A 56,915-nucleotide genomic window follows, 5' to 3' on the forward strand; every position below is an offset into this window, starting at 1 on the left:
ACCCCCCCCCCCCCCACCCTCCCCCCCCCCCCCCCCCCCCCCCCCCCTCCCCGGGCCTCAGGAGAAGTACCGCAACCAGACGTAGCCCCAGGCGATGACCGTGGTCATCACGGTGGTGACGATGCCGTAGCGGGTGAACTGCCAGAAGCTGATCGGCTCGCCGGAGCGGGCCGCGATGCCCAGGACGACGACGTTGGCGCTGGCCGCGATCGCGGTGCCGTTGCCGCCGAAGTCGGCGCCGAGGGCGAACGCCCACCACAGCGACTGGCCGGTGGCCGGGTCCGGGGTGGTCGCGACGATGTCCTCGACGATCGGGGCCATCGTCGCCACGTACGGGATGTTGTCGAAGAACGCGCCCAGCACCGCGGACCCGAAGAGCAGCCCGGACGCCGCGGCGAAGTAGTTGTCGCCGACCTGGCCGGTCGCCCAGGCACCGATGCGGTGGATGACACCGGTCTCCACGAGGCCGCCGACCATGACGAACAGGCCCATGAAGAAGACCAGCGTCGACCACTCGACCTCCTCCAGGTAGGCGGCGGTCTCCACGCGCGACACCAGCACCATGAGGCCGGCGCCGAGCAGCGCGATGATGGCCGGCTCGACGTGGATCACGGCGTGCAGCGCGAACCCGGTGACGACCAGCGCGAGCACCGCCAGGCACCGCCACAGCAGGCGGTGGTCCTTGATCGAGGCGCGCTCGTCCAGGGCCATGACCTCCGCGACCCGCTCCGGGTGGTATTCGAAGCGCTTGCGGAACATGACCCAGGCGAGGAGCACGAACAGGATGAAGAGCACGACCACGATCGGCGCCATGTGCACGATGAAGTCGTTGAACGTGAGGCCCGCGCGGCTGCCGATGATGATGTTCGGCGGGTCGCCGATGAGGGTGGCGGCGCCGCCGATGTTGGAGGCGAGCGCCTCCGCGATCAGGTACGGCGCTGACGAGGTCCCCAGCTTGCGGCAGACCAGGACGGTCACCGGGGCGACCAGCATGATCGTGGTGACGTTGTCCAGGAACGGCGACGCCACTGCCGTGATGACCATGAGGAGCACGAGGAGCTTGTACGGCCGGCCACCGGAGCGTTTCGCGGCCCAGATGGCGAGGAACTCGAACACGCCGGTCTGCTTGATGACACCGACGATGATCATCATGCCGAGCAGCAGGAAGATGACGTTCCAGTCGATGCCGGCATGCTCGGAGAAGAACACGTCCTTGCCCGGCACCAGGCCCAGCAGGGCCATCAGGCCGGCGGCGAACAGGGCGACGGCGACCCGGTGGACCTTCTCGGTCGCGATGAGGACGAACGCGATCGTGAAGATGACGATCGCGGCCAGGGCGCTCATCGGCGGCCCGGCGGGCCGTGCGGCGTGACGAGGTGACGGGGACGCGGCGATATGCGGTACATGACGATCGACCTCCGAAAGGGCAACGCAAACGAAACCGTCGACCCGGCTGGGCCACGGCTGCGGACACGAAGAACTTCAGGAGGCGGGAGGACCCCGGCAGCCCGGCGCGACAACGCACCGTCCACTGTGGACGGCGGCCGGGACCGCCGTCGCGGGCGACCACGCCCGCGGCGGGACGATCTCGGCGACGCCGGGCAGCACGGCGAGCCAGTGCGGCCCGGCGTGGAGGTCGGAGTCCCCGGACGCCCGCGGGAGCTTGCGGCCCTGCGGGGCGTCGGCGCCGGGCACCGCGGACGTGACGCTCGCGGTGCGCGGGACCTGGAACATGTCGCCGGGCAGGGCGTAATGGGCGTGGGTGAGGCCGAGCAGCATCGCGCAGACGCTCAGCGCGAGGCTCACCGCGGTCGCGCGCAACGTCGCCGAGGTCCTCATCCCACACCTCCTCCTCGCTCGGTGAACCCGGAAGCCTACCCGGCATCGGCGAGAATCGCAGGATGACGACCGATTACAACGGCTACCAGCCCACGGTGTACGCCCGGGGGCGCGCCCTGACGCCGGAGTCCGGGCAGGCGTGGACGGCCGCGTTCCGGCGGTGGGCGCCGCCGCAGACGTCGACGGTCCTGGATCTGGGGTCGGGGACGGGCCGCTTCACGCCGCTGCTGGCCGACGCGTTCGCGCCCTGCGAGGTGTACGGCGTGGAGCCCGCCGACCGGATGCGGGCCGTCGCGGAGCGGGACGCCGCCCACCCGCGGGTGCGATACCTGGCCGGCAGCGCCACCGCCGTCCCGCTGCCCGACGCGTCCTGTGATCTGGTCCTCATGTTCCTCGTCCTGCAGCACGTCACGGACCGGCCGGCGGCCGGCGCGGAGATCCGGCGGGTGCTGCGCCCCGGCGGCCGGCTGCTGATCCGCACCGTGTTCGGCGACCGCCTGCCGGACCTGCGCTGGCACGAGTACTTCCCTGCCGCCCGCGCCGTCGAGCGGCGGCTGTTCCCGACGTTCCAGGAGACCATCGACGCGTTCGGGCTGCCGCTGGTCGCGCTCGACAAGGTCCGGGAGCGGTTCGCGCCCAGCCTCCGCGCCTACGCCGAGCGCATCGAGCTGCGCGCCATCTCCACGTTCGACCACCTCACCGAGGCGGACCTGGAGTCCGGTTTCGCCGCCCTGCGCGCCGCCGCGACCGCGGAGACCGAGCCGGTGCCCGTCGAGGAGGACGCCGACCTGCTCGTCCTGCAGCTCGACCCGCCCGGCCCGGACCCGGCGAAGACCCGCCCGGACTGGTGGTGACGAGTTTTCCGGTTTCTGCGGAACTGCCACTTTCGGCTGTCACCATGCGGGGGTAGGCACAGCACCACACGACCTCTGGAGTGCGCATGGTGGACGACTCGATCACCGAGTCCGGCCTCGCCGAACGGGACCTCGTCGAGATCGTGAACGAGGTCTGGGACGCGTATCTGCAGCAGTCGGAGGCCCACACGACGGACCAGGAGCCGGCGCTGGACATGCGGCCCATCACCGCCGCGGTGTCGATCACCGGCGCCTGGGAGGGGCACGTGCGGGTGCTGGTGCCGGCGGTGGCCGCCAACGACATCACGGGGCTGATGCTGGCGATGGACCCCGACGAGGTCACCGACCAGGACGTCACGGACGCCATGGGCGAGCTCATCAACGTCGTCGGCGGCAACCTCAAGAACCGCGGGGCGCAGCCGGCGAAGCTGGGCCTGCCGGTCGTCGCGACCGGCAAGATGCTCTTCCCGTCGACCCGGGAGACGCACCGCCTCGCTGTCGGCTGGCAGGGCAAGCCCGACCAGCCGATCACGTTCAGCGTCCTGCACGTCCACCGCGATCGGCCGGTACCGGCGAAGCCGGCGTGAACTCCCCTACCAGGTCCGCTGCCGCACCAGGGCGGCCTCGATGCGTTCCGCCGGTCCCGGCGTGCCGTAGTAGTGGCCCTGGCCGTAGCGGCAGCCCGCCGTCCGCACGACCTCCAGGTGCCGCTCCGCCTCGAGACCGTGGGCGACGACCGTCACGTTGAGCCGCTGCGCGAGCTTGACCACGACGTCGATGATCGGCGCCGCCGCCGCGCCGGTCGCCGGCTGCGACGCGAACAGGGAGCCGTCGACCTTCAGCACGTCGGTCGGCAGGCGCCGCAGGTGCGCCAGTGACGTGGCCCCGGTGCCGAAGCCGTCCAGCGCCGTGCGCACCCCGATCGCCCGCACCGTGGCGAGCGGCTCGACCGCCCGCTCCAGGTCGGCGCCGAGCTCCAGCTCCGACAGCTCGACGACCAGGTCCGCCGGGTCGATCTGGTGACTGTCCAGGGTCACGCTGAGCCGGGCCGCGAACCCGTCGGCGACGAGGTCGTCGATCGCGACGTTGACCGACATCCACAGCCGGTACCCCTCGTGCTGCCACGACGACAGCTGCCGGCACGCCTTGTTGAGCACCCAGTCGTGCAGCTCGCCGGTGATCCCGAGCTCCCGCGCGACCTGCAGGGTCTCCTTCGGCGGGACCGTGCCCAGGGTCGGGTGCCGCCAGCGCAGCAGTGCCTCCACGCCGATCGGGTGCCCTTCGACCAGGTCGTAGACGGGGTGGTAGGCGAGGTCCAGCTCGCCGCGGTCCGCCGCCTGCGGCAGGTTCTGCTCGAGCGTGGCCCGCCGCACGTACGCGTCCTCGACGGCGGCGTCGTGCCACTCGACCCTGCCGCGGCCGCCGCGTTTCGCCCGGCGCAGCGCCAGGCCCGCGCGGCGCAGCGACTCCTCGGCCCCGCCGTCGGCCGGGGCGAGCCCGATCCCGGCGGACAGCTGCAGGTCGGCGCCGGGCAGCGGGTACGGCTCGCCGAGCTCCCCGAGCAGCCGCGTGGCGAGGGTGAACGCGTGCACCTCGTCGGCGCCGGTGTGCACCGCGAACTCGTCGCCGTTGAGCCGCGCCGCCAGGTCGTCCCGGCCGACCGTGCCGCGGATCCTGGCCGCGACCTCGACGAGCAGCGCGTCGCCGACGTCGGGTCCGTGCAGGTCGTTGACGCCGGCGAAGCCGTCCAGGCCGATCGTCATCAGGTAGCCGCGTTTGCCGCCGAGGTGGGCGAGGAGGGCGCCGCGGTTGGCCAGGCCGGTCAGCGGGTCGGCCCGCTGGGTGCGCTCCAGGCTGTGCTCGAGGTCCTGCTGCGCGCTGACGTCCCGCAGGTGCACGACGACGCTCTCGACCCGCGGGTTGTCGCGTTCGTCGGTGACGGTGACCGCCACGGGCCGCCACGCCCCGAAGCCGTCCTGGAGCCGTGCCCGGACGGGCTGCGGCGTCGTCCGGTCCAGCGGCACCGCGCCGATGTCGTCGGGGTGCACGAGGTGCCGGAACGGGCGGCCGACGACGTCCTGGTCGGACAGCCCGAACTGGCGCGCCGCGGCGGGCGACTGCCAGCGCACCGACAGGTCCCGGTCGAGCACCACGATCACGTCGCTGGACCCGGCGACCAGCGTGCGGAAGGTCGCCTCCTGCGCGTCGAGCTGGCCGCTGTACGACCGCAGCGCGAGGGTCTCCTGCAGCTCCCGTACCGCGACGGCGAGCACCGCGAGAGCGCCGATGACCATGGCGGGGGTGCCGAGCTGCCCGCGGCTGACGAGGGTGTAGAGCACGGCGGCGGCGCCGGCGAGGACGGGCGCGACGAGCAGCGGGTCGCCGATCAGGGTGCCGTCGGTGGCGGCCCGGACGGGCCGGCGGTCCACGTACACCGACCGGCACGTCCCGGCCCACACGAGCACCGGCCCGAGGACGAGGAGCCCGCCCGCGACGAGCAGCCACGGGCCGTCGCCGTCGGGCCGCAGCGGCAGCACCGCCAGGCCGAGCACCAGCAGCGCCACGCCACCGGCGGCGGTGACGGCGGGCATGCGCGGGAACGGCGCGCGGACCCCGCTGACGACGGCGATCGTGATGCCGACGACGGCGAGGAGGCAGGCGGCGAAGACGGCGGGGCTCGGGTGGCGCGGGTCGAGGACGAGGACGAGCAGCGTCAGGAACTTCCACAGCGCGACGCAGATCCCGTCCAGGGCGCGCCGCAGCGCCCCGGCCGTGCCGGTGGTGACGCCGGGGAGCTTCAGCAGGCCCGCGAGGAGCGCGACCCCGGCAGCCGGGGCCAGGTAGGCGGCGACGGGTGCGGCCACGGCGGACACCCCGGCGGCGAAGATCCCCGCGGCGAGCGCGGCGAGACTGAACACCGTCTCGCGCGGCAGCGCCGGCCGCCCGGTCCGCGGTCCCGCACCGGCGGCGAGCCGGAGCAGCCACACGGCGTGCAGGGTGGCGGCGGCCGCGGCGGCGACGAGCACGGCGACGCCGGGTGGCAGCCCGAGCGGCGGCCCGCCGACGAGCACGGCCGCGGCGACGGCCAGCGTGAGCGGTGCCGAGGCCATGAGCACCCGGCCTCGTGATCTGTGCGCGCCACCGATACCCGGCTTCATCGCGTCGGTCCGTTCGCTCGGCATGGGGGAGACCTAGCTGCCCCAGGAACGACGCCCGCGGTCCGCGGTGACGCCAAGGTCACCCGTCCGGATGACATCCCGCCCAACTTTGTCCGGTTTTGTCAGCATGTACCGCGAGACCCATGTGCGTACCGCGCCCGGCCTGGGTAAGCGGTCAGGTTCGCCGGGCCCGGAAGCGGGCGGTCCCGCCGTCTCCGGCGGTGCATCCCCGGGCGGGTCGCGACCGCCCCGGCGATCGACCACGGTCGAAGCGATGGCCCGCGTCCCCTGATTCGCCTAGACCTTCCGGACGGGGGTGCCGGGGAGGGGGCGAAGCGGGTGAATCGGTGAGATATTCAACGGGTGGACCATTTCACAACGGTTGCCGGGGCGCCGTTCCAGGCCCTTACCATCCGCTCATGAGTGACGCTGTGTTGCGGCTGGGCGCCGGGTTCGAGGACGGCGGCGGGCCGGAGCAGTGGCGGCGGCTGGCGCTCGCGGTCCTGCGCAAGTCCGGCGCCGCCGGCGACGACACGCCGCCGGAGTCCGTCGCGGAGCTGCTCGGCAGCGTGTCCTACGACGGGATCGCCGTGGCGCCGCTGTTCACCGCCGGCGACACCGAAGCGCTGCCCGCGGTCGGGTGGCCCGGACAGTCGCCGTACATCCGCGGCGGCGGCGCCCAGCCGAGAGCCTGGGACGTGCGGCAGCGGCACGCGGACCCCGACGCGAAGGCGACCCGCGAGGCGATCCTCGCCGACCTGGAGAACGGGGCGACCTCGATCTGGCTGGACGGCATCGCGCCCGGCAGCATCCCCGAGGTCCTCGACGGCGTCTACCTCGACCTCGCCCCCGTCGTGCTCGACTGCGGCGAGCACACCCAGGACGCCGCGACGGTGTTCCTCGGGCTGCCCGGCGAGGACAAGCTCGGCAACCTCGGCGCCGACCCGCTCGGCCTGCAGGCGAGGACCGGCACACCCGCGGACCTCGGCGTGCTGGGAAGGCTCTCGAAGCTGGCCCCGGCGTCGGTGCGGGTGGCGACGGTCGACGCGACCCCGTATCACGAGGCCGGCGGCAGCGACGCCGAGGAGCTGGGCTTCGCCGCGGCGACCGGCGTCGCATACCTGCGGGCGCTCGTCGACGCGGGCCTGAGCGCGGGCATGGCGCTACGGCAGCTGGAGTTCCGCTACGCGGCCGGCCAGGACCAGTTCGCCACCATCGCGAAGCTGCGCGCGGCCCGGCGGATCTGGTCGCGGATCGCGACCGTCTGCGACGTGCCGCACCTCGGCGCGCAGCTGCAGCACGCGGTGACCAGCCCGGCGATGATGACCGCCCGCGACCCGTGGGTGAACCTGCTGCGCACCACCGTCGCCTGCTTCGCGGCCGGGGTCGGCGGCGCGGACGCGGTCACGGTGCTGCCGTTCGACGCGCGGCTCGGCCTGCCCGACGGGTTCTCCCGGCGGATCGCCCGCAACACCTCGACGCTGCTGGTCGAGGAGGCCCACGTCGCCAGGGTCCTGGACCCGGCGGGCGGCTCGTGGTTCGTGGAGTCGCTCACCGACGCGCTCGCGCACGCCGCCTGGGACGTGTTCGTCGAGGTGGAGCGGGCCGGCGGGATGCGCGCCGCCCTCGACAGCGGCCTCGTCGCGGACCGGGTCGCGGCGACCTGGCAGCGCCGCGCCGACCGGATCGCGCACCGGCAGGACCCGATCACCGGCGTCAGCGAGTTCGCGTCGCTGGAGGAGCGGCGGCCGGTCCGCGCCCCCGCACCGCAGGCACCCTCCGGCGGCCTGCCGCGGCACCGGTACGCCGAAGCCTACGAGACCCTCAGGGACGCCGCCGACGCCTCGGACAAGGTCGTGAGCCTGGTGACGCTCGGCCCGGTCGCGGCGCACACCGCACGGGCGTCGTTCGCGGCGAACCTGTTCGCCGCCGGCGGCATCCGCACCGTCCACAATGGAGAATCGCCGGAGGTCGCCTGCATCTGCGGCTCCGACCGCTCCTACGCCGAGGAGGCCGAGGACACCGCGCGCCGGCTCAAGGCCGAAGGCGTCAAGACCGTATGGCTGGCGGGCAGACCCGCCGGTTACGAGCACGTCGACGACTACCTGTACACCGGCTGCGACGCCCTCGAGGTGCTCCGCCGCACGCACTCGGACCTGGGACTGGTGACGCCGTGATCCCCGACTTCACCGAGGTCGCCCTCGGCACCCCCCGCGTCGACGCCACCCCGCCGGACCCGGGCGAGGCGTGGCAGACCCCCGAGGGCATCGACGTCGCCGGGGTCTACGGGCCGCCGGACCTCGACGGGCTCGACTTCCTCGACACCTACCCGGGGATCGCGCCCTACCTGCGCGGCCCCTACCCGACGATGTACACGACGCAGCCGTGGACGGTCCGCCAGTACGCCGGGTTCTCCACCGCCGAGGAGTCCAACGCCTTCTACCGGCGCAACCTCGCCGGCGGGCAGAAGGGCCTGTCCGTCGCGTTCGACCTCGCCACGCACCGCGGCTACGACTCCGACCACCCGCGGGTCGCCGGCGACGTCGGCATGGCGGGCGTCGCCATCGACTCCATCCTCGACATGCGGCAGCTCTTCGACGGCATCCCCCTGGACAAGATGAGCGTGTCGATGACGATGAACGGGGCCGTCCTGCCGGTCCTGGCGCTGTACATCGTCGCCGCCGAGGAGCAGGGCGTCGCGCCGGAGAAGCTGTCGGGCACGATCCAGAACGACATCCTCAAAGAGTTCATGGTCCGCAACACGTACATCTACCCGCCGGCACCGTCGATGCGCATCATCAGCGACATCTTCCGGTACACCTCGGAGAAGATGCCGAAGTTCAACTCGATCTCCATCTCGGGCTACCACATCCAGGAGGCCGGGGCGACGGCCGACCTCGAGCTCGCATACACGCTCGCCGACGGCGTGGAATACCTGCGCGCCGGTCGCGACGCGGGCCTCGACGTCGACGTGTTCGCGCCGCGGCTGTCGTTCTTCTGGGCGATCGGCATGAACTTCTTCATGGAGGTCGCCAAGCTGCGCGCCGGCCGGCTGCTGTGGGCCCGCCTGGTCCGCGACTTCGGCGCGAAGAACCCGAAGTCGATGAGCCTGCGCACGCACTGCCAGACGTCGGGCTGGTCGCTGACCGCGCAGGACGTGTTCAACAACGTGGTCCGCACGTGCGTGGAGGCGATGGCCGCCACGCAGGGACACACCCAGTCGCTGCACACCAACGCCCTCGACGAGGCCCTGGCCCTGCCGACCGACTTCTCGGCGCGGATCGCCCGCAACACGCAGCTGCTGCTGCAGCAGGAGTCCGGCACCACCAGGGTCATCGACCCGTGGGGCGGCAGCGCCTACGTGGAGAAGCTCACCCACGACCTCGCCACCCGCGCCTGGCAGCACATCCAGGAGGTCGAGGCCGCCGGCGGCATGGCCCGCGCCATCGACGAGGGCATCCCGAAGCTGCGCATCGAGGAGGCCGCGGCCCGCACCCAGGCCCGCATCGACTCCGGCCGGCAACCGGTGATCGGCGTCAACAAGTACCGCCCCGACGCCGACGAACCCATCGAGGTCCTGAAGGTCGACAACTCCTCCGTCCGCGCCCAGCAGCTGGCGAAGCTCGCCCGCCTGCGCGCCTCCCGGGACGCCGCCCGGACCCAGGCCGCCCTGGACGCGCTGACCGCCGGCGCCGCCTCGGACGGCAACCTCCTGTCCCTCGCCGTCGACGCGGCCCGCGCGCACGCCACCGTCGGCGAGATCTCCGACGCCCTGGAGAAGGTGTTCGGGCGGCACACCGCGCAGATCCGTACCATCTCCGGGGTGTACCGCGACGAGGCCGGCGACGCCGGAAACATCGAACGGGTCCGAGCGGCCACCGCCGAGTTCGCCGAGGCCGAGGGCCGCCGCCCCCGCATCCTCGTGGCGAAGATGGGCCAGGACGGGCACGACCGCGGGCAGAAGGTCGTCGCGACCGCGTTCGCGGACCTCGGCTTCGACGTCGACGTGGGCCCGCTCTTCCAGACGCCGGACGAGGTCGCCCGGCAGGCCGTCGAGGCGGACGTGCACATCGTCGGCGTCAACTCCCTCGCCGCCGGGCACCTCACCCTGGTCCCCGCGCTGCGCGACGCCCTCGCCGCCCTCGGCCGCGACGACATCCTCGTCATCGTCGGCGGGGTCATCCCCCAGCAGGACTTCGACGAGCTCCGCGCCGCCGGCGCCGCCGCCATCTTCCCGCCGGGCACGGTGATCGCCGACGCGGCCCTGGACCTGCTCGCCCAGCTGCGCCGGTGACCGACCTGCTGGCCGGCGTCCTGGCCGGGCACCGGGCGTCGATCGGGCGGGCGATCACCCTCGTGGAGTCGACCCGCCCCGACCACCGGGCTCGCGCCCAGGAGCTGCTCGTCGCGCTGACCCCGCACGCGGGCAAGGCCAGGCGCGTCGGGGTCACCGGGGTACCCGGCGTCGGCAAGTCCACGTTCATCGACGCGCTGGGCGTCCACCTGACCGGCGCGGGTCACCGGGTCGCGGTCCTCGCCGTCGACCCCTCCTCGACCCGCACCGGCGGCAGCATCCTCGGCGACAAGACCCGCATGGCCCGGCTCGCCGTCGACGACGCCGCGTTCGTGCGCCCCTCCCCCACCTCCGGCACCCTCGGCGGGGTGGCCCGCGCGACCCGCGAGGCGATGACCGTCGTCGAGGCGGCCGGCTACGACGTCGTCCTGGTCGAGACCGTCGGCGTCGGCCAGTCCGAGACCGCCGTCGCCGGCATGGTGGACTCGTTCCTGCTGCTGGCGCTCGCGCGTACCGGCGACCAGTTGCAAGGCATCAAGAAGGGCGTCCTGGAGCTGGCCGACGTCATCGCCGTCAACAAGGCCGACGGCCCGCACGAGCCCGACGCGCGCAAGGCCGCCCGCGAGCTCGCCGGCGCGCTGCGCCTCCTGCAGGGCTCCGCCCCCGGCCCCGCCTGGCAGGTGCCGGTCGTGACCTGCAGCGGCCTCACCGGCGCCGGCCTGCCCGAGCTGTGGTCCCGCCTCGAGGCCCACCACGACCACCTGTCGACGTCCGGCGACCTCGCCCGCCGCCGCGAGGCGCAGCAGGTCGCGTGGATCTGGGAGACCGCCCGCGGCACGCTGCTGGACCGCCTGCACGCCGACCCCGCGGTCCGCGCCCTCGCCCCGGACCTCGAAGCCCAGGTCCGCGCCGGCACCATGACCCCCGGCCAGGCCGCCGACGCGATCCTCACCGCCTTCCACCCCCCGGCGTGACGCGGGGCGCGGCGGTCAGACTTCCACCGGCCGGTCCGTGGCCAGGTCGACGACGCTGATCGCCTCCATGGGGCACGACGCCACGGCGTCGAGGACCGCCTCGTCGTCGGGCTCGACGTCCTGGCGCACCGGATGCGCCCGCCCCTCGACGTCGTCCAGCTCGAAGCGGTCCGGGGCGATGCCCACGCAGCTGCCCGACCCGATGCACGTGTGATCCACGGTGATCCGCCACATGCGAACCAACCTATCGAACTCCGCCATTGTTTGCTGCGTTTACCGGAGTTGGCAAGATTCGTACGGACGATTGAAAAAGTTCAACGGCGGTCGTAACTTCTAGGCGCTCACCCTGACCCAGTTCCGGCAGAAGGTGACTTGATGCCTTTACCTCCCACCACCGTGCACTTCAGCACCGGCCGCGCCGCCGAAGGACCGCTCATCTGGGCGCAGACCGCGATCTGGGACGTGTTCCGCTGGCTACCGCCGGACGACTCGACCCTCAACCTCCTCGTCCGGTGCCCCGTCCCCGCCGGCCGCGACCTCGGCGACGTCGCCGACGCCCTGCGCCACCTCGTCGAACGGCACGACTCCCTGCACACCCTCTACGTCGACACCCCCGCAGGGCCGCGGCAACGGGTCGTCGGCGAGGGCGACCTCCCGCTGCAGGTCCACGACATCGGCGACCGCGGCACCGACGAGGCCGCCGCCGACCTCGGCGAGCAGCTGCGCAGACCCTGGTTCGACATCGGCGCCGACCTGCCGCTGCGGGCCGCGGTGCTGGTCCGCGACGACGAGCCGGTCGCCGTGCTGCTCGCCGCCAGCCACATGGCCGTCGACGGCACGAGCCTCGCGATCGTCCGCGGCGACCTGCTCAACCTGCTCCAGGATCCGCCGGTCGTCGTCGACCCGGGCCAGCAGCCGCTGCAACGCGTCGACTACGAGACCTCCCCCGTCGGCCTGCGCCGCGAGGCGAAAGCGCTCGGCTACTGGTCGAAGCACCTCACCGGCGTCCCCACCCGCATGATCGAGAGCATCCGCGACGGCCGCCCGCCCAACCTCGACTGGGGCCAGATCCAGTCCCCCGCCCTGGCCCTGGCGACCAACGGCCTGGCCGCCCGCTTCGGCGTCCCACCGGCGACGGTCCTGCTCGCGGGCATCACGCTGCAGCTGGCCGCGTACACCGGCGAGACCGACGCCCTCCTGCGCATGATCGTGGCGACCCGCTTCCGCCCGGCGAGCCGCGCCCTGGTCGCCGCCTTCAACCAGAACGCCCTGTTCCGGCTCGCCTTCGACATCCACCCCGGGCAACCCGACGCCCGCGCGGCACGAGACGACGCCCGGGCCGAGCAATCCAGCGTCCGCGGCGAGCAAGGCAGCGTCCGCGGCGAGCAAGGCAGCGTCAGCGCCGAGCAAAGCAACGTCCGGGCCGAGCAGGGCAGCGTCCGCGCCGGGCAACACGACGCCCGCCCCGCGGAACGTGCCGAGGAGACCGTCGGCGAGCTGCTGCGCCGCGCTTCGGATGCCGCGATGGTGGCGTACGCCCACTGCGAATACGACCCGGCCAAGCTCGAAGCCCTCTTCGCCGACGTCGCCGCCGACCGCGGGATCACGCCCGACGGCTACTGCTTCTTCAACGACACCCGCTTCTCCGCCCAGGACCAGTCACCGCCCGCGCTCCCGTCCGACCTCCCCGAGGCGATCCACGCGGCGCTCCCGGCGACGAAGCTGCGCGCCCCCGTCATCGACCGCACCCCGAAGGGCGCGAACTTCTTCATGTTCCTCACCGACCTCGGCGACACCGCGGAACTGATGCTGTGCGCGGAGCACGGCTTCCTCGGCGAACGCGGCCCCCTCGGCTTCCTCGCCGGCCTCGAACGGCTCATCGTCAGAGCCACCCTCGACGAGCACGCCACCACCAGGCTCCTCTACCGCGAAGCCACCCTCTGACCTCGAACCGACACGTCACCGAGAACCAAGAACACCCCAACCCAGGAGCACCCGAACCGAAGAAGCACCCGGGCCAAGGAAGCACCCGGGCCAAGGAAACACCCGGGCCCAAGGAAACACCCGGGCCAAGGAAACACCGCGGGGCACGGACCGACGTCCGCGCCCCGCGATCGAACCGAGCGTCAGGCGGTCCGCTCCTGCTGATCCGGGACGACGGCGTCGGCGCCGACGGAGGCCGCGTCCAAAGGCGGGGTCAGCTCGGGCGAGATGACGTCGTTGATGGTGGTCTCACGAAGGTGACGGTTGTGCCGCGGCTCCTGGCGGGTCTTCACGTCGCTCAGCCGGCGGCGCAGGTCGTCGCGGACATCGTTGATCGCGGTGTGCAGGTCCTCCTCCGACGATGTCGTGACGATCTTCTGGTGGCCGGCGATCCAGCACTCCAGGGTCACCTTCTGTCCACGGGCGGACCGGTCCTTCACCGACACCTCGAGCTCGGTGGAGTCGACGGGAAACCCGGCCAGGTAGCTGTCGAGCGTGGCGAACTGCTCGGCGATCCAGACCCTGTCCCCCTGGGAGAAGCCCGCGCCGACGCGCAGGCAGTCCTCGACGGTGGCCGGTGTGCTCGTAGCACTTCTCGACATGTCCGAGACCCCTTCCGTTGCTTGCCTTGACCAGGTCCGCTTACCCCGCAATGACCCTGTTCATGTCCCCCAAACCTTCCTAGGAGGCTAGTTTACCACCGTTCCGACCACCCGGCCGACCGCCACCGGGACGTCGCCAACGGTCCGCGCAAAGGGTGAAAGCGCAGGTGGTTAGGGTCTTCGCGGCCCCGCTCGTAGGCACCGACCGTGCCGGCGAGGGCCGCCGCCGAGCCGTGCCCAGCGGGCCGGGGAACCACGTTCTTGGGGTGAATCCGCTCGAATCGGAGCGGTAGGGGCGACTGTTCCGTCCCGAATCCGTCAGCTCACCCGGTAGGCGGCCGATGGAGGGAACAGTATGTCCAGACCTCCGTGGATCGTCGCCGCCCTGACGGCGCTCGCGATCCTCCTGACCCCGGCCGCGGTGCTCGGCACGGCTTCACCGGCGAACGCCAGTGAGGGTGGCGACCCTGCGCTCATCAAGAAGCTCGACGAGACCAACCGTGCGTACATCGACGCGCAGAACGTCCTGACGGCGTCGCTCGCCCGGCAGGCGACCCTGAAGCAGCAACAGGACGAGCTGGAGCCGCGGTACGCCAGGCTCCGCGACGACACCCAGTCGATGTCGGTCGCCGCGTACCAGAACGGCGGCGGCCTGCGCAGCGCGGCCACGCTGCTCGACAGCGGTACACCCGGAGTGTTCGCCGACCGGGTGAGCACCCTGGAGGTCATCGCGCGCGGCAACGCCGAGCAGCTCAAGCAGGTGACGAAGACCCGCGAGGAGCTGACGAGGACGAAGGCGACCATCGACGCCGAGGTCGCCAAGCAGCAGGCCAGCATGGCGGTGATGGCGAAGCAGAAGGCCGAGCTCGAAGAGGCCCTCGCCCAGGCGAGGAACGCCGTCGACGCGTCCACCACGTGGAGCGGCAACACCACCGCCAAGACCGCTGAGGCCGCGCCCCGGCGGGCCGACGGTTCCTGGCCGGCCGAGTCGTGCGGCGCCGAGGACCCGACGACGTCGGGCTGCCTGACCCCGCGGACGCTGCACGCCCTGCAGCAGGTGCGGAAGGCGGGCTTCAGCCACTTCGTGTCGTGCTGGCGGCCGCCGGGCGAGCCGTACGAGCATCCCAAGGGCCGGGCCTGCGACTTCGCCGCCGACGCGAAGGGCTTCGGCGGTGTGGCGACCGGCGCGTCGAAGGAGTACGGCACGCAGCTCGCCGCCTGGCTGGTGAAGAACGCCCAGGGGCTCGGCGTCATGTACGTGATCTGGTTCAAGCAGATCTGGACGCCCGCGGGCGGCTGGCACGCGTACGGCAGCGGTCAGGGCGACCCGAGCAGCGACCACACCAACCACGTGCACATGTCAATCTACTAACGCCGCCAGCAGCGCCGACACCGCCGGCAGGGCCGCCCTGCCGGCGGTGACCAGCGCGTCCAGCCGGCGCGCGCCGGCGACCGGGAGGTCGGTCACCCGCACCTGCAGCGAGGACACGTCCCGCAGCGCCAGGTCCGGCGCGATCGTGGCGCCGTGCCCCGCCGCGACCAGCGCGAGCACCACGGGATAGTCGACGCACGCGTGCGTCCGGCGCGGGGTGAAGCCGCGCTCCCGGCCGAGCCGGTCCAGGATCTGCCCGGTCGTCGAGGACGGCGGCCCGGCGACCCACGGCCGGTCCACGAGGTCGCCGTACGAGTGCACCGGCGGCCAGTCGGCGGGCACCACGACCCGGTACGGGTCCTCGCCGAGCGGCACGACGCTGACCTGCCGCCGCGACTCCAGGCCCAGCGACGCGTCCCGCTCGGTGATCGTCACGTCGAGGCCGCCGAGCCGCAGCTCGCGCAGCGCGGGCGGGCCGTCGAGCTCGGTGATCGAGCAGGTCACGTCCGGATGGTCGCGGGCGAGCGTGGCCAGGGCCGGGATCAGCATGTGCCGGATCACGGTCGCGAACGCCCCCACCCGGACCAGGCCGGCGGCGCGGCCGGACATGGCGGCCAGCTCCCGCTCCGCCTCGGCGAGCTCCCGCTCGATCGCCTCGGCCCGGGCGGCGAGGACCCGGCCGGCCGCGGTCAGCACGGCGCGCCGCCCGGACCTGTCCACCAAGGGCCGGCCGACGGCGTGCTCCAGGTGCGCGAGCTGCTGCGACACCGCCGACGGGGTGACGTGCAGCGCGGTCGCGGCGCCGGCGAGGGTCCCGCGCCGGGCGATCGCGGCGAGCACCGCGAGGCGGCGCGGATCAAGGTTCAATGCAGTCCCGCTTCAGTCCAACTGTAGGAAATCTCGCTCACACGTTAGCTGCGCTGTCTGCCACGATGCGAGGCGTGAGTCGTTTCATCGAGCTGAGCCACCCCATCCACGCCGGTCTGGTCACCTATCCCGGCATGCCCGGGCCCGTGATCAGCGACTACCTGTCCCGGGAGGACGCCCGCGGCAGGTATGCGCCCGGCACCGACTTCCAGATCGGCCGCATCGACCTGATCGCCAACACCGGCACGTACCTCGACACACCCGCGCACCGGTTCGAGGGCCGCGGCGACCTCACCGACGTCCCGCTGGAGCGGGTCGCGGACCTGCCGGGGGTGCTCGTCGACGCGACCGGCGAACGCGCGATCGACGCGGCGCTGCTGCAGCGCACGGCACCGGAGGTCACCGATCGCGCCGTCCTCGTGTGCACCGGCTGGTCCCGGCACTTCGGCTCGGAACAGTACGGCGACCCGGCCGCCCCGTTCCTGACCCGTGACGCGGTCGAATGGCTGGTGGCGCGGCGGCCCGCGCTGGTCGGGATCGACTCGGTCAACATCGACGACGTCGCCGACCTGACCCGCCCGGCGCACACCGGGCTGCTCGACGCCGGCATCTTCGTCGTGGAGCACCTCACCGACCTGGACCGGCTGCCGCTGGACGGGTGGAGGTTCACGGCCGTGCCGCCGCGGATCGCGGGCATGGGCACGTTCACCGTCCGCGCCTACGCGGTGCTGTCATGATCGCGCTGATCGGCTGGGCGGGCGCCGCCGGGCTCCTCGCCGCGTACGCCCTCGTGTCCACGAAACGGATCACCGGCGACGGCGCCGTCTTCCAGAGCCTGAACATCGCCGGCGGCGCGGCGCTCGCGCTCAACTCGGCCGTCAACGACGCCTGGCCGTCGGCCGTGCTCAACATCGTGTGGGTGGCGATCGGCGCGGTGACGATCTTCCGCCTGGCGCGGCGGCGGCGCCGGGAGAAGCAGGGTCAGAGCCGCCCCGAGTACCAGGGCGTCCTGACCCGGTAGAAGACGAACCGGCCCGGCGCCGACGCGCACGCCAGATACGTGTGGCTCCACGTGCACGTGCCGAGCGCCACCTCGAGGGCGCCCAGGTCTCGGGTCGCGCCGTTGCCGGCCTGTACGCCCAGCAGGCTGAACGGACCGGTCGGCGTCTCGGCGGGCAGCAGCAGGTAGCTGCCCTCGTCGAGGCGGGCGGCGCGCCTGCCGGGCCAGCGCCGCACCACGCGACCGGTGTCGTCGAGCAGCACCGCGCCGCTGTGGTCGCGGAGCATGACCCGGTCACCGACGGGCAGCAGGGTCTTGGCGCCGTCGACGTCGACGCGGAACGCGACCTCGCCGGTGCGGATGTCCAGGGCGGTCACCCGGTGCGGCTCGACCACGCAGACGCGCCGCTCCCCGCACGCGGCGAGCGACCCGACGCGGGCCTGCGCGTCCGGTGACGTCCACGTCCACTGGACCTTGCCGAGCTTGAACCGGTCGTGCGCCTGGACGCGGACCCCGGGCCCGGGCGCGGCGACGAAGACCTGCTCCTCGTAGGGGTAGACGAGGTCCTCCGGCCCGGCGACGCCCGGCGCCGCGTCGTCCGGCTTGCCGCTGGACAGGCTCAGCACCTCGATGCCGCGGTCGGCGACGGTACGCACGAGGTGCGGGTCGACGGTCAGCGGCTCGTCGAGGGCGGCGCCGTCCGGTGACGTCGGGACCTGCTGGTGGCTCCAGTTGTCGGTCAGCCAGAAGCTCGCCGGGCCGCCCGGCTGGTCGAGGACGGCGATCTCCTTCTGCGTGCCGACGTCGGTGACGACGAGTTTGTGGTCGGCGCCGCGGTACCGCACGAAGTACTTGCCGACGAGTTCCCAGCGGTCCCCGGCGACGACCTCGAACGCGATGAACGGCACCCCGTTGGACGCGTTGAGCAGGGTGATCGTGCGGCGGCCGGCGCTGTCCGGGGCGCCGGTGACGATCACGGACCCGCGGGCGAAGCTGAACGACTCGACGGCGGTGAGCGCCGTGTTGGTCCAGATCGCCGGGCCGCCGGGCTTGTCGACGTCGACGGCGCGCAGGTGGAAGCGCCCCTCACCGGCCTGGTAACCGACGAACGCCCGGCCGCTGTCCAGGAACGCGCGCAGGCCGGGGCCCTCGACGGCGCCGGGCAGGCCGGTCTCACCGACCGGGGTGAGCCGGTCGAACGCGTAGGGCCGCTGGTTGAGCCGATACACGAACGCGCCGGCGAGCACGGCCACGACGAGGACCGCGACGATCGCGGCCGACCACCGGGCACGCCGCGAGAGCCACAGCGACCGACGCGGGCGCAGGCCGTCGGCTAAGGCGTGCGTATGCACTCGCCGACCTTATCGTGAGCGTCCTACGAGAAGCTGTTGGGCCCCAGCAGCGCCTTGAGGTCGCCTTTCAGCGCGGTGGTCGGGGCGACGTGGTAGGGCCCGAGCCGCAGCAGGGTGACCTTCGAGCCGTTCTGCAGCTTGATGTGCACCTCGGCCTTGCCCGGGTGGTTGAGCAGGATCTCCTTGAGCCGGTCGACGAGCGGCGGCGTGCACCGGGTCGCGGGCAGCGACAGCACCACCGGCCGGTTCTCGTCGGCGACGGTGACGTCGGGCATCGACAGGTCCATCGCCATGAGCCGCGGCGTCTCGTCGCGCCGGTCGACGCGGCCCTTCACCACGACGATCGCGTCCTCGGCGATGTACTGGCCGACCAGCTCGTACGTGTTGGGGAAGAACAGCGCCTCGACGGCACCGCCGAGGTCCTCCAGGCTCGCCGACGCCCACGGCTTGCCCTGCTTGGTGATGCGCCGCTGGACGCCGGTGAGCATGCCGGCGAGGGTGATGACGGCGCCGTCGGGCACCGAGCCCTCCTCCGACAGGCTGCTGATCGCCGTGTCGGCGGCCTTCGCCAGGACCGACTCGAGACCGAACAGCGGGTGGTCGGACACGTACAGGCCGAGCATCTCCCGCTCGAAGGTGAGCAGCTCCCGCTTGTCCCACTCGATCTGCGGGATCGCCGCGGTCATGGCCGGGCCGGCGCTGCCGGTGTCGTCGCCGGCGAACGCGTCGCCGAACAGGTCGAACTGGCCGATCGCCTCGTTCTTCTTGATGTCGGCGTAGGCGTCGATCGCGTCGGCGTGGATGGCGAGCAGGCCGCGGCGCGGGTGCCCCATCGAGTCGAACGCGCCGGCCTTGATGAGCGACTCGACGGTCTTCTTGTTGCAGGCGACCGCGTCGACCTTGGACAGGAAGTCGTGGAAGTCCTTGTACGGCGCGGCCTGCCGGCACCGCACGATCGCGTCGACGACGTTGTGGCCGACGTTGCGCACGGCGGCGAGACCGAAGCGGATGTCCTTGCCGACCGGGGTGAACGGGCCCGCGGACGTGTTCACGTCGGGCGGCAGCACGTCGATGCCCATCCGCCGGCACTCCGACAGGTACAGGGCCATCTTGTCCTTGTCGTCGCCGACGCTGGTGAGCAGCCCGGCCATGTACTCGGCCGGGTAGTTCGCCTTGAGGTACGCCGTCCAGTAGGACACCAGGCCGTAGCCGGCGGTGTGCGCCTTGTTGAACGCGTAGTCGGCGAAGGGGACGAGGACGTCCCAGAGCTTCTTGATGGCGTCGGGGCTGTAGCCGTTGGCCTTCATGCCGTCGCTGAACGGCACGAACTCCTTCTCCAGGACCTCTTTCTTCTTCTTGCCCATCGCCCGGCGCAGCAGGTCGGCCTGGCCGAGCGTGTAGCCGGCGAGCTTCTGCGCGGCGCGCTGCACCTGCTCCTGGTAGACGATCAGCCCGTACGTGGGACCGAGGATCTCCTGGAGCGGCTCCTCCAGCTCCGGGTGGATCGGGGTCATCTCCTGCTGCCCGTTCTTGCGCAGCGCGTAGTTCGTGTGCGAGTTCGCACCCATCGGGCCGGGCCGGTACAGCGCCAGGACGGCGGAGATGTCCTCGAAGTTGTCGGGCTTCATCAGCCGCAGCAGCGAGCGCATCGGGCCGCCGTCGAGCTGGAACACGCCGAGCGTGTCGCCGCGGGCGAGGAGCTCGTAGGCGGCCTTGTCGTCCAGGGACAGGCCGAGCAGGTCGAGCTTGATGCCGTGGGTGCGCTCGATGTTCTTGAGCGCGTCGTCGATGATCGTCAGGTTGCGCAGGCCGAGGAAGTCCATCTTCAGCAGCCCGAGCGTCTCGCACGTCGGGTAGTCGAACTGCGTGATGATGGCGCCGTCGGCGTCGCGGCGCATCAGCGGCACGTGCTCGATCAGCGGCTCGGCGGACATGATGACGCCGGCGGCGTGCACACCCGTCTGCCGGATCAGGCCCTCGATGCCCTTCGCGGTCTCGACGACCTTCTTGACGTCGGGGTCGCTGTCGTACAGCGCGCGGAACTCGACCGCCTCGGAGTACCGCGGATGGTTGGGGTCGAAGATGCCGCTGAGCGGGATGTCCTTGCCCATGACGGCCGGCGGCATCGCCTTGGTGATCCGGTCGCCGACCGCGAACGGGTAGCCGAGGACCCGCGCGGAGTCCTTGATGGCGGCCTTGGCCTTGATCGTGCCGAACGTGGCGATCTGCGCGACCCGGTCCTCGCCCCACTTGTCGGTCACGTAGCGGATGACGTCGCCGCGCCGGCGCTCGTCGAAGTCGATGTCGATGTCGGGCATCGAGATGCGGTCGGGGTTGAGGAACCGCTCGAAGATCAGGCCGTGCGGCAGCGGGTCGAGGTCGGTGATGCCCATCGCGTACGCGACGAGGCTGCCCGCCGCCGAGCCACGGCCCGGGCCGACGGCGATGCCCTGGTTCTTCGCCCACAGGATGAAGTCGGACACGACGAGGAAGTAGGCCGGGAAGCCCATCTTCACGATCATGTCGGCCTCGTAGTCGGCCTGGCGCTGGTGCTCCTCGTCGACCCCGCCGGGGAAGCGGCGGGCCATCCCGCGGGCGACCTCGGCGCGGAAGAACGACTCCTCGGTCTCCCCCTCGGGGACCGGGAAGCGCGGCATCAGGTTGCGCTCCTTGAACATCCCCTCGGTGTCGACCCGCGACGCCACCAGCAGCGTGTTGCGGCAGCCCTCCTGCCACAGGTCGGAGCTGTCGACGGCGCGCATCTCGTCCGCGGACTTCAGGTAGTAGCCCGACCCGCCGAACCGGAACCGGTTGGGGTCGTTGATGTTGGCCGCGGTCTGCACGCACAGCAGCACGTCGTGCGCCTCGGCCTGGGCCTGGTGCGTGTAGTGCGAGTCGTTGGTGACGACCGGCGGGATGTTGAGCCGCTTGCTGATCTCGGTCAGGCCCTCACGGACCCGGCGCTCGATGTCGAGGCCGTGGTCCATGACCTCGAGGAAGTAGTTGTCCTTGCCGAAGATCTCCTGGTACTTCGCGGCCGCCTTCAGCGCCTCGTCGAACTGGTCCAGGCGCAGCCGGGTCTGCACCTCGCCGGACGGGCAGCCGGTCGTGGCCATCAGGCCCTCGGCGTGCTCGGCGATGATCTCCATGTCCATCCGGGGCCACTTCACGAAGTGCCCCTCGATCGACGCCCGCGAGTTGAGCCGGAACAGGTTGTGCAGGCCGGTGCGGTTGCGCGCCCAGATGGTCTTGTGCGTGTACCCGCCGGAGCCGGACACGTCGTCGTCCTTCTGGTCCGGGCGGCCCCACTTGACGCGCTGCTTGTGCAGCCGCGACTCGGGCGCGACATACGCCTCGACACCCAGGATCGGCGTGACCCCGGCGGCGGTCGCCTGCTTGTAGAAGTCATACGCGCCGTGCATGTTGCCGTGGTCGGTGATCGCGACGGCGGGCATGCCGAGACGGTTCGCCTCCTTGAACATGTCCTTCAGTCGCGCCGCTCCGTCGAGCATGGAGTACTCGGTGTGCACGTGGAGATGCACGAACGAGTCGGCCATGCTGCGCCCCCCTATGAAGCTGTCCTACGGTTCCGGCGGGTCAGCCTAACCACGGATCAAGATCGACACGCCGTCGAGCGGATGTGATCCCACTTGCGTCGGGCTTTTCGGCACACGCAGACCGGGCAAAACGACTGCGCTTCGACGGTCCGTCACGGGCGGGTCACTGCAGTTCGGCGGTCACCAGGAGGCGCAGGTACGCATCGGCCCACAAGGCCACTGTCGCGTCGTCCGGGTCGGGTCCGAGCCCGGCCCGCAGGGCGCCGACGGTGGCGGCCGCGCGGCGCAGCCCCACCCCCGCGAGGCCCGCCTCCGCGTCCTTGAGCCGGCCCGCGAACGTCGGCGGCAGCATCCGCAGCCCGCGGTGCGGGACCTCCGCGAGCAGCGCCACGGCGGCGTCGACGGCCCGGCGGATCGGGTCGCCGGCACCGGCCCCGCCGCCACCGATCCGCAGGCCGCCCGCCGGCGCCAGATCCGGCACCACGACGGCGTCGGCACCGACCGCGAGCCCGAGCGGCTCGACGAGGATCTCGCCGCGGACCCTGCCGACGGTGCCGGCGACGGCACGAACAGGACCGTCCAGCGCGGCGGCGATCGCGTCCAGGGCGCCGGGCGCGGCGGCGGTGTGCGTCGCGGTGATCGTCGCCACCCCGCCCGCCTCGTCGGCGACCACCGCGTCGAGCCGTTGGTCGCCCGGGGAGTACCGCAGCGACCGCACCTCGGCGACCGCGATCACCCGGACGAGCTCGGCCTCGATCCTGGGCCGCACGACGCGCGGCGGCATCCGGTCCAGCTGCGCCCGCAGCTCCCGCAGGTCCCGCACGACGAGCGGGTCCGGCAGCGACGTCCACGCCCCCTGCGACGGGGTGACGGTGGTCTTCGCGATCCTGCCGGTGGCGAGCCGGACGGTGCGGCTGGCGCTGCGGACCGCGGACTCGGTGACCACGGTGCCGCCCGCGAGCTGCGCGACCGTCACGCCGCCGACCCTCGCCCCGTCCTGGAACTTCCGCCGCAGCACCAGGACGGTGGCGCTGTCGGCGTGCGCGAAGTAGATCTCGACCTGCCGCTCGTCACCGACCGCGCGGACCCGGCAGCCGAGGCCGTCGAGGCGGGCCCGGCGCATCGGCGTCTCCGCCGCCTCCTGGGTGCCGAGGACCCTGGCGCCCGCCCCCTGCGCCGCGACCGCCCGCCGCCGCGCGTGCAGCTCCGTGATCAGCTCGGCGAGGCGTTCGTGACTGTACGAGCTGGCCCGCTGCTCGTACGCGGCCAGCTGCTCCTCCAGGTCACCGACCGCGAGCAGCGGCCAGCGCAGCCCCGCCTTGTCCAGGCGCTGCCGCACCTCGGCGACCCCGGCGGCGATCCCGGGACCGACGTGGGTGGCGCCGGTCAGCAGCACCTCGTCGGCGAGCCGGACCGCCGTGTCGAGCGAGGCGTGGCCGCCGCCCTCCGCGGTCCCGGTGCCGCCGACGTCGACCTGCGCGTCGGGCTCACCGGGCGCCTTGGCGTCGGCCTCCCGGAACGCCCACACGGCCAGGGCGATGATGTCGTCACGGGTCCCGGCGACCGCGTCGGTGTGCACGAAGCCCAGGTCGTCGGGGACCAGGAACCGGACCGTCGCCGAGCCGAGGTCCACCCGCGGCGCGGGGTCGCCGGCCGAGGGCCGGTGGACGCGGGCGGCGTAGCCGGCCCGGTGCTGCCTCCTGGCGGCGCTCAGCCGGCGGGCGCCGATGCGGGCCTCGAGCTGCTCGTCGGTGAACGCGCCCGGCGACCACTGCCGATACTCCGGTCCGCTGCCTTTCCCGTTCTTGCCGCCCGTCCTGGGTTTGCCGCCCGTTCTGGGGTCGCTGTCGGTCCCGGGCCCGGGTTCGCTGTCCGTCCCGGGTTCGCCGGCAGTGCCGGGTTCGTTGGCTGTGCCGGGTTCGCCGGCTGGGCTGGGTTCGCCGGCTTTCTGGTACGCGATGACCAGGCCGACGATGTGGCGGCAGACCCCGGTGGCGCCGCACGTGCAGGTGCCTCGCTCCAGGCCGCCGGGCGGGAGGGTCGTCTCGGGGCCGTCCGCGTACGTGCCGTGGACCGTGCCGCCGGCGTCCTCGGTGATCGTCGGGGGCGCCGCCTCGACCTCGCGGGTCGCGCGTTTCACGAGTCCCCGGTTGGTGAGCGCGGCGAGGCCGTCCGCGGTGAGCGCGCTGAGGTCGGCTCTCACGTTCCCACCCGCCCGGCGCTCATCGATCCACCCGCTCGGCGCTCGCTCAGCCCACCTGTCCGGCGTTCAGTCGGCCCACCCGCTGGGCGTTCAGTCGGCCGGCCTGCTCGGCGGTTCATCTGCTCACCTGCTCGGCCACGAACTCCGCCAGCTGCCCCGGGGTCATCGCGCCCACGGCGGCGCCGACGTCGGCGAGGCGGGCGCCCATGTCGCGGTCGAAGGCGGGGTCGGCGTCCTCGTCGAGCGCCGCCAGGCACAGCACCTTCGACCCCTGCCCCGTGAGCTCCCGCACCAGGTGGACGAGCCGCCCCTCACCGCCGGTCCCCTCGTACAGGTCGCTGATCAGCACCACGATCGCGCGTCTCGGCTGCTCGATCAGCCCGGCCCCGTACTCGACGGCCCGCGCGATGTCAGTACCACCGCCGAGCTGGACCTTCATGAGCAGCTCCACCGGATCGTCGACGTCCGAGGTCAGGTCGACGACCGCGGTGTCGAACGCGACCAGGTGCGTCTTCACGCCCGGCAGCCCCCACAGGCACGCCGCCGTGACGGCCGAGTGGATGACGCTGCCCGCCATCGAACCCGACTGGTCGACGAGCAGGATCACCTGCCACCGGTCCAGGTGCCGGCGGGTCCGCGCCACGAAGTACGCCGTCTCGACGTACACCTTGCGCTCCCCCGGCCGGTACCGCCCCAGGTTCGCCCGCAGCGTGCGCCTGATGTCGAAGTTCCTCGCGACCTTGAACCTGCTCGCGCTGCGGGACCGCGACCCGGAGAACGCGTGCCGCACCTGCGTCGCCAGTTTCTCCATCAGCTGCCGTACGACCGCCTCCACGATCCTGCGCGCGAGGAGCAGCACGTCGGGGTTCATCAGATGCTTCGTGCGCAGCACGGCCTTCAGCAGCGTCGGGTTCGGCTCGATCCTGCCCAGCACCGCCGGGTCGGTGACGACGTCATGGATCTCGTACCGCTCCACGGCGTCGCGCTGCAGCCGCTCCACCGTCTCCTTCGGGAACAGCGTCGTGATCCCGTCCAGCCAGTCGACCGTGGTCACGACGGACGCACCGTCGCCGCCCTGCCTGGTCTGCGGGCGGATCCCGCGGCGCTCCAGGTCCTCGTCGCGCCCGTACAGCCAGTCGAGCGCGGCGTCGCGGCCCGCCCCTTGCCCGCTGAGCTGCCCGCCGCCCATGACGGACTGCCCCGGCTCCCCGAGCACCAGCCGCCACCGCTCCAACGCCGCCGGGTCGTGGTCGGGGGCGGTCATGCCAGCGGTCCTTCGCGGGTCATGTCAGCAGTCCTTCGCGGATCAGGGCGGCGTCGACGCGGGCTTCCAGGTCGGCCGCCGCGGCGACGAGCGCAGGATCGGCGCCCCCGGACCGCAGCAGCGCCCGGCCGGTCCCGCCGAGGCCTCGCCGGGCGAGGAGATGCCCGGCGACGGTCTCCCGTTCGCGCGGCGGGAAATACGTGAACGCCTGCCGCAACGCCGGCAGCGCGATCAGGAACTCCGCCTCCCCCATCCCGCTGACCATGTCGTCGAGCACATCCAGCACCCGTGGCGTGTGCAGCACCTCTTCCCGCGCGACGGCGAACAGCCCCGCCAGCCAGTCCCCCACGGTCTCGGGCGCCGCCGCCCCTCGCACCGCCCGCACCGCCTCGTCCGCCCCGTGCCGCCCGGTCCCGCCGCCCTCGGGCTCCGCCGGACCGGCGGCACCGCTCGCAGCGGGCGTCGTGTCGTCGGAGGTGGGGGCGGACCAGCCGAAGCCGAACGCGGCGCCGCGGAGGTCGGGTGGGGTGTCGGGGTCCGCGGCGACGCGCCGCATCACGGCGAGGGCGGCGTCCTGGTCCAGGCCGAGCCGGCGCCCCGCGTGCAGCATCGTGTCCCGGACGGCGACGACCGCGGCGATGCGGGCCGGATCCGCCGGGGACGTGCTGCCACGGACGCCCTCGGCGAGCCACAGCGCCCGCTGCTGCGCGGCGGCGATGACGGTGCCGAGCGGGGCGCTGCCGGCCGTGCCGAGGAGACGGTCGTGGCGCCACAGGGTCAGCACGACCGCGAGGAGCCTGCCCAGGGTGCCGAGGTCCGCGGCGGTACCGACAGCGGCACGCAGATCGTGCAGCACCTGGCCCGACAGCCGGACGGTGCCGCACAGCGCGGCGTCGAACAGGGCGTCGGCGAGTCCGGCGACGTCGGCGCCGCGGACGCGTTCGGCCAGGGCGGCCGCGGCCGCTTCGTCGAGGGTCGCCCCGTACGCGCCGGCCTCGATCAACGCGACCAGCCGGTGCTCGTGGACGGTGATGTCCCACTGCTCGGCCAGGACGGGGTCGACGCCGGTGCGCGGGCCGCGGCGGCGGGTGAAGCCGGGAATGCCCAGCACCCGGAGCCGGTGCAGGAGGCGGCTGCGGCGCAGGCCGTCGTCCGTGGTCAGCGGGAGCTCGACGGTGCGGTCGCCGGCGAGCCCTTCCCGCTCGAGGTCGGCGTCGGCGTCGTGGACGAGCGGCGGCAGCGGGGTCGAGGGGTGCAGCCGGCCGACACGGGAACCGCTGAGCGCGGCGACCATCTCGACGACGACCGGGTGGGTGCCGGCCCGCAGCCGGCCGCGGGTCGCCCACGGCAGCGGCTCGTCGAGCGCGTCGTGGACGAGCGCGCCGGCGAGCCCGTCGAGGACGTCGGTGCGGCCGGGCCGGTGGTGTCCGCGCACGAGCGCCAGCCCCGCCGAGGTCGTGGCCGCGGCGATGAGGTCGGCGGTCGAGGCCCGCTGGTTGCGGTCCCGGAGCCGGCCGACGACGGCAGCCGTCAGGTGACCGGCCGCGTGCTGCGGCCCGCCGTCCCACAGCTGCTGGTAGTACTCCGGCGACGGCATGCCCGACTGGTACCCGTCGAACGCGTCCAACCGGCGGAACGAATAGGGCACCAGGTAGCTGCCGCCGACGGCGCCCTCGGGCAGTGCCGGCACGTCGGGCCACGCGGCGTCGCCGTCGAGCAGGCGCATCAGGGCCGGCCGGTGGAAGCCGCCGGTGACCACGACGACGGGCCGCTCCCCCGCGTCGGCGGCCGCCGCACGGATCCAGCCGGCCATGTACGCCTCCCGCCGCGTGTCACCGTCGCTCGCCGCGGTCTCGCCGCGGATCAGGTCGAAGTAGGCGGCGAGACGCTCGGCGATCCCGTCGTCGGGCGGGATCTCGAACAGGTGGTCCCACAGCGCGTCCACGTTGTCGACGGCGAACTCGACGCAGAGCCGGCCGACGACGTCGGCATAGCGCTGCTCGGCGTCCGCGTACCGGTTCTCCCGCTCGGCCATCGCCTTGTCCCATGCGGGCAGGTCGATGAAGCGGACCTCGGCGCCGGCGCGGTGGCCCTCCTGCAGCGCGACCCATTCCGGCGAATACGCGCAGAACGGCGCCCACGAGCCGGAGTGCCGCTCCTCGTCGCGGTAGCTGCTGAACACGGCGACCGGCAGCTCGTGGCCGAGGAGCAGCTCACCGAGCCGGTCGTTCATGTCGGCGGGACCCTCGACCAGCACGTGCGCGGGCCGCAGCGCCGCGATCGTGCCGGCGACCAGCCTGGCGCAGGCGGGGCTGTGATGCCGCACGCCGATGAACGTCGTGGCCATCGTCAGCCCGGCAGCTGGTGGCGGGCGGCGTGCAGGGCCTTCCACTGCGCGCCCGGCCGCCAGGTCAGCTGCTGCTCCAAGTACCGCCGCAGCTTCGCGAGATCGTCGGTGTTGTCCTTCGCGGCGGTGCCGGCGAGGCACGTGACGAGGTCCTCGGCGGTGCCCGGCTCCCGGCGCAGGAACCAGCCGCGCAGCCCGACGGCGTGCGCGACCGACACGGCCTCGGCGGTGCTCATCACCGCCGACAGGCGCTCCATCGTGTCGCCGCGCGCGGACTGCCCGGTGCGCAGCTCCCGGAACGTGGTGACGAGCACCTCGAGCACGTCGCGGCGCGGCGCGGCGGTGACCCCGGACCTGCGCAGCAGCGCGCCGGCCTCCGCCTCGACGAGCGCCAGCTCGGTGTCGAAGTCGGCGATCGGGAACACGGTCTCGAAGTTGAACCGCCGTTTCAGCGCGGCGCTCATCTCGTTGACGCCCCGGTCGCGGGTGTTCGCGGTCGCGATCACGTTGAACCCGTCCCGGGCGAACACCATCGCGTCGGGCCCGGTCAGCTCGGGGATCGCGAGGACCCGGTCCGACAGCGGCGACAGCATGCAGTCCTGGACCTCCAGCGGGCAGCGGGTGATCTCCTCGAACCGCACCACCTTGCCCTCGGCCATCCCGCGCAGCAGCGGCGCGCGGACGAGCGAGCGCTGGTTGGGCCCCTCGGCGACGAGCAGCGCATAGTTCCACGAATACTTGATCTGGTCCTCGGTCGTCGCCGCGCCGCCCTGGACGGTCAGCGTCGAGTCCCCGCTGACGGCGGCGGCGAGCAGCTCCGACAGCAGCGACTTGGCGGTGCCGGGCTCGCCGACGAGCATCAGCCCGCGGCTGGTGGCGAGCGACACGAGCGCCCGGTCGATGAGCGACGGGTCGCCGACGAACTTGCGGCTCACCCCGGCGGCCGGGTCACCGACGATGAACCGCCGCGCGGCCGTGAGGCTCAGCGCCCACCCCGGCGGCCGCTCCCCCTTGTCGGTGTCGCGGAGCGTGGCCAGCTCGTCGGCAAACCGGACCTCGGCCGGCGGCCGCTGCACTGTGGCCGCGTCGCGCGGCGGGCTTTCGGCGGCGCTCACTGCATGACCTCCCGCGGGTCTCCGATGATCTCGGACACGGTAACGGGGCCGCGCTCGCCGAACACGTGCGGCCGCTCCGCCGTCCACATGCGGTCGATCGTGCCGCCGATCCACACCTCGCGGCACACCTGCTCCGCGAGGCCGGCCCGGTCGCCGGCCTGGACGCCGGGGTCGAGCTCGGCGATGAGCAGCGCCCCGCCGGGCAGCGGCCGGGCCGTTGCATCGCCGGCCGGATCCCCGCATCCTGCGCCGCCGGCCGCCGCCAGCCGGCGCTCGGCCGGCACGCCACCGCTGCACCAACCTTGCGCGGCACGCTGCTGCGCCGCCACGAGGCGGGCGTGACGAAGCTGTCCTCCCTCATGCGGTCGCCGGCCAAGGCCACGGACAAGGCTCACGCGGTCGCCACCTCCAAGCCCCGGACACGAATCAACGCGATCGCGACCTCCAAGTCCCGGACGCGAATCAACGCGATCGCCGGCCCCAGGGCACGGGCAAGGCTCATGCGGTCGCCGCCTCCAGGTCGCGGACGAGCTCATAGGCGCTGATGGGGTCGACCTCGGCGAACGGCACCCGCCCGCCCTCCGACCCGTCGCCCAGCCGGGTCACGACCGCGATCTCGGTGATCTCCTGGACCGGGTCCCGCGAAAGGGCGCCGAACTGCAGTCCTGGGTCGAGCCCGACGACCGCGACGAGCCCACCCGGCAGGTCTCGCTCGACCCACCCCGGCCGGTCCCGGTGCGTGACGTCGGCGCGCCGCCAGGACCCACGCGTCAGCGCGGCGAACCTCGACCCGGGCGCCTTCGCCCCGGCGAACCTGACCAGGACGTCCTGCTCCAGCTCCTCCGCGGTGAACGCATGACTCCCCCGCGCCAGCTGCGCGAATGGCTGCCCGATCGCATAGTCGGCGAACACCTCGGCCCAGCCGCTCTCCCCGAGGTGCAGCGGATGCGCCACCCCCACCACGTCGTCGTCGGCCACCGCCACCGGCCCGTCGTCGACATCGGCGAAACTGCGGTCCTCCGCCACCCGCACCGCCCGCACCACAGCGCCATCGAGCGCACCGACCACAACGCCGGCGCGGGCACCGGTGGGAGAGGGGTGCACGACCCACACGAGCCGCCGGGCGATGTGGAACACCAGCGGGTGCCGGACGATCAGGCGGCGGAACTCGGCGCCGCTCCAGCGGCGGCCCGTCACCATCGCGTGCTCGAAGCGGCGGACCTGCTCGGCGGCGACGGCCCGCGCCTCCTTCTTCAGCGCGGCGAAGCGCTGCACGGCGGCGGTGGCCAGCGCGAGGTCGTCGCGCGCCCCGGGCTTCGGCAGGTCCGCCCGTCGTGCGCCGGACCCGTCGGCGACGAACGGGGCGAGCCGCTCGTCGAAGCCGACCGTGAAGCGGCGCGGCCCGTAGTCCAGGACGAGGGTGCCGGCGGCGTCGAGGCCGAGGTCGGGCACGAGCCGGTCGGCGAGCTGCTCCGGCGACAGCTCGAGCCCCGCGGCGACCTCGGCGAGCCGCTCCGCCGCCCGGGCGCGCACGGGCCTGGCCCGGACGGTCGTGCTGAGCCGGTGCAGCTGGGTGAGCGCGCCCTCGGTGCCGATCCTGGCGATGACGTCCACGGCGGAGGCCGCCCGCCCCGCGGCACCCTGCGCCCGCCAGGCCCGGACATAGGAGGCGAGCCGCCGCGCGGTGTCGTCGTCGCCGAGCGTGGCCTGCGCCTCCAGCACCCAGGCGGCGCGTGGCGGGGCGCCGGCCTCGACCCAGCGGTCGAGCAGCGAGGCGGCGAACGCAGCGAGCGACCCGGGCGTGCACGACCCGGCGAGGACGGCCAGGCCCGCATAGGGCTCGCCCGGCCGCGACATGGCCAGCATCGTCAGCACGTGCCGGGCGGCGCCGAGCGGGACGCAGCCGGCACCGGCGCGCAGCTCGATCGGGGCGAGCGCCGAGGGGTCGGCCCAGTCGGGCAGCGCCGGTGGCCGGGCCGGGAGCACGTCGAGCGGGTCGGTGTCGAGCAGGTCCCGCACGGCGGTGGCGGCCGCCGCCCCATACGACCGGGCGGCGGACTCGACCGTGTCACGGTCACCGTGCTCGGCGATGAGCCGCAGCGCCTGCCCGGCGAGGCGGCGCGCCTGGCCGGTGGGGCCGACGGCGGCCGGCACCAGGGCGCGGGCCGCGGAAGCGGGGTGCCGGCGCAGCCAGGCGACGGCGTGCCGGCGCGCGGACCGGCTGCCGTCGAGCCGACGGGCGATGACCGTGGCGACCTCGGGCCCGGTGAACGGCATCAGCAGCGGCGTCGTGCTCGACCTGCTCGACCGGTCGATCTCCAGGATGAGCGGCAGCACGGCCGCACCGAACCGCGCGACGAGCCCTGGCGCCCAGCCCTCCTCGTCCCACCGGCGGCCGGGCAGCCACCCGGCGGCGAGCGGGACGGCCAGCTCCAGCGGAGCGCTCAGGAAGAATCCGACGACGTCAAACCACCGGCGGGGCCTGCCCGCCGCCAGATCGCGGGCGATCTTCGGCCAGTCGCCGTCGGCCGGTCCCCACTCGGTGAACTTCGCGGACCGGCGCAGCCACTCGTCCCGCTCGCCCGGCTGCCACGCGACGGTTGCCTCGTCGGTGCACACGAGGGCGGCAACGACGATCGGCTTCGCGGCGGACCGGCGGCCCTCGGCCCACGGTGGCGTCGCGAGCAGCGGTGGCAGCGCGTGCGGCGGCGCCATCACCCGCCGATCGAGGGCGGCGATCTCGGCGGCGACCCGGGGGGGCGGCCGGGCCGGTGAGCGTGGGCAGGACCGTCTCGGCGGCGGCGCGGTGCCGGGCGACGTGGGTGCGCAGGCGCTCGGCGACGCGGCGGCGGGACGCGCCGGCCGCGAGCAGCCGCACCGCGCGCTCGGGGAACCGGTCGGACGCCTCGGTCAGCGCCGCCGGCACGGCCCGCTCGGCGACCCGGTCGGCCAACGCCTGGAACGCCTCGTCGGTCGGCACGGCGGCGAGGACGGCGAGGACGGTGCGGCGCCCGCCGGCCGGCATCGCCCCGAACCGGTCGAGCCAGTCCACGAACAGCGGCGCGATCTCCTCGCCGAGGCCGTCGGCGAGGGTGAGCAGCCGCCCCGGCTCGGTGAACAGCGCCTCGGGCGGATAGTCCCCGGTGAGGGTCGACGCCTGCACGGCGCTGGTCACGGAGGCGAGGGTCAGCAGGGTGCGCCAGTCGTCGCCAGCGACGCGGCCGCGCACCTCCTCCTCCACCCAGGACGCCTCGGTCGGCGCGAGGAACGCGGTCACGACCCGGTGCGTCGAGGACCGCTCCCGCCATCGGGCGAGCAGCTCCACCAACGACGCATAGTCCCGCTCGGGTGCGGCGGCGAGCGCGGCCCTGACCCGGGCGAGGACGCGGCCGGCGCCCTCCGAGCCGCGCAGCCGGCGCACGACGGGCTGACCGACCAGCGTGGTGCCGCCGACGAGGCCGCCATAGCCGAGGCCCTGCAGCTCCATCGCGGCGTCGACGGCGAACGGCAACCCGCGCCCGGCGATCCACGCGTCGGCGAACGCGCCCGCGGCGGCCCTGCTCCGATCGTCGGGCGGGCCGGCATAGGCGGCGGCAACCGTGGCGGCGCCCAGCGGGGTGCTCGCCGGGTCGCCGTCGAGGTGTGCGATGCCCGCGGCGCTGAGGTCGGCGGGGGTGTCGGGGTGGGTGAGCGCGGAGCGCAGGCTGGGGCGCCTGCCGAGCAGCGCGGCGAGGTCGGCGGCCCACGTCGCGGAAAGGCTGAACCCGGCGCGCGCACCACCGCGCCGCGGCATGATGTCGCGCAGCCATGCGGCCAGAACGAATGTGCTCATCCGACGTCTCCCCGTGTCCCCCGTCGCGGTTGGCCGTCACCATAGCGACGCCCCCCGACAATTTCGGTCGCACGCCCGCAAGCTGCGGGGACACATTTGATCATGAAATTGAGCAAATGGGGAAAATCGGATCCTCGGAAAAGTGTCGGACCCTCCTGTTACACCTACAGACATGGGAATCCGAACCAGCCGCGGGGTGAGCGTCGACGAGGCGCTCCGGATGGTCCTGACACTGCCTGAGGTCGAGCAACGCCTGCACGGCAACCATCTCGGCTTCCGGGTGCGCGACCGGGGGTTCGCCTATCTGTGCGAGGACGACTGGACCATGCTGGTCAAGACGTCCCGCGAGGAGCAGGCGGCCCTCGTCGAGGACGATCCGCGCGCCTACAAGAAATCGCACGCGTCCGGCCGGTTCGGCTGGGTGCAGGTGCGCCTGCGCAAGGCGCACGAGGACGAGCTAGCCGACCTCATCACCGAGGCGTGGCGGATGACCGCGCCGAGGCCGATCGTGGCACGCCTGGATCTCGCCCTGAGCTGAGCAGGGGGTGCGCGGAGGGGAGCTACTGCATCGCGGAAGCCACCATCACGACGAGACCGGCGCTCAGCGCGGCGATGAACACCGTTGCGAGCACGATCCGCCATGACAACCGGACGACCGGGGCGACGTTGGCCATGATCTTCATACGCCGCAGGGGACCACGGCGTCCTGAAGCCGGCCTGTGGCCCAGCTGAAGCGACCGTCCAAGCAGGCCAGAACACGCCGCCCCGACCCACGCGAGACACCACGACGCCTGACGTCGGCGAAGTGGAGCACTCAGGCTGCGGCCGGCGCCGGTGACGCGGGGTGTTCAGGGTGGTCGGATGCTGGTGAGGGGAACCGCTCAAGGGTCGGCGGAGGCTGCCGATTGCGGCGGCTGTGGACGTGCGTGTGCTGGGGCAGATCGAGATCATCGACGGTGACGGCCGGCGGATGACGGGGGACGACCTGCCGCGGCGGGCCCGGCAGGTGCTGGGGGTCCTCGCGGCGCGGCACGACCGGGTCCAGTCGAAGGACGCGCTCGCCGACGCGGTCTGGGGGGCGGACCTGCCCGGCAACGCGACGGCGGCCCTGGAGCACTACGTGTCGGTGCTGCGCAGGGCGTTGCAGCCGGGGGTGCCGACGGCACGGTCGTTCATCGTGACCAGGGCCGGTGGGTACGTGTTCGCGACCGACCGGGCCCGGCTCGACCTCGCCGAGCTGCGGGCGGCGGCCAAGGTCGCTGAGCGGCGGCCGGGGCAGCTCGACGTACGGGAGCGGATCGTCGAACTGGCGCCGGAGCTGCCGTTCGCCGAGGACGAGTACGCCGACTGGGCGGCGCCCGCGCGGGCCGAAGTCAAAGCAGTGCTCGTCGCGGCGCTGCTCGACCTCGCCGAGCCGGCGGCCGGCGCGGACCCGGCCAGAGCGTTGCGGCTGGCCCGGGAGGCGACGGAGCTGGAGCCGTTCACCGAGCGCGGGTACCGGCTGGCCATGCTCGCCGGCGCGGGGCTGGGGCGGGCCGACGAGGTGGTGCGCTGGTTCGACCTGTGCCGGCGGGCCCTCGCCGACGATCTCGGTATCGCGCCGTCCGCGGACACCACGTCGCTGCGCGACCGTCTCCTGAGTGAGCTGCACACCGCAACCCCGGCCACCGAAGACGCGTCCGTGGAGCGGCGCGGCGGCGGCGACCGGCGCAAGGCGGACCGGCGCGCCGCGGCGAGCCGCCCCGACACCGTCAACCACAACGCCACGCACACCCCTGCCCAGAGGCTCACCGTGGTCCGGGAGACGGAAGCCCCAGAAGCTCCGGAAAACCGGGACGGGTTGTTCGTCGGGCGGGAGGAGGAGCTCGCGCTCCTCGCCGGCGGGCCTGGGGTCGTCCACGTCGTCGGACCCGCCGGGGCAGGGAAGTCGGCGCTGCTGGCGCGGCTGCGCGACGAGCAGCCGGCCCGCGTCGGGCTGGGGCGGGGGCCGGGGCCGGGCGGCGCGCTGCGGCTGGGCTGGCTGCGCACGGTGCTGCACCAGCTGGGCCGGCCGGACGACCGTACGCTCGACGCGGCGATGGGCGAGCGGCGCACCCTGCGCCCCGCCGAGCTGGACATGATCGCCGCGGGGCTGGGCGGCTGCGTCATCGCGGTCGACGACGCCGAGCATCTCGACGCGGATTCCGTCAGTGAGCTGCGGTGGCTGCGGGAGCGCGGTCCGCGGGTGGTCGTGTCGTACCGCTACCCGTCCGCCATCGTGGACCGGCCCCTGCACGCGCTCGACGCGGACCTGGTGCTGCGGCTCGACCCGCTCGGCGGCAGCGACCTGCCGGCCGACGTGCTCGCCGCCAGCGGAGGGATCCCCGCGCTGGTGTCGCCCGGTGGTGGCGGGCAGGGTGAGCAGGTCGCCATGCACCTGGCGCGGCAGCGGACCCGGTGGATGCCACCGGCGGCGTGGGAGGTGCTGCGGCTGACCGCGGCGCTCGGCACGCTGCGGGTCGAGCAGATCGCCGCGGCCGGCGGCCTCGACCTCGATGAGGTGCTCGGCGCCGTCGACCGGCTCGTGCACGCGCACCTGCTCGTCGAGGGGCCCGGCGGCAGCGTCCGGCACCGCAGCGACCTCGTCCGCTCAGCGGTCGCGGCGCAGATCTCCGCAGCCCACGGCCACCACCTCCGCGAGCGCCTCGCCTCCGCGAAGACCGCACAAGCCGAGCAAGCCGGCCGAGCCAAGAAGGCCGGCCAAGCCAAGCAAGCCGCGCAAGCCGCGACAAGAACGCCGCGCGCCGCCGGTACACCTGCCGCAAACGCGACACGAAAACGTCGTTGCGTCTCGTCGCGCCCCGTCGTATGTTGTTCTCAGATCGAGAAATACTCTAACTGAGAAGGACTCCCACGGTGAACGACGCCGACTTCCTCGCCAGCTACGACCCGCGCGCCTACCCGCCGGTGGCGGTGACCGTGGACATCGTGGCGTTCACGATCCGCAACAGTGCGCTCAACGTGCTGCTCGTGCGCCGTGCCTGCCCGCCCAGCGAGGGCATGTGGGCGCTGCCCGGCGGGTTCGTCGGCCAGTGGGAGGACCTGCCGACCGCCGCCGCCCGGGAGCTCGCCGAGGAGACCGGCGTCGCCACCGCGCACCGGCGGCTGCACCTGGAGCAGCTCGGCACCTACGGCACGCCCGACCGTGACCCCCGGATGCGGGTGTTCTCGGTCGCATACGTGGCGTTCGCGCCGGACCTGCCCGACCCCGTCTCCGGCAGCGACGCCCGCGAGGCGGCGTGGGTGCCGATGGACGAGCGCCCCGCGGAGCTCGCGTTCGACCACAGCACGATCGTCGCCGACGGTCTCGAACGCGCCAGGTCGAAGCTCGAATACACGCCCCTCGCGACGAAGTTCGTCGGCGAGGAGTTCACGATCGCCGAGCTGCGCGCGGTGTACGAGACGGTGTGGGGCGAGCCGCTGCACGCCGGCAACTTCCACCGCAAGGTGCTGTCGGTCCCCGGGTTCGTGGAGAGCACCAACACGACCACCGAGCGCGGCGGCGCCCGGGGCGGGCCGCGGGCCAAGCTCTACCGCGCCGGCGACGCCCGGCTGCTGCACCCCGCCCTGCTCATGCCCAGCCGAGAGGAGACGGTCCGATGACGGTCACGGCGACCACCACGGCCGAGGCGATCGAGCTGATCACCAACGGGGGCGGGGCGCTGTTCGACGGCGACGACCCGGCCGGCACCTACCGCAGGCTCGCCCGCCTCACCCACCCGGACACCGCCGGGCCGCAGGGCGCGGCGGCGTTCGCCAGGCTCAGCGAGCTGTGGCGCAACCGCGGCACGATCCGCAGCGTCAGGGGCGTCTACTCCACCGCGACGCTCGCCTTCGAGGGTGACCTCGCCAATCTGTACGCGGTGCCCGAGGGCCACCTGAAGCTGGTGCGGGACCCGGCGTGCAACGACCTCATGGCGCGGGAGGCGACCACGCTGCGCCGGCTCGCGGAGCATGGCGACCCGCGCTACCTGCCGTATGTGCCGCGGCTGGTGGACTCGTTCCGCCACAAGGAGGACGCCACCGTCAGGCGCGGCAACGTCGTTGCGACCTCCGCAAAGGGCTTGCACAGCCTCGCCGAGGTCGCCGAGCGGCGGCCGGCCGGGCTCGATCCGCGCGACGCCGCGTGGATGTGGCGGCGGCTGCTCGTCGCGCTCGGCCTCGCGCATCGCGCCGGTGTCGTGCACGGCGCGGTCGTCCCCGAGCACGTCCTGATCCAGCCCGACGACCACGGCGTCGTGCTCGTCGACTGGTGCTACAGCGTCAGCGAGCCCGGCGACCGGATCCCGGCGATCGTGCCGCACCGGCGCGACCACTACCCGGCCGAGGTCCTCAAGCGTGAGGAGCCCGGCCCGTACACCGACCTGGCCATGGCCGCCCGGGTCATGGCCGACCTGATGGGCGACCGTGCACCGCAGGCGTTGCGGCGCTTCGCCGACGGCTGCCGGCTCAGCTCGCCGAGGCAGCGCCCCGACGACGCCTGGAAGCTGCTCGGCGAGCTCGACGACCTGCTGCACCGCCTGTACGGCCCCCGCAAGTTCCGACCGTTCACCCTGTAGAAAGGGGTCTCCCATGGGAAGTGGGATCTGGTCGACCGACGTCTATGACGCCGCTGACCGCTACCGTCGCTCCACCGGTGCCAGCGCGTTCGCCTACAGCGACTCCGGCGCCCGCACCGTCCACAGTGCACTCGACCCGAAGGGTGTCGGCATGCGGGAGAGCCGCGACTCCGACGAGCACCCCGACTCGGTCGCCATCGCCGTCATGTTCGACGTGACCGGCTCGATGGGCTCGGTGCCCCGGGTGCTGCAGCAGAAGCTGCCGCAGCTGCTCGGCCTGCTGCTGCGCAAGGGATACGTGAAGGACCCGCAGATCCTGTTCGGCGCGATCGGCGACGCCACCTGCGACCGGGTGCCGCTGCAGGTCGGGCAGTTCGAGTCCGACAACCGGCTCGACGAGGACCTCGGCCGCTTCGTGCTCGAAGGTGGCGGCGGCGGGCAGATGACCGAGTCCTACGAGCTCGCCATGTACTTCATGGCCCGGCACACCAGCATCGACTGCTACTCCAAGCGCGGCAAGCGCGGGTACCTGTTCATCATCGGCGACGAGCAGGCCTACTCGCGGGTCAAGCCGAACGAGGTCCGCGACGTCATCGGCGACAAGCTCGGCGAGCCGATCGGCTTGCGGGCAATGGTCGACGAGGTCCGCGTCATGTACGACACGTACTACATCCTGCCCGCCGGCTCGTCGTACGCCGGCAACACCACGATCCTCGACTTCTGGAAGGACCTGCTGGGCCAGAACGTCATCGCCCTCGACGACCTCGACGCGGTCTGCGAGACGATCGCGCTCACCGTCGGCCTCGGCGAGGACAGCATCGACCTGGACGAGGGCCTCGAGGACCTGCGCGAGGTCGGTTCGGCGGCGACCGCGACCGTCGGCAAGGCACTGGCCCGCATCGGCGGCGGCCGCGCGCCGGTCGCCACCGGCACGGCGCCCACGATGACCGGCACCACCAGCGTGGAAAGGCTGTAACCATGGGGCACGTCATCGTGGTGGACCTCGGATACGGGGACTGCGGCAAGGGGACCGTCGTGGACCACCTCTGCGCCACGCGTGACGTGCACACCGTGGTGCGCTTCAACGGCGGCGCCCAGGCCGCGCACACCGTCGTGCTCGGTGACGGGCGCAAGCACACGTTCGCACAGTTCGGGTCGGGCACGTTCCGGCCCGGCGTGCGGACCCACCTGTCGCGGTTCATGGTCGTCGATCCCCTGTCGCTGGCCGCCGAGGCCGACCACCTGATCGGTCTCGGCGTCCACGACGTGTGGCAGCGGCTCACCGTCGACCGCGCCGCGCTGCTGTCCACGCCCTATCACCGGGCGGCCAACCGGGCGGCCGAGCTGGCCCGCGGCGCCGACCGGCACGGTTCGTGCGGGATGGGTGTCGGCGCGACGATGGAATACGCCCTGTCGCACGTGGACGACGCGCCGCGGGTCGGCGACTGCCTGACGCCCGCGGTCCTGCGGGCGAAGCTCACGCGGCTGCGCGCCGCGCTCGACGTGGACGGTCCACCGGTCGACGCCTGCGTCGAGGCGTACACGGCGTTCGCCGCCACGGTGTCCATCGTGGACGGTCTGCGGATCGAGGGGCCCTGCGTGTTCGAGGGCGCGCAGGGGGTGCTGCTGGACGAGTGGCACGGCTTCCACCCGTACACCACCTGGAGCACGACGACGTTCGCCAACGCGGAGACGCTGCTGGCCGGTGAGCCCGCCTACCGTCTCGGTGTGCTGCGCACGTTCACCACCCGGCACGGCGCCGGCCCGCTGGTCACGGAGGACCCGTCGCTGCCGATCTCGGATCCGAACAATCCCGCGAACCCGTGGCAGGGCGCGTTCCGGGTCGGTCACTTCGACGCCGTCGCGCACCGCTACGCCCTCGACGTCTGCGGCGGCGTCGACGGTCTCGCCCTCACCCACCTCGACACCGCCGCGGACAACCCGCGGTTGCGGATGTGCACCGGGTACGACGGCGTGACCCCGACCCGGGGCGTCACCGGCGACCTCGACCGCCAGGAGCGCCTCACCCGCGCCGTGCTCGAGAGCCGGCCGCGGCTGACCGAGGTCGACGACTGGACGGCCGCGGTGCAGGACCAGCTGTCGACGGCCGTGGTGCTCGAATCGTGGGGCCCGCGCTCGGAGGACAAGAAGTCCACCGATTCGGCGGCGGCGGGGTCCCTTCGGCTGACATGCTGAGGCCGGCACCTCAGTCGCACCACAGTTGAACCTCAGCCCACCGTGTGACGCTACGACCAGCACCGGTTGAGGCTTCGAGGGGGACACGGCATGGGATTCGACCGCGGCGCGCTCAACACGGTCCTGCTCGCCACCACGGCGGGCCTCGCGATCGGGGGCGTGATCGGGATCGTCTCCCCGACGTTCGCCGAGGCCGGCCCCGCCGAGCCGGGCCGGCGCCCGCCCGCGACGGTCGTCACGGACGTCGACGTGCTCACCGCCGACCACATGACCATCACGGTCCGCTTCAGCAACACGGGCACCGCCCCGCGCCACATCGCCGCGACGGACGTCTCGGTGTCCGCCGGACCGGTCGTCCTGCGCCCTCGTACGTCCGGCGCCACCGACGTCCGCCCCGGCGCCACCGTCACGTCGACGTTCGCCTTCGACACCCCGCCGGCGGGCGCCGCCCTCACGCTGCACGTCCCCGGCGAGTCCTTCCCGCTCTGACCCGCCCGGACGCGTCGCGGCCCGCGACGATGGGATGCGCATGCCTCACCGGGCGACAGCCGGCGCTCGCTGTGATCGGGGCGAGCGGCGCGGCCGGTGTCGTCGGCGGTGGGTGGGTGAGGCCCCTCCGGCCGACCGACCGTGGGACGGGTCAGACCGGCCCGAGCGACCGCGTGCCGGAGGGGAGGTGGGCGGCCCGGGGAAGCGGTCAGCCGGAGAAGCGTTCGCGGCGCACGACGGGGCGGCGGCCCTTGAGGGTGGTGCGGCGCAGGGTGTCGATGACCTCGTCGACGGCGCCTTCCGGGACCTCGACCAGGGCGAACCGGTCCGTGATCTCGATGGCGCCGATGTCGCGGCCGCTCAGGCTCGACTCGCCGGTGATCGCGCCGACGAGGTCCTGGGGGCGGATGCCCGCGGCCCGGCCGGCGCCGACGAAGAGCCTGGTCATGCCGCCCGCGGGGACGCGGCGGCCGCCCGACTCGCGGCCCCGGCCGCGGCCGTCGGCGTCGCGGACGGCGACCCGGCGGCCGGGACGGTCGGCAGGGCCCGAGCCGAAGCCGGCGCCGGAGGACTCGCGCGGGGCGCGGAGGGTGATCTCGGGGATCTCCTCCTGGTCGCCGTCGCCGATGCCGGCGGCGTCGTGTGCGATCTTGACCGCGGCGATCGCGATCTCCATCAGGTCGAACTCGTCGCTGAGGGTCTCCACGACGACGCGGAACTGCGACAGCGCGTCGTCGTCGGCGACGAGGAGCTCGTGCAGGGCGGCGCGGGTCAGCTCGAGGCGGCGGGCGCGCAGGTCGGCGACCGTCGGGACCTTCTCGATGAGGATGCGCTGCTTGGTGATGCGTTCGATGGTCTTGAGCATGCGGTGCTCGCGGGGCTCGGCGAGGGTGATCGCGATGCCCTCGCGACCGGCCCGCCCGACGCGGCCGATGCGGTGCACGTAGGACTCGGGGGCCGACGGCACGTCGTAGTTGACGACGTGGGTGAGGTGCTCGACGTCGAGGCCACGGGCGGCGACGTCGGTGGCGACGAGCAGGTCGGCGGTGCCGTTGCGGAGCCGGGCCATGACCCGGTCGCGCTGCTCCTGGCCCATGCCGCCGTGCAGGGCCTCGGCACGATACCCACGGCCGTTGAGCGTCTCGGTGAGCTGGTCGACCTCGTCGCGGGTGCGGCAGAAGACGAGCGCCGCGCCGGGCGCCTCGACGTCGAGGATGCGGCCGAGGGCGGCGGACTTGTGGGCGCGGCTCACCACATACGCCACCTGGCGCACCAGCGGGGTCTCGCCGGCGGCGGTGGGCTCGCGCCCGATCTGGATGCGCACGGGGTTGTTGAGGTGGCTGCGGGCGAGCCCGTCGATGCGGGGCGGCATGGTGGCGGAGAACAGGACCGTCTGCCGGTCCTCGGGGGTCTCCTGCAGGATCGCCTCGATGTCCTCGGCGAAGCCCATGTCGAGCATCTCGTCGGCCTCGTCGAGGACGACGACGCGCAGGTCGTGCAGGTGCAGCGTGCCACGGCTGATGTGGTCGAGGGCCCGGCCGGGGGTGGCGACGACGACGTCGACGCCGTGCTCGAGGGCGCGCAGCTGCCGGCCGATCGGCTGGCCGCCGTAGATCGGCACGACGCGGGTGCCGAGGTCCTTGCCATACCGGTGGATCGCCTCGGACACCTGGACGGCGAGCTCGCGGGTGGGCACGAGGATGAGCGCGGACGGGTTGTCGCCGCCGGGCGCGGGGATCGTCTGCAGCAGCGGCAGCGAGAACGCGGCGGTCTTGCCGGTGCCGGTCGCGGCCTGGCCGAGCAGGTCACGGCCGCCCAGCATCGGCGGGATCGCCTCGCGCTGGATCGGGGTGGGCTCCTCGTAGCCGAGGGTGGTCAGCGCCTTGAGCAGCTCGTCCCGCAGGCCAAGTTCGGCGAAGCCGGTGTCTTCGGTCACGGCGGAGCTCCTCAATCGTGGCAATCGTGGCTTCTACCAGCATCCCAGGCCCGCTCTTCCACCGCCCGGGCGGTGGGCCGGGATGTGACCTGGGACCGACCTACTGGTACAACGAGCGAGTGGCCGACGACGACTGGCAGACGCAGCGGGCCCGTGCGGTGGCGCATCACGGGGCCGAGCTCGACCGCCGCCGCGCCGCGGAGGCCGAGCAGGCGATGGCGCTCATCGAGCGGTTCGTCGCCGCGGCCCGGGCAAACAATCTGCAGGCCACGCCGTTGCGGGCCCGTTCCTACAACGGACGCTCCTACCGTACGCCCCTGCGCGGCTGGTACCTGAACAGTGATCGCAGCATAGCGGTGGGTGACGATGGCCGCTACTACTCGCTGCTGGTGCCGCCGAGCGCGACGGCGTGGCTGACGGGGGTGACCCCGCAGCCGGAGCGGCCGAGACTGATCGTCGGCGAGGGCGCCCGGGACGGCGAGTCGATCCCCCTCGCGCAGCTGCTCGACCTGAGGCTCAGCCGGCGATGAACGCGGGCGGCACCTCGTCGGTGAGCCACACCCCGTTGCCGGAGACGTAGAACAGGTGCCCGGCGCGGGCCATCTCCCCCGCGAGGACGGTGAGGACGGCGACGGCGCCGCCGCGGCGGGTGCCGACCCGGCGGGCGGTCGCGGTGTCGGGCGACAGGTGCACGTGGTGGCGGCCGCCGCGGTTGAGCCCGGTCGCCCGGATCGACGGCAGCGCCGCGGCGCCGGTGCCGTGGAAGAGCACCTCCGGCGGCTCCCGCGGGGTGAGGCCGAGGTCGACCGGGACCGAGTGACCCTGGTTGGCCCGGATGCGCTCGACCCCGTCGGGGCCGGTCAGCACCGCATACCGCTGCTTGTCGTTGCCGGCGACGACCTCGTCGAGGTCGGCCCGGGACACGCCCATGGCGGACAGGAACTCCTCGACCGGGACCCAGCCGCCCGGGTCGAGGGTCAGGCCGACCCGCGCGGGGTCGTGGCGCAGCGCCTTCGACATCCGCTTACTGAGCTTGACGAGCTGCTGATGGTCCATCGCCGTCCCATTCTCCGGCACGCCGCAACCGGGTTACGACCCGATCGGGCCGGATCAGCACCGCGCGCCGCCGCCCCATCCACCGCCGCAGCGCCCCGGTCGGGTCGAAGCCGGGCGTCACCGTGATCACCCGGGCGCCGCCGTGCTTCAGCACGACACCGGGCCGGGTGAGCACGGCCCAGCCGGGGCCGAGCGCCTCGTCCAGCGGCACCTCGCGCCCGCCGTCCACGACGACCGGCTGCGGGGCCAGCGGCCCGGCGCCCCGCAGCGGCGGGCTGGTCGAGCGCAGGGCCAGGCCCTTCAGGCCCGGGAGCCGCCAGACGGCGCCGAGCACGATCCTGCGCACCGCCGCCGCCCGGTCCTGTCCCCCGGTCATCGCCCAGCCGGCGACGACGGCGAGCCGGATCTGCGCCTTCGCGTGCGGTTTGCGTTCGCGCTCGTACGAGTCGAGCAGCGCGGCGTCGCCGGACGCCAGCTTCCAGGCCAGGTTGTAGGCGTCGCGGAGCCCGGCGCCGAGGCCCTGGCCGATGAAGGGCGGCGTCTGGTGGGCCGCGTCGCCGAGGAGGAACACCATCCCCCGGCGCCACGTGGACGCGAGCCTGGCCCGGAACGTGTACTCGGCCTCCCGGACGACGGTCACGGGTGTCCCGGCGAGCCAGGGTGCGAGCAGCGCCGGCACGTCGACCGGGGGCTCGCCGTCGTGGAGGCGGAACTCCCACCGGTACCGACGTGGCCCCAGCTGCATGAAGGTCGCCGCGCGGCGCGGGTCGCACACCTGGTGCACGCCGCCCCACGCGTCGAGGTCACGGCCGGTCACGCCGTCGACGACCAGCCACCGCTCCTCGAACCCCAGGTCCTCGAGCGAGGCCCCGATCGCCGACCGGACGGTGCTGTTGGCGCCGTCGCAGCCGAGCACGGCCGACGCGGCGATCGTCTCGCCGTCGTCGAGGGTGACGGAGGTCGAGGTGACGCCGGTGACCGTGACCCCGCCGCGGAAGGAGATCAGCGGCAGCGCGGCGACCCGGGCGCGCAGCAGCCGCTCCAGGTCGGGCTGGTCGAACATGTTGGCCTGCGGCCAGCCGTGCGGGCCCGGCGCGGGGTCGCGGCGGAACTCGGCCATGACCCGGTGCCGCCGGTCGAGCAGCCGCAGCCCGAGCCCGGGCCGGCTGACCCGGGCGAACTCGGCGGCGACCCCGAGCTCCTGGAGGATCCGCATGACCTCGTCGTCGACGTGGACGGCGCGCGGCAGCGGATACGGCGAGGGGTAGCGGTCCAGCAGCACGCAGGGCACGCCGCGCTGGGCGAGCAGGATCGCGGAGGCGGCACCGACAGGTCCCGCCCCCACGATCACCACAGGGTCCACGCGGCGAGGCTACGTCATGCGCACCGGGTCCCGTTGAGCGTGAACGCGGAAGGCGCGGTGTTCGTGCCGTTCCAGTTGGACAGGAAGCCGAAGCTCACGGTGCCGCCGGCGGGGATGCCGGCGGTGTAGCTGACGCTGGTCGCCGTGACGGCGGCGCCGGACTGGGCGTAGGTGGCGCCCCACGCCTGGGTGAGGACCTGGCCGTTGGCGTAGTTCCAGCCGAGCGTCCAGCCGTTGACCGCGCCGGTCCCGGTGTTCGTCACCTTCACCTCGCCCTGGAACCCGCCCGGCCACTGCCCGACGACGGCGTACGTGACCTTGCACGCGCCGGTGGGCTGCGGGGAGGTGGAGCGGGACGGTGACGGCGACACGGACCGTGACGGGGAGATCGACGCCGTCGGGGACGTCGTCCCGCCGTAGACGGCCGCCTCCTTCGAGGTGGCCTTGATGCCGTTGGCGCCGTTGAAGATGCGCTCACCCCAGCTGGTGAGCTGGGCGGGGTTGAACGCGGTCGCCATGTCGAGGTACTCGACGCCGCCGCCGTTGCCGCTCCACGACCAGCCGAGGTAGCCGATCCGCAGCGACTGGGCGGTCGCCATGATGGTGTCCTCGTCGGGGTTGCCGTCGGAGTGGTTGAAGCCGAACTCGCCCACGACGATCGGCAGCTTCGCGGTGACGAACCTGTTCAGGTAGTCGTTGATCTCCGCTGCGGTGTCGAACACGCCGTACATGTGGATCGAGAACACGGTGTTCTTCATCGGGTCGGCGGCGAACACCCCGGCCGCGTTGTCGCGCATGGTGAACGACCAGTCCTGGCCCCAGTTGGGCGCGTCGACCATGATGGTGTGCTCGAACCCGTTGCTGCGCAGGCGCTTGATCGCGTTGCTCGTGTCGGTGGCCCAGTTGGCGACGGTGGCGGCGTTGTTGCCGAAGGGCTCGTTGCCGATGTTCACGATGATGTACTTCTCCTGGCCCTGCAGCGCGCTCTTGACGCTGAGCCAGTAGTCGACGGCCTTGTCGAGGGTGACGGCGCCGCTCTGCTCGCCGTAGCCGGTGGTGTCGTGCGCCTCCAGGACGCAGATGAGCCGGTTGGCCTTGCACAGCGACACGACGTTGGCGACGTCGGCGGTGTCGTTCTTCGTCCAGCGGTCGCCGGTGGCGAGCACGACCCGGACGCTGTTCGCGCCGAGCGCCTTCACGTTGGCGAACGTGCTGGTCTGCGTGGGGTACCAGGTGTGCGCGTGGCTGACGCCGCGCATGACGAACTCGGCGCCGGTGGCGTCGTACAGGCGGCCGTTGCTGACGGTGAAGCCGGTCGCCGCCGACGCCGGCTGCACGGCGACGAGCACCGACACCGCGACCGCCAGCGAGACCGCCAGCACGGTCGCCAGCACCGGGGCCGCCGCGAGGGTGATCCGCGTCCTCATGATGGGTTGCCTCCTAGGGGTTGGCGGCAACATATGAAGCGCTTCAGTAACCGTCAACGATGTCAGGTCCGCGGCGCAGGTCGGGCGCCGGGACGGTGTGAAAGTTGCAGCGCCGGGTAGCTGCGCCCCGTCCGGAACCTCCAGTCAGGAGAATCCCCATGACCATCGACAACCCGTCGGACCTGTTCCTCTACGAGCTGTCCGGCATGTACGACGCCGAGCGCAAGAGCAACCACCTCGTCGGTGAGATCCTCGGCCGGGCCGAGCACAGCCCGCTCGCCCAGATCCTGCGCGCCCAGCAGCAGCAGGGGCAGCAGAAGATCCAGAACATCGAGACGTGCTTCGCGATGATGGAGATGGAGCCGGCCGAGGTGCCGTGCTCGACGCTCGACGGGATGCGCGCGGAGTTCCAGGCGTTCGTCGGGCAGCGGCCGTCCACCGAGGCGATGGAGATCTACGCGGTGGACGCGGAGACGAAGCTCGCCCACTTCGGCATCGCCGGCTACCGCGGGCTGATCGACAAGGCGCTGCTCATGGGTGAGATGCAGTGCGCGCAGATCCTGCAGACCAACCTGGTGCAGAAGCAGGAGAACGCGGGCACGTTCGAGCGGATCAGCCACGAGCTCGGCCAGCGCGTGGCCATGCAGGTGTGAGCGTCGGAAAAAGCCGGAGGGGGCCCCGACATCGGGCCCCCTCCGGTGCCTGTCATCCGCCGAGGCTGGCCGCCGCGGAGGCGATGGCGGAGGCGAAGGTGCTCACCTGGCTGTAGACGCCCGGGTAGTTCGGGCGGGCGCAGCCGTTGCCCCAGCTGACGATGCCGACCTGGATCCAGGCGTTGGCGGCGTTGCGGCGGAACATCGGGCCGCCCGAGTCACCCTGGCAGGTGTCGGTGCCGCCGGCCGCGTACCCGGCGCAGATCTCGTCGTTCGGGATCAGGTCGGGGTACGAGTTGTCGCAGGTCGAGTCCGGCACGAACGGCACGGTCGCCTTGAGCAGGTACCGCTGCTGCGCGCCGCCCTCACGCGCCGCGCCCCACCCGGCGACGGTGAAGGTGCCGGTGTCGTACGTGGTGTTCGTCGCGATCGGCAGCGTGGCGAGGCCGCTCACCGGCGAGGCGAGCCGGATCAGCGCCCAGTCCTTGCCGTTGCCGTTGTACCCGGGGGCCCGGTACACGTAGTTCGACCTCACCTGCACCCGGCCGCTCGTCGACTGCAGGTCGACCACGCCGAGCGTCGCGGTGATGCTGGTGTTCGTGCCGGTCCCGCCGACGCAGTGGGCGGCGGTGAGGACCAGTCGCGGGCTGTACAGCGCGCCGCCGCAGCCCATCGAGAGCCGCACCATGAACGGGAACTCGCCCTGGGCCGCGCGAGTGCCGCCGACGACGTCCTGCTGGGCGTGTGCCACGCCCGGCAGGACACCGAGGGCGGCGATGACGGCGGTCAGGACCGCCAGAACCCTTCTTACCATCCGGAGCCTCCCCAACGAGTGGATGATGGGGAGGATGATATCCATCGATTCGATACCTATGGATATATCGTCCGGCTCATACTGCCGACCACGATGCTGGTCTCCGACTCGGCGTCGGTGACGGTGCGGGGCGTCAGCCCGGCGGCGCGCAGGACCTCGTGCGCGGCGTCCAGCTGGGCGTCGCCGGCCTCGGTCAGCAGCCGCCCGCCGTCCGCCAGCCAGCGCGGCGCCTGCGCGGCGAGCCGCCGCAGCACGTCGAGGCCGTCACCGCCGCCGTCCAGCGCCGCCCGCTTCTCGTGCACCCGGAACTCCTCGGGGAGGAACGCGATCTCACCGGTCGGCACGTAGGGCACGTTCGCCAGGAGCACGTCGACCGTCCCCAGCAGGTCCTCCGGCAGCGCGTCGAAGAGGTCGCCCTCGTAGACCCGCGCGCCGGGGAGGTTCCGCCGCGCACAGGCGACCGCGGCCGGGTCGATGTCGGCCGCGACGAGCCGGACGCCCTCCTTGCCGCGCACGGCGGTCGCCCCGACGGCGCCGGTGCCGCAGCACAGGTCGAGCACCGTCTGTCCACTGTGGATCATCTCGCGGGCGGTGACGGCGAGCAGCTCGGTCCGGTGGCGCGGGATGAAGACCCCCTCGGCGATGCCGAACCGGGCACCCGCGAACGACGCCCACCCGACGAGATACTCCACGGGATGCCCCAGCACCCGCCGCTCGACGAGCTCGTCCAGGACGGCCCCGTCGCCGGCGGCGGCCTCGGTGAGCAGCGCCGCCTCGTCCTCGGCGAACACGCATCCCGCCGCGCGCAGGCGGTCGATCACAGTGGGCACGCCGCACTGTAGCCGTTGCTACGCTGACGTGTGCGCGCGGTTGTGCTGTCCGGCCCGGGGCCGGTCGAGAATCTGCGGGTCGTCGAGCTGCCGACGCCGTCGCCGCCACCCGGCTGGGTGCGGATCCGGGTGATGGCGTTCGGGCTCAACCGGTCCGAGCTGCACACCCGCCTCGGCTACGCCTCCGGGGTCACCTTCCCGCGCGTGCCGGGCATCGAGGCGACCGGGGTCGTGGACGACCCGGGCACCTCGTCGCTGCGGCCCGGGCAGCAGGTGGCGACGATGATGGGCGGGATGGGCCGCACCTTCGACGGCGGCTACGCCGAATACACGGTCGTGCCCGCCGCGCAGGTCATCCCGTTCGCGTCCGAACTGCCGTGGGAGACGCTCGGCGCCGTGCCGGAGACGCTGCAGACGGCGTACGGTTCGCTGACCACCGGCCTGGACCTGCGCGCCGGCCAGACGCTGCTGATCCGCGGCGGCACGTCGTCGGTGGGCCTCGCGGCGGCCGCGCTCGCCCGCGAGCTCGGCGCGACCGTGCTGTCCACGACCCGCTCCGCGGACCGCTTCGCGGCGCTGTCGGCGGTCGGGGTCGACCACCCGCTGGTCGACGACGGCTCGGTCGCCGCGCGGGTCAGGGCGCTGTTCCCGGCCGGCGTCGACGCCGCCCTCGAGCTGGTCGGCACCCCCACGCTGCCGGACACGCTCGCCGCGACACGGGTGCACGGGACCGTCTGCTTCACCGGGATGCTGTCCAACGAGTGGCTGGTCCGGGACTTCTACCCGATCGGCTACCTGCCCGCCGGGGTGCGGCTGACCGCGTACGGCGGCGAGGCGCACGACCTGCCGGCCCCGGTGCTGCAGCACCACCTGGACCGTATCGCCGCCGGCGCGGTGACGCTCGGCCCGGTCCACGCCTACGCGCTTGCCGACATCCGCGCCGCGCACACGGACCTGGAGCTGGGCACGAAGGTCGGCAAGCTCGTGGGACTGCCGTAGATCGCCCGCTTCGCTACTGTCGGCGGGTGCCTCCGACGTACGAGAACCTCATCGCCGACGCACTCGCCGAGCCCGCCACCGGCTGGGACTTCGGCTTCCTCCGCGACCGGACGCGGGGCGGCGACCCGTCGTGGTCCTATCCGGACCTCGCCCGCGACCTGCTCGCCCGGTCCTCGTCGGTGCTCGACGTCGACACCGGCGGCGGCGAGCTCCTCGCGTCGCTGTCCCCCCTTCCGCCGCGGGCCGTCGCGACCGAACGCTGGCAACCGAACGTCGCCGTCGCCACCGCCCGGCTCGCCCCGCTCGGCGTCACCGTCATCACCGGCGAGGCGCCCACGGGCTTCGACCTGGTCCTCAACCGGCACGGCCACCTCGACGCCGCCGACGCCGCCCGGGTCCTGCGCCCCGGCGGGACCCTGCTCACCCAGCAGGTCGGCGGCGAGGACTGCACGGACCTCAACGCCATGCTGGGCGCGCCGGCCGGCCCTCCGCCGCGACGCTGGGACGCGCCGGCCGCGGGCGCCGCGCTGACCGCCGCCGGGTTCACGCTCCAGGACGTCCGCGAGGAACACCCGGCCCTGACCTTCACCGACGTCGGCGCGCTCGTCTTCCACCTGCGCATGGTCTCGTGGCAGATCCCCGGCTTCACCCCGGAGCGCTACGACGCCGCGCTGCGCCGCCTGCACGCCGCGGGCCCGATCGTCGTGCACACCCACCGCTTCCTGATCCGCGCGGTCCGGTGCGCCGATTCCGCCTGAGCGAGGGGAACCGGGACGGCGGCGGGGGCGTGTACCGGTGTGGACATTCGACGAAGGACAGTGCTCGGTGCGGCGGCGGTCGCCGCGGCCGGGGCCGGGATCGGGCCGGGGACGGCGTCCGCGGCCGGGACCGCCGGGCTGACCGTGCGGGCCGTCGGGCGGGACGGCCGCCCGGGCCGGGGTTTTCTGGAGGTGATCCGGACCGACCGGCCCGGTGAGCCCGTGGGGTTGCCGTTCGAGGAGAGCGTGACCGTGCCGGTCGAGCGGGGGACGTACCTCGTCGTGGTCGAGGTGCGGGAGGCCGGGGTCCGGACCTGGCTCGTGCAGCCGGAGGTGCGCGTCGACGCGGCCGTGGTCGTGACCGCCGACGCGCGGGCCGCCGGACCGGTCGCGGTCACCGTGCCGCACGCCGGAGCGGTGCCGGAGCTGCTCGAGGTCGGGTACCGGATGCCGGTGCGCGGCGGGGCGGCGTACGCGAGCGCGTTCGTGGTGCGCGGGGACCTGCGCGGGGTGTTCTTCGGCGGGCTCGGCGCCGCGGCCGACGGGTTCCGGGCCATGCTCGCGGTCACCATGACCGGGCCCGGGGCGGGCTATTTCCTGGCCTGGACGGTGTACGGCCGGCTGCCCGCCGGACTGACCCGCACCCTGCGCGAGGGGCAGCTGGCGACGGTCCGGAACCGGTTCGGGCGCAGGACACCCGGCGGGACGGGGACGACGTTCACGACGCCGCGGACGCCCGGCGGGGGTGGGGCGTTCGCCGCGGGGCTGGCGCTCGGGGCGCTCCCGGCGGCGCGGGACGACCACTACAACGTCGACGCGGGCGGGGTGACGTGGCGCACGACGTTCGAGGAACACGACGGCGAGGAGCCGGCCGGTGCGCTGTCCGGACCGGCGGTCGCGTTCCGGGCGCCCGGCACGAGCGACGTCACCTGGAACGCGGGGGTCGCCGGGCCGAGCGTCGAGGCGCAGGACCTGCCGGAGCAATGGGTGTCACGCAACGGGGACACGCTCGTCGTCGCGGCACGGCTGTCCGGGGACGGCGCCGGGCATCCGGGGACCTCGGCCTACCGCAGCGCGCGGATCGCCGTGCACCGCGACGGTGTCCTGGTCGCCACGGCCGGCGCGGTGGAGGGCGTGTTCGAGGTGCCGCCGGAGCCCGGCCTGTACCGCCTCGAACTGCGCGCCGAGTCGGCCGTGACCGGGAGCGTCGTCGAGGTGGCGTGGACGTTCCGGTCCGGGCACGTGCCGGGGACCGGCTGGCGGCGGATGCCGCTGCGGGCCGTGTCCTTCAACCCGCCGCTGCGCCCCGATGGCACGGCACCCGCCGGGACGGTGTTCCGCATCCCGTACCGGATGACGACCCAGGCGGCGACGGTGGTCCGGCCGGGCGTGGAGGTGTCCTACGACGACGGGCGCGCGTGGTTCCCGGCGCCGGTGACGGGCACGCACGCCGCCGTCGCGCATCCCGGCGGGCGCGGCCGGGTGTCGCTGAGGGCCAGGGCGGAGGGGCTCGAGCAGACGATCCTGCGCGCGTACCCGTTCGGGCCCTGACGGTTTGCAACCTGCCCGCATCTTGTGCGCAACGCGAATACCCCTCACCCTAAGTGCTCGCACAACTTCGGAGAGTGTCATCCGTTTGGCTGGTCCGCAACGGAGCGGGCCTGGGATGGGGGTACGTCGACATGAACACATGGGTGATGCGCGGGCTGGTGACGGCCGGGATCGCGGGCGGGTTGTGGCTGCTCGGGTCCGGTCCGGCCGCGGCGTCGGAGATCGACCTCAAGCTCGGCGGCGGTGGCACGCCGGGCGGCGGCGGCAACGTGCTGTCGCTGACCGTCGGGGGCATCTCGGCCGACGTCGGCGTCAACGGGGGCGCGACGCAGGCCGGTGGCAACGCCGCGTCGATCGACGTCAAGGTCAAGGTGGGCGGCGGCGCCGGCGGCTCCGGTACGGGCGGCGGAACTGGCGCCCCGGCGGGCGGATCGGCGGGCGGATCGGCGGGCGGATCGGCGGGCGGGTCCACGGGTGGATCCGGCGGCGCGGCGCTCGGGGTCGTGGTCCAGGTCGGCGGCGCGACCGGCGCAGGCGGCGGTGCCGGCAGCGGGGGCGGCTCGGGCAGTTCGGGTGGCTCCGGCACCTCAGGCGGCTCCGGAACTTCGGGCGGTTCGGGAACGAACAGCGGGTCGGGGACGAGCAACGGGTCTGGGGCGAACAGCGGGTCTGGGGCGAACAGCGGGTCTGGGGCGAACAGCGGGTCTGGGGCGACCAGCGGGTCGCGCGCCGGGGCCACCGTGACAGCGGGCGCAACGGTGCCCGGGCTCATGACCGTCGGCACCGCGGTGTCCGTCGGCACAGGCACGAACACCGGCACAGGCGCGAACACCGGCACAAGCGGGAGCACGGGCACAGGCGCGAACACCGGCACAGGCACAGGCGTCGGCACAGGCACAGGCGTCGGCACCGGCACCGGCACCGGCACCGGCAGCGGTGGCGGTACCGGAGCCGCGGCCGGAAACGGGTCGGCCGGTGGCGCGACCGGCGGCAGCGCGGGCGACCCGGCGGCCGCTGCCGATGTCCGCGCCGAGGCGGGACGGCTGCCCGTGACCGGCGCGCCGCTGAGCCTGATGGCGATGATCGCGGTGCTGGTGACGGCGGTCGGGGTCGTGCTCGCCAGGCGCCGCCGCCGTCAGTCCTGAGCCGTCCGGCGGGCCCTGGCGAGGAACGGCAGGGCGCACGCGGACAGTCCTGCCGACACGAGGAACGAGGCCGGGTAGCCCCACACGTCGGCGACCCGGCCGAGCGCCGGCTGGGTGACGACGCCGCCGGTCGAGGCCATGAGCGAGTCGAAGGAGAGGATCGTGGCGCGCTGCCGGGAGGGGATGAGGCCGTTGACGTACGCCTGCCGCAGCGGCATCCCGGCCGAGCCCAGCAGCGCCCACACCACGATGAGGGTGAGCGCCGCCCAGAACTGCCCGGCGAGCCCGAGCGCGGCGAGCGCGACGACGCCGGCCGCCTCCAGGGCGAGGTACGCGGTGAGCCGGTGCCGGAACAGCCGCCCGACCCGTCCGGCGAGGAGCCCGCCGGCGATCTGCGCGCCGGCGACCGCGGCGGCCGCGATCCCGGCGATCCCGTAGGCGGTGTCGTCGCGGTACAGGTCGAGCAGGTGCGGCTGCAGGGCGTAGAACACGTAGACGCCGACGCCGCCGGTGAAGGGGGCGGCGAGCATGAGGAGCCTGACCTGCCGGACCCGCCAGCCGTACTCGACGGAGTCGGCGGCGATCCGGCGCATCCGCCGCGCGGGCGGCAGGCTCCGGTCCGGGGTGAACCCCAGGTCCCGCATGAGGACGGCGGCGGCGGCGAACATCAGCGCGTAGACGCCCGCGCGGACGAGGAACGGCACCCCGAGGTTCGTCAGCTGGGCGAGGTACCCACCGGCGACGGACCCGGCGAGCATGGCGACGCCGCCGACGACCTGCCCGCGGGCGAACACCGCCTCGAGGGGCCCGGTGTCGCCGGTCGCGGCGAGGGCGTCGACGAGCCACGCCTCGACCGCGCCGGAGAAGAACGTGAAGCCGAGGCCGAGCAGCAGCGACACGGCCGCCCACGGCGGGAACGGCGCGCGCAGCTGCCACAGCCACACGTACAGGCCGGTGGCGGCGGCGAGCGTCACGGTCCCGAGCAGGAACGACGCCCGCCGCCCCCACAGGTCGGCGACGATGCCGGTCGGCACCTCGAACAGGACCATCCCGGCGGTGAAGCACGCGTTCGCCGTGAACGCCGCCAGGTTGGACAGGCCCGCGTCGAGCAGGAAGATCGTGTTGATCCCCCAGATGAGCGACCCGGCGAGGGTGTTGCCCGCGGTGAGCAGGTAGTAGGTGTTCCTGACGACCCTGGCGGGGCTCACGCCACGTGCGCGTCGGCCGCGTCGAGGGCGTCGTCGATCGCGTCGATGCCCTGCAGCAGCTCCTCCTCGCTGATGACCAGCGGCGGCACGACGTGCAGCCGGTTGAAGTGCGTGAAGGGCCAGACACCGCGGGCCTTGCAGGCCGCGACGACGTCGGCCATCGGCTTCGCGGCGGCGCCGGACGCGTTGTAGGGCACCAGCATCTCGCGGGTGTCGCGGTCGCGGACCAGCTCGATCGCCCAGAACAGGCCGAGGCCGCGGACCTCGCCGACCGACGGGTGCCGGTCGCGCAGCTTCTCCAGGCGCGGGCCGACCACCCGCTCGCCGAGGTCCTTGACCCGCTCGGGGATCCGCTCGTCGCGCATCACCTCGATGGTGGCGACGGCGGCGGCGCAGGCGAGGGGATGGCCGGAGTACGTGAGCCCGCCGGGGAACGGCCGCTCGGCGAACGTGTCATACACCTTGTCGCCGAGGATGACCCCGCCGAGCGGCACGTAGCCGGAGTTGACGCCCTTCGCGAACGTGATCAGGTCCGGCACCACGCCCCAGTGGTCGGCGGCGAACCATTCCCCGCACCGGCCGAACCCGCTCATCACCTCGTCGCAGATGAGCAGCACGCCGTGCCGGTCGCACAGCTCGCGGACCCCGGCGAGGTATCCGGGCGGCGGCACCAGGATCCCGTTGGTCCCGACGACCGACTCCAGGATCACCGCGGCGATCGTGCCCGGCCCCTCGAACGTGAACACCTCCTCGAGGTGCGCCAGCGCCCGCTGGGTCTCCTGCTCGGCGCTGTCCGAGTGGAAGGAGGAGCGGTAGGGGTACGGGCCGAAGAAGCGCACGACGCCCGGCATCGCGGGCTCGTTGGCCCAGCGGCGCGGGTCGCCGGTCAGCGTGATCGATCCGGTGGTGGCGCCGTGGTACGACCGGTAGGCGGCCAGGATCTTGTGCCGGCCGGTCGTCAGCCGGGCCATCTTCACCGCGTGCTCGTTGGCCTCGGTGCCGCCGTTGGTGAAGAACACGTGCGACAGGTCGCCGGGCGCCACCTCGGCGATGAGCCGCGCCGCCTCGCTGCGGGTCGGGTTGGCGAAGCTCGGCGCGATCGTGCACAGCTGCGCCGCCTGCTCCTGGATCGCGGCGACGACCCGGGGATGCTGATGCCCCAGGTTGAGGTTCACCAGCTGCGAGGAGAAGTCGAGATAGCGCGTGCCGGCGGCGTCCCAGAAGGTGCTGCCGAGGCCGCCGGTGACGACGACCGGGTCCAGCGCCCGCTGCGCCGACCAGGAGTGGAAGACGTGCGCGCGGTCGTCACGGTAGGCGTCCGCTTCGGAGGTGTGTCCGGTCATGAGCCGACGCTAATCGCACACGTCCGGCCGTACAATATCTTCACTGTTACAGCTTGTTACCCGCCATATGCTGGGATCATGCAGATCACGTCGATCGCCGAGCTGGAGGCACTCGTCGGGCCGCCGATGCCCAAGGCGGTGACCAAGGAGCGCGGCGCGCTCGTCCAGGCCGACCGCGACTGGCTGGCGCTGTCCCCCTTCGTCCTCGTCGCCACCGCCGACGCCGACGGCAACTGCGACGTCTCGCCCAAGGGCGACCCGCCCGGCTTCACGCACGTCATCGACGATCGTACGATCGCGATCCCCGAACGGCCGGGCAACCGCCGCGTCGACGGCTTCCGCAACATCCTGGCCAACCCGCACGTCGGGCTGATCTTCCTCGTTCCCGGCCGCCGCGAGACCCTGCGCGTCAACGGCCGCGCCCGCCTGCTGACCGACGCACCCTGGTTCCCCACCATGGTCGTCGAGGGCCACCGGCCGGTCCTCGCCCTGGTCGTCGACATCGACACCATCTTCTTCCACTGCCAGAAGTCGCTGATGCGCTCGCAGCTGTGGAAGCCCTCGACCTGGACCCCCGACGCCCTGCCGTCCCACGCCAGGATCGTCAAGACCGTCCACGGCGCGGCGGAGACGGTCGAGGAGCTCGAGGCGTACTACGCCGAGGACACCTACGGCCGCCGCCTCTACACCTGAGCCGGCGACGGGACCCGCCCCGCCGGGTGTCAGGTGGTGGCGGCCCGCATGGCCTCGGTGAAGACGGTCTCGCCGTTGGCGTGTTCCTCGCTCTGGGGGCCGTTGCGCAGCTCCATGACGGTGCCGTCGTGGAGGGTGATCGTCCAGCGGAAGCGGAGCTTCGTGGTGCGCTCGGCGGTGGCGATCTCCTCGAACGGGATGAAGCGGCTGCCCGGGGTCGCGGCGAGCTGCCCGGCGTCACCGTCGGTGAGCCAGTGCCGCATACGGTAGCGGGCCATCCCCGTCTTGTACCGCGGCATCCCCGGCATCAGCAGCAGGCCGTGGCTGAGGATGAGCACGTCGGCGCGGGAGCCGTCGACGATGGCCGTGGTGATGCCGGCCAGGATGCCGGCGTGTTCGGTGCCGACCCGGCGGCGGACGTGGCGGGCGGTGGTGACGTCGACGCCGCGGGTGTGCAGCTGCTGGCGGGCGGCGGACACGGTCGCCTGGTCGCAGGCGAGGTCGGCGGCCTCGGACAGGTCGAGCCGGGCACCGGACAGGTCGAGGAGCCGGGCCGGGCCGGTCCAGGAGTGCTGCCAGCGGGCGACGCCCGAGCGGACCGCGGCCAGCCGGAGCAGGGTCGCGAGCGGCGCCGCGAAGCGGGTACGGGCCTCGCGGCGGGTCGCGTCGGGGAAGAGCGGGCCGGCGAGCTCGTCGATGCGGCCGGCGGCGATGAGGTCCAGCACGGCGCCGACGTCCGGCACGGGGTGGCCGACGGCGCGGCTGAACGAGCGCAGCATCGTGTCGGACTGTTCCTGCAGGTCGGCGGTGTGGCTGGCGGTGAGGAACTCGTCCCACGGCAGGACGACCGTGCCGCCGGTCTGCATGGTGCGGGCCTGCAGGGCGCGGCCGGCGGCGCCGAGGTCGGTGACGAGCCCGGCCGCCGGTGTCTGGTCGATGAGGTTCGGCGACTCGGGCGCGGCCATGATGGCGTCGACCCGGACGGACAGCGGCGGGTGCGTGTCCCACCGGTCCGCCGGGCGGGGCACCGTGAACAGCGCGGCACGCAGGGCCGTGACCTCCTCGACGCGGGCCCGCAGCAGCTGCGGGAACCCGCCGAACACGTCGTCGGGCAGGTAGCCGGCGGCGAGGCCGGGTTGGACGACGGAGGTGAGGTAGTGGCTGTACACGTGGTCGAGGACCTCGACCTCGCGCAGCGCGCCCACGGCCTGGACCCGGCCCGCGACGCGGACGGCGGCGAGGT

General features: G+C 73.3%; 47 protein-coding genes, 1 pseudogene and 1 riboswitch (1 of these 49 only partly in view). Of the genes and pseudogenes, 23 read left to right on the forward strand and 25 right to left on the reverse strand.

Translation table 11 applies throughout. The annotated features are described in order from the left end of the window. Positions 1-57: 57 nt before the first annotated feature. Both ACZ6TV_RS41740 and ACZ6TV_RS41745 read right to left on the reverse strand, forming a co-directional pair. The gene (locus tag ACZ6TV_RS41740) at positions 58-1,344 is read right to left on the reverse strand and encodes an ArsB/NhaD family transporter (RefSeq protein WP_465304665.1); all 1,287 of its coding nucleotides are present in this window, start codon (positions 1,342-1,344) and stop codon (positions 58-60) included. A 138-nt stretch (positions 1,345-1,482) separates the two neighbouring features. Further along, positions 1,483-1,839, reverse strand: coding sequence for a hypothetical protein (locus ACZ6TV_RS41745; RefSeq protein WP_465304667.1), 357 nt, complete (start codon positions 1,837-1,839; stop codon positions 1,483-1,485). Between the two features lie 62 nt (positions 1,840-1,901). On the opposite strand from ACZ6TV_RS41745, the gene ACZ6TV_RS41750 reads away from it, so the two are divergent. Both ACZ6TV_RS41750 and ACZ6TV_RS41755 read left to right on the forward strand, forming a co-directional pair. Continuing rightward, positions 1,902-2,693, forward strand: a complete 792-nt coding sequence (locus tag ACZ6TV_RS41750) for a class I SAM-dependent methyltransferase (RefSeq protein WP_465304669.1) — start codon at positions 1,902-1,904, stop codon at positions 2,691-2,693. A gap of 86 nt (positions 2,694-2,779) precedes the next feature. Further along, positions 2,780-3,280, forward strand: a complete 501-nt coding sequence (locus ACZ6TV_RS41755) for a chemotaxis protein CheX (RefSeq protein WP_465304671.1) — start codon at positions 2,780-2,782, stop codon at positions 3,278-3,280. 6 nt (positions 3,281-3,286) lie between these two features. On the opposite strand, the gene ACZ6TV_RS41760 is transcribed toward ACZ6TV_RS41755, so the two are convergent. Beyond that, a complete protein-coding gene (locus tag ACZ6TV_RS41760) occupies positions 3,287-5,875 on the reverse strand; it encodes a putative bifunctional diguanylate cyclase/phosphodiesterase (protein WP_465304673.1) in 2,589 nt (862 codons plus the stop codon). A 395-nt stretch (positions 5,876-6,270) separates the two neighbouring features. Here ACZ6TV_RS41760 and ACZ6TV_RS41765 point away from each other — a divergent pair, with 395 nt between their 5' ends. The 3 genes and pseudogenes from ACZ6TV_RS41765 to meaB all read left to right on the forward strand — a co-directional run bounded on the left by ACZ6TV_RS41765 (position 6,271) and on the right by meaB (position 11,119). Continuing rightward, entirely contained in the window at positions 6,271-8,028 is a 1,758-nt protein-coding gene (locus tag ACZ6TV_RS41765; RefSeq protein WP_465304675.1) for a methylmalonyl-CoA mutase family protein, read from the forward strand. Between the two features lie 65 nt (positions 8,029-8,093). Next, positions 8,094-10,145 (forward strand): annotated as a pseudogene (gene scpA / locus ACZ6TV_RS41770) (methylmalonyl-CoA mutase); the annotation flags it as partial. After that, a complete protein-coding gene (meaB, locus tag ACZ6TV_RS41775; protein ID WP_465304677.1) occupies positions 10,142-11,119 on the forward strand; it encodes a methylmalonyl Co-A mutase-associated GTPase MeaB in 978 nt (325 codons plus the stop codon). The pseudogene scpA and the gene meaB, both read left to right, overlap by 4 nt. A 15-nt stretch (positions 11,120-11,134) precedes the next feature. Here the strand turns inward: meaB and ACZ6TV_RS41780 are convergent, their stop codons facing one another. Further along, entirely contained in the window at positions 11,135-11,353 is a 219-nt protein-coding gene (locus ACZ6TV_RS41780; RefSeq protein ID WP_465304679.1) for a ferredoxin, read from the reverse strand. 141 nt (positions 11,354-11,494) lie between these two features. Between ACZ6TV_RS41780 and ACZ6TV_RS41785 the strand changes: the two genes are divergently transcribed. Continuing rightward, positions 11,495-13,063 carry a condensation domain-containing protein gene (locus ACZ6TV_RS41785; RefSeq protein WP_465304681.1) on the forward strand — a complete coding sequence of 523 codons (1,569 nt, stop codon included), beginning with the start codon at positions 11,495-11,497 and terminating at the stop codon, positions 13,061-13,063. A gap of 182 nt (positions 13,064-13,245) precedes the next feature. Here the strand turns inward: ACZ6TV_RS41785 and ACZ6TV_RS41790 are convergent, their stop codons facing one another. Next, entirely contained in the window at positions 13,246-13,704 is a 459-nt protein-coding gene (locus ACZ6TV_RS41790) for an HPF/RaiA family ribosome-associated protein (protein ID WP_465304683.1), read from the reverse strand. A gap of 214 nt (positions 13,705-13,918) precedes the next feature. After that, positions 13,919-14,056: riboswitch (cyclic di-AMP (ydaO/yuaA leader) on the forward strand. Between the two features lie 3 nt (positions 14,057-14,059). Between ACZ6TV_RS41790 and ACZ6TV_RS41795 the strand changes: the two genes are divergently transcribed. After that, the gene (locus ACZ6TV_RS41795; protein ID WP_465304685.1) at positions 14,060-15,076 is read left to right on the forward strand and encodes a coiled-coil domain-containing protein; all 1,017 of its coding nucleotides are present in this window, start codon (positions 14,060-14,062) and stop codon (positions 15,074-15,076) included. Here the strand turns inward: ACZ6TV_RS41795 and ACZ6TV_RS41800 are convergent. Then, positions 15,065-15,943: a LysR family transcriptional regulator gene (locus ACZ6TV_RS41800; protein WP_465304687.1), complete on the reverse strand. Its 879-nt coding sequence runs from the start codon at positions 15,941-15,943 to the stop codon at positions 15,065-15,067. The genes ACZ6TV_RS41795 and ACZ6TV_RS41800 overlap by 12 nt on opposite strands. 65 nt (positions 15,944-16,008) lie before the next feature. Between ACZ6TV_RS41800 and ACZ6TV_RS41805 the strand changes: the two genes are divergently transcribed. Together ACZ6TV_RS41805 and ACZ6TV_RS41810 are read left to right on the forward strand one after the other, a co-directional pair. Further along, positions 16,009-16,680 (forward strand): cyclase family protein, encoded by a 672-nt coding sequence (locus ACZ6TV_RS41805; RefSeq protein ID WP_465304689.1) that lies wholly within the window; start codon positions 16,009-16,011, stop codon positions 16,678-16,680. Beyond that, positions 16,677-16,964, forward strand: coding sequence for a CBU_0592 family membrane protein (locus ACZ6TV_RS41810; RefSeq protein WP_465304691.1), 288 nt, complete (start codon positions 16,677-16,679; stop codon positions 16,962-16,964). The genes ACZ6TV_RS41805 and ACZ6TV_RS41810 overlap by 4 nt, the downstream gene beginning before the upstream one ends. Here the strand turns inward: ACZ6TV_RS41810 and ACZ6TV_RS41815 are convergent. The 9 genes from ACZ6TV_RS41815 to ACZ6TV_RS41855 all read right to left on the reverse strand — a co-directional run bounded on the left by ACZ6TV_RS41815 (position 16,925) and on the right by ACZ6TV_RS41855 (position 32,613). After that, positions 16,925-18,295, reverse strand: a complete 1,371-nt coding sequence (locus ACZ6TV_RS41815; RefSeq protein ID WP_465304693.1) for a hypothetical protein — start codon at positions 18,293-18,295, stop codon at positions 16,925-16,927. The genes ACZ6TV_RS41810 and ACZ6TV_RS41815 overlap by 40 nt on opposite strands. 23 nt (positions 18,296-18,318) lie before the next feature. After that, positions 18,319-21,852 (reverse strand): DNA polymerase III subunit alpha, encoded by a 3,534-nt coding sequence (gene dnaE / locus ACZ6TV_RS41820; RefSeq protein ID WP_465304695.1) that lies wholly within the window; start codon positions 21,850-21,852, stop codon positions 18,319-18,321. 163 nt (positions 21,853-22,015) lie between these two features. Then, positions 22,016-24,055, reverse strand: a complete 2,040-nt coding sequence (locus ACZ6TV_RS41825; RefSeq protein ID WP_465304697.1) for a hypothetical protein — start codon at positions 24,053-24,055, stop codon at positions 22,016-22,018. A gap of 115 nt (positions 24,056-24,170) precedes the next feature. Beyond that, positions 24,171-25,319 (reverse strand): VWA domain-containing protein, encoded by a 1,149-nt coding sequence (locus ACZ6TV_RS41830; RefSeq protein ID WP_465304699.1) that lies wholly within the window; start codon positions 25,317-25,319, stop codon positions 24,171-24,173. 19 nt (positions 25,320-25,338) lie between these two features. Beyond that, complete coding sequence (locus ACZ6TV_RS41835) at positions 25,339-27,666, reverse strand: DUF5682 family protein (RefSeq protein ID WP_465304701.1); 2,328 nt, start codon at positions 27,664-27,666, stop codon at positions 25,339-25,341. 2 nt (positions 27,667-27,668) lie between these two features. Further along, a complete protein-coding gene (locus tag ACZ6TV_RS41840; protein WP_465304703.1) occupies positions 27,669-28,781 on the reverse strand; it encodes an ATP-binding protein in 1,113 nt (370 codons plus the stop codon). Next, positions 28,778-29,065 carry a hypothetical protein gene (locus tag ACZ6TV_RS41845; protein ID WP_465304705.1) on the reverse strand — a complete coding sequence of 96 codons (288 nt, stop codon included), beginning with the start codon at positions 29,063-29,065 and terminating at the stop codon, positions 28,778-28,780. The genes ACZ6TV_RS41840 and ACZ6TV_RS41845 overlap by 4 nt, the downstream gene beginning before the upstream one ends. A gap of 214 nt (positions 29,066-29,279) precedes the next feature. Beyond that, positions 29,280-31,058, reverse strand: a complete 1,779-nt coding sequence (locus ACZ6TV_RS41850) for a DUF4132 domain-containing protein (RefSeq protein WP_465304845.1) — start codon at positions 31,056-31,058, stop codon at positions 29,280-29,282. Positions 31,059-31,245: 187 nt separating this feature from the next. Beyond that, complete coding sequence (locus ACZ6TV_RS41855) at positions 31,246-32,613, reverse strand: hypothetical protein (protein ID WP_465304707.1); 1,368 nt, start codon at positions 32,611-32,613, stop codon at positions 31,246-31,248. Positions 32,614-32,785: 172 nt separating this feature from the next. Between ACZ6TV_RS41855 and ACZ6TV_RS41860 the strand changes: the two genes are divergently transcribed. Continuing rightward, positions 32,786-33,151 carry an MmcQ/YjbR family DNA-binding protein gene (locus tag ACZ6TV_RS41860; protein WP_354786535.1) on the forward strand — a complete coding sequence of 122 codons (366 nt, stop codon included), beginning with the start codon at positions 32,786-32,788 and terminating at the stop codon, positions 33,149-33,151. Between the two features lie 22 nt (positions 33,152-33,173). On the opposite strand, the gene ACZ6TV_RS41865 is transcribed toward ACZ6TV_RS41860, so the two are convergent. Beyond that, on the reverse strand, positions 33,174-33,296 hold the full coding sequence (locus ACZ6TV_RS41865; RefSeq protein ID WP_465304709.1) for a hypothetical protein: 123 nt from the start codon (positions 33,294-33,296) through the stop codon (positions 33,174-33,176). A gap of 245 nt (positions 33,297-33,541) precedes the next feature. Here ACZ6TV_RS41865 and ACZ6TV_RS41870 point away from each other — a divergent pair, with 245 nt between their 5' ends. The 6 genes from ACZ6TV_RS41870 to ACZ6TV_RS41895 all read left to right on the forward strand — a co-directional run bounded on the left by ACZ6TV_RS41870 (position 33,542) and on the right by ACZ6TV_RS41895 (position 39,896). Further along, a complete protein-coding gene (locus ACZ6TV_RS41870) occupies positions 33,542-35,494 on the forward strand; it encodes a winged helix-turn-helix domain-containing protein (protein WP_465304711.1) in 1,953 nt (650 codons plus the stop codon). A 14-nt stretch (positions 35,495-35,508) separates the two neighbouring features. After that, the gene (locus tag ACZ6TV_RS41875) at positions 35,509-36,255 is read left to right on the forward strand and encodes an NUDIX hydrolase (RefSeq protein WP_465304713.1); all 747 of its coding nucleotides are present in this window, start codon (positions 35,509-35,511) and stop codon (positions 36,253-36,255) included. Continuing rightward, a complete protein-coding gene (locus ACZ6TV_RS41880) occupies positions 36,252-37,211 on the forward strand; it encodes a serine/threonine protein kinase (protein WP_465304715.1) in 960 nt (319 codons plus the stop codon). The genes ACZ6TV_RS41875 and ACZ6TV_RS41880 overlap by 4 nt, the downstream gene beginning before the upstream one ends. A gap of 13 nt (positions 37,212-37,224) precedes the next feature. Then, positions 37,225-38,187: a hypothetical protein gene (locus ACZ6TV_RS41885; protein ID WP_465304717.1), complete on the forward strand. Its 963-nt coding sequence runs from the start codon at positions 37,225-37,227 to the stop codon at positions 38,185-38,187. A 2-nt stretch (positions 38,188-38,189) separates the two neighbouring features. Beyond that, the gene (locus ACZ6TV_RS41890) at positions 38,190-39,407 is read left to right on the forward strand and encodes an adenylosuccinate synthetase (protein ID WP_465304719.1); all 1,218 of its coding nucleotides are present in this window, start codon (positions 38,190-38,192) and stop codon (positions 39,405-39,407) included. Positions 39,408-39,497: 90 nt separating this feature from the next. Continuing rightward, a complete protein-coding gene (locus ACZ6TV_RS41895) occupies positions 39,498-39,896 on the forward strand; it encodes a hypothetical protein (RefSeq protein WP_465304721.1) in 399 nt (132 codons plus the stop codon). 208 nt (positions 39,897-40,104) lie between these two features. On the opposite strand, the gene ACZ6TV_RS41900 is transcribed toward ACZ6TV_RS41895, so the two are convergent. After that, positions 40,105-41,856, reverse strand: a complete 1,752-nt coding sequence (locus ACZ6TV_RS41900) for a DEAD/DEAH box helicase (protein WP_465304723.1) — start codon at positions 41,854-41,856, stop codon at positions 40,105-40,107. A 95-nt stretch (positions 41,857-41,951) separates the two neighbouring features. Here ACZ6TV_RS41900 and ACZ6TV_RS41905 point away from each other — a divergent pair, with 95 nt between their 5' ends. Further along, the gene (locus ACZ6TV_RS41905; RefSeq protein WP_465304725.1) at positions 41,952-42,362 is read left to right on the forward strand and encodes a hypothetical protein; all 411 of its coding nucleotides are present in this window, start codon (positions 41,952-41,954) and stop codon (positions 42,360-42,362) included. Here ACZ6TV_RS41905 and ACZ6TV_RS41910 read toward each other — a convergent pair. Genes ACZ6TV_RS41910 through ACZ6TV_RS41920 form a run of 3 tightly spaced genes read right to left on the reverse strand, consistent with a single transcriptional unit; the run spans position 42,349 to position 45,678 of the window. Continuing rightward, positions 42,349-42,888, reverse strand: a complete 540-nt coding sequence (locus ACZ6TV_RS41910) for an RNA 2'-phosphotransferase (protein WP_465304727.1) — start codon at positions 42,886-42,888, stop codon at positions 42,349-42,351. The two genes, ACZ6TV_RS41905 and ACZ6TV_RS41910, sit on opposite strands and share 14 nt — an antisense overlap. Next, the gene (gene mhpA, locus ACZ6TV_RS41915; RefSeq protein WP_465304729.1) at positions 42,857-44,251 is read right to left on the reverse strand and encodes a bifunctional 3-(3-hydroxy-phenyl)propionate/3-hydroxycinnamic acid hydroxylase MhpA; all 1,395 of its coding nucleotides are present in this window, start codon (positions 44,249-44,251) and stop codon (positions 42,857-42,859) included. The genes ACZ6TV_RS41910 and mhpA overlap by 32 nt, the downstream gene beginning before the upstream one ends. Positions 44,252-44,265: 14 nt before the next feature. After that, positions 44,266-45,678, reverse strand: a complete 1,413-nt coding sequence (locus ACZ6TV_RS41920; protein ID WP_465304731.1) for a cellulase family glycosylhydrolase — start codon at positions 45,676-45,678, stop codon at positions 44,266-44,268. Positions 45,679-45,836: 158 nt separating this feature from the next. Here ACZ6TV_RS41920 and ACZ6TV_RS41925 point away from each other — a divergent pair, with 158 nt between their 5' ends. Continuing rightward, positions 45,837-46,331: a YciE/YciF ferroxidase family protein gene (locus ACZ6TV_RS41925; RefSeq protein WP_465304733.1), complete on the forward strand. Its 495-nt coding sequence runs from the start codon at positions 45,837-45,839 to the stop codon at positions 46,329-46,331. Between the two features lie 52 nt (positions 46,332-46,383). Here ACZ6TV_RS41925 and ACZ6TV_RS41930 read toward each other — a convergent pair whose 3' ends face one another. Both ACZ6TV_RS41930 and ACZ6TV_RS41935 read right to left on the reverse strand, forming a co-directional pair. Beyond that, the gene (locus ACZ6TV_RS41930) at positions 46,384-47,145 is read right to left on the reverse strand and encodes a S1 family peptidase (protein ID WP_465304735.1); all 762 of its coding nucleotides are present in this window, start codon (positions 47,143-47,145) and stop codon (positions 46,384-46,386) included. A 56-nt stretch (positions 47,146-47,201) separates the two neighbouring features. Then, positions 47,202-47,975 (reverse strand): putative protein N(5)-glutamine methyltransferase, encoded by a 774-nt coding sequence (locus ACZ6TV_RS41935; protein WP_465304737.1) that lies wholly within the window; start codon positions 47,973-47,975, stop codon positions 47,202-47,204. A 30-nt stretch (positions 47,976-48,005) separates the two neighbouring features. Here ACZ6TV_RS41935 and ACZ6TV_RS41940 point away from each other — a divergent pair, with 30 nt between their 5' ends. From ACZ6TV_RS41940 to ACZ6TV_RS41955, 4 genes are all read left to right on the forward strand, one after another. Next, positions 48,006-48,974, forward strand: a complete 969-nt coding sequence (locus tag ACZ6TV_RS41940) for an alcohol dehydrogenase catalytic domain-containing protein (protein ID WP_465304739.1) — start codon at positions 48,006-48,008, stop codon at positions 48,972-48,974. Between the two features lie 26 nt (positions 48,975-49,000). Then, entirely contained in the window at positions 49,001-49,732 is a 732-nt protein-coding gene (locus ACZ6TV_RS41945) for a class I SAM-dependent methyltransferase (RefSeq protein ID WP_465304741.1), read from the forward strand. 39 nt (positions 49,733-49,771) lie between these two features. Beyond that, the gene (locus tag ACZ6TV_RS41950) at positions 49,772-51,283 is read left to right on the forward strand and encodes a hypothetical protein (protein WP_465304743.1); all 1,512 of its coding nucleotides are present in this window, start codon (positions 49,772-49,774) and stop codon (positions 51,281-51,283) included. 131 nt (positions 51,284-51,414) lie between these two features. Next, the gene (locus tag ACZ6TV_RS41955) at positions 51,415-52,428 is read left to right on the forward strand and encodes a hypothetical protein (RefSeq protein WP_465304745.1); all 1,014 of its coding nucleotides are present in this window, start codon (positions 51,415-51,417) and stop codon (positions 52,426-52,428) included. Here the strand turns inward: ACZ6TV_RS41955 and ACZ6TV_RS41960 are convergent. Both ACZ6TV_RS41960 and ACZ6TV_RS41965 read right to left on the reverse strand, forming a co-directional pair. After that, positions 52,419-53,636 (reverse strand): MFS transporter, encoded by a 1,218-nt coding sequence (locus tag ACZ6TV_RS41960; protein ID WP_465304747.1) that lies wholly within the window; start codon positions 53,634-53,636, stop codon positions 52,419-52,421. The two genes, ACZ6TV_RS41955 and ACZ6TV_RS41960, sit on opposite strands and share 10 nt — an antisense overlap. After that, on the reverse strand, positions 53,633-54,979 hold the full coding sequence (locus ACZ6TV_RS41965; protein ID WP_465304749.1) for an aminotransferase class III-fold pyridoxal phosphate-dependent enzyme: 1,347 nt from the start codon (positions 54,977-54,979) through the stop codon (positions 53,633-53,635). Before ACZ6TV_RS41965 ends, ACZ6TV_RS41960 begins: the two co-directional genes overlap by 4 nt. Positions 54,980-55,057: 78 nt before the next feature. On the opposite strand from ACZ6TV_RS41965, the gene ACZ6TV_RS41970 reads away from it, so the two are divergent. After that, positions 55,058-55,672 (forward strand): pyridoxamine 5'-phosphate oxidase family protein, encoded by a 615-nt coding sequence (locus tag ACZ6TV_RS41970; protein ID WP_465304751.1) that lies wholly within the window; start codon positions 55,058-55,060, stop codon positions 55,670-55,672. A 29-nt stretch (positions 55,673-55,701) separates the two neighbouring features. Here ACZ6TV_RS41970 and ACZ6TV_RS41975 read toward each other — a convergent pair whose 3' ends face one another. After that, a protein-coding gene (locus ACZ6TV_RS41975; protein WP_465304753.1) for a M48 family metallopeptidase crosses the window boundary here: on the reverse strand, positions 55,702-56,915 show its 3' portion. 646 nt of this gene lie beyond the right edge of the window; 1,214 of the gene's 1,860 nt are visible here — the last part of the coding sequence; its start codon lies off the right edge, out of view; it ends in the stop codon at positions 55,702-55,704.

Source organism: Dactylosporangium sp. NPDC051087 (assembly GCF_055586325.1).

Excerpts from the sequence above, each read along its gene's own strand:
- ACZ6TV_RS41790 (WP_465304683.1), bottom strand. The coding sequence starts at position 13,704 with ATGTCGAGAAGTGCTACGAGCACACCGGCCACCGTCGAGGACTGCCTG.
- ACZ6TV_RS41740 (WP_465304665.1), bottom strand. The coding sequence starts at position 1,344 with ATGAGCGCCCTGGCCGCGATCGTCATCTTCACGATCGCGTTCGTCCTC.
- ACZ6TV_RS41750 (WP_465304669.1), top strand. The coding sequence starts at position 1,902 with ATGACGACCGATTACAACGGCTACCAGCCCACGGTGTACGCCCGGGGG.
- ACZ6TV_RS41970 (WP_465304751.1), top strand. The coding sequence starts at position 55,058 with ATGCAGATCACGTCGATCGCCGAGCTGGAGGCACTCGTCGGGCCGCCG.
- ACZ6TV_RS41890 (WP_465304719.1), top strand. The coding sequence starts at position 38,190 with ATGGGGCACGTCATCGTGGTGGACCTCGGATACGGGGACTGCGGCAAG.
- ACZ6TV_RS41745 (WP_465304667.1), bottom strand. The coding sequence starts at position 1,839 with ATGAGGACCTCGGCGACGTTGCGCGCGACCGCGGTGAGCCTCGCGCTG.
- ACZ6TV_RS41765 (WP_465304675.1), top strand. The coding sequence starts at position 6,271 with ATGAGTGACGCTGTGTTGCGGCTGGGCGCCGGGTTCGAGGACGGCGGC.
- ACZ6TV_RS41880 (WP_465304715.1), top strand. The coding sequence starts at position 36,252 with ATGACGGTCACGGCGACCACCACGGCCGAGGCGATCGAGCTGATCACC.
- ACZ6TV_RS41780 (WP_465304679.1), bottom strand. The coding sequence starts at position 11,353 with ATGTGGCGGATCACCGTGGATCACACGTGCATCGGGTCGGGCAGCTGC.
- ACZ6TV_RS41920 (WP_465304731.1), bottom strand. The coding sequence starts at position 45,678 with ATGAGGACGCGGATCACCCTCGCGGCGGCCCCGGTGCTGGCGACCGTG.
- ACZ6TV_RS41850 (WP_465304845.1), bottom strand. The coding sequence starts at position 31,058 with ATGCCGTTCACCGGGCCCGAGGTCGCCACGGTCATCGCCCGTCGGCTC.
- ACZ6TV_RS41755 (WP_465304671.1), top strand. The coding sequence starts at position 2,780 with ATGGTGGACGACTCGATCACCGAGTCCGGCCTCGCCGAACGGGACCTC.
- ACZ6TV_RS41955 (WP_465304745.1), top strand. The coding sequence starts at position 51,415 with ATGAACACATGGGTGATGCGCGGGCTGGTGACGGCCGGGATCGCGGGC.
- ACZ6TV_RS41760 (WP_465304673.1), bottom strand. The coding sequence starts at position 5,875 with ATGCCGAGCGAACGGACCGACGCGATGAAGCCGGGTATCGGTGGCGCG.
- ACZ6TV_RS41785 (WP_465304681.1), top strand. The coding sequence starts at position 11,495 with ATGCCTTTACCTCCCACCACCGTGCACTTCAGCACCGGCCGCGCCGCC.
- ACZ6TV_RS41810 (WP_465304691.1), top strand. The coding sequence starts at position 16,677 with ATGATCGCGCTGATCGGCTGGGCGGGCGCCGCCGGGCTCCTCGCCGCG.
- ACZ6TV_RS41930 (WP_465304735.1), bottom strand. The coding sequence starts at position 47,145 with ATGGTAAGAAGGGTTCTGGCGGTCCTGACCGCCGTCATCGCCGCCCTC.
- ACZ6TV_RS41895 (WP_465304721.1), top strand. The coding sequence starts at position 39,498 with ATGGGATTCGACCGCGGCGCGCTCAACACGGTCCTGCTCGCCACCACG.
- ACZ6TV_RS41860 (WP_354786535.1), top strand. The coding sequence starts at position 32,786 with ATGGGAATCCGAACCAGCCGCGGGGTGAGCGTCGACGAGGCGCTCCGG.
- ACZ6TV_RS41795 (WP_465304685.1), top strand. The coding sequence starts at position 14,060 with ATGTCCAGACCTCCGTGGATCGTCGCCGCCCTGACGGCGCTCGCGATC.
- ACZ6TV_RS41805 (WP_465304689.1), top strand. The coding sequence starts at position 16,009 with ATGCGAGGCGTGAGTCGTTTCATCGAGCTGAGCCACCCCATCCACGCC.
- ACZ6TV_RS41855 (WP_465304707.1), bottom strand. The coding sequence starts at position 32,613 with ATGAGCACATTCGTTCTGGCCGCATGGCTGCGCGACATCATGCCGCGG.
- ACZ6TV_RS41910 (WP_465304727.1), bottom strand. The coding sequence starts at position 42,888 with ATGGACCATCAGCAGCTCGTCAAGCTCAGTAAGCGGATGTCGAAGGCG.
- ACZ6TV_RS41830 (WP_465304699.1), bottom strand. The coding sequence starts at position 25,319 with ATGACCGCCCCCGACCACGACCCGGCGGCGTTGGAGCGGTGGCGGCTG.
- ACZ6TV_RS41835 (WP_465304701.1), bottom strand. The coding sequence starts at position 27,666 with ATGGCCACGACGTTCATCGGCGTGCGGCATCACAGCCCCGCCTGCGCC.
- ACZ6TV_RS41925 (WP_465304733.1), top strand. The coding sequence starts at position 45,837 with ATGACCATCGACAACCCGTCGGACCTGTTCCTCTACGAGCTGTCCGGC.
- ACZ6TV_RS41965 (WP_465304749.1), bottom strand. The coding sequence starts at position 54,979 with ATGACCGGACACACCTCCGAAGCGGACGCCTACCGTGACGACCGCGCG.
- dnaE (WP_465304695.1), bottom strand. The coding sequence starts at position 21,852 with ATGGCCGACTCGTTCGTGCATCTCCACGTGCACACCGAGTACTCCATG.
- ACZ6TV_RS41865 (WP_465304709.1), bottom strand. The coding sequence starts at position 33,296 with ATGAAGATCATGGCCAACGTCGCCCCGGTCGTCCGGTTGTCATGGCGG.
- ACZ6TV_RS41885 (WP_465304717.1), top strand. The coding sequence starts at position 37,225 with ATGGGAAGTGGGATCTGGTCGACCGACGTCTATGACGCCGCTGACCGC.